This is a genomic window from Rhodococcus sp. 5A-K4 (assembly GCF_046097995.1).
Classification (GTDB): domain Bacteria; phylum Actinomycetota; class Actinomycetes; order Mycobacteriales; family Mycobacteriaceae; genus Rhodococcus_F; species Rhodococcus_F erythropolis.
Genome location: NZ_JBJURM010000002.1, coordinates 340,711 through 394,868, shown reverse-complemented (window position 1 = coordinate 394,868; position 54,158 = coordinate 340,711). Strand labels below are relative to the sequence as shown.

61 protein-coding genes and 1 tRNA gene (2 of these 62 only partly in view) are annotated in these 54,158 nt (G+C 62.6%); 24 read left to right on the top strand and 38 right to left on the bottom strand.

Annotated features, from left to right (window positions below; translation table 11 throughout):
• A protein-coding gene (locus ACKAMS_RS04315) for an SRPBCC family protein (RefSeq protein ID WP_019745480.1) crosses the window boundary here: on the top strand, positions 1 to 36 show its 3' end. It extends 426 nt beyond the left edge of the window; 36 of the gene's 462 nt are visible here — the last part of the coding sequence; its start codon lies off the left edge, out of view; its stop codon occupies positions 34 to 36.
• A gap of 2 nt (positions 37 to 38) precedes the next feature.
• Here ACKAMS_RS04315 and ACKAMS_RS04310 read toward each other — a convergent pair whose 3' ends face one another.
• The 3 genes from ACKAMS_RS04310 to ACKAMS_RS04300 all read right to left on the bottom strand — a co-directional run bounded on the left by ACKAMS_RS04310 (position 39) and on the right by ACKAMS_RS04300 (position 2,786).
• The gene (locus tag ACKAMS_RS04310) at positions 39 to 686 is read right to left on the bottom strand and encodes a TetR/AcrR family transcriptional regulator (RefSeq protein WP_019745481.1); all 648 of its coding nucleotides are present in this window, start codon (positions 684 to 686) and stop codon (positions 39 to 41) included.
• A 97-nt stretch (positions 687 to 783) separates the two neighbouring features.
• A complete protein-coding gene (locus tag ACKAMS_RS04305) occupies positions 784 to 1,545 on the bottom strand; it encodes an SDR family NAD(P)-dependent oxidoreductase (RefSeq protein ID WP_003939707.1) in 762 nt (253 codons plus the stop codon).
• A 95-nt stretch (positions 1,546 to 1,640) separates the two neighbouring features.
• Positions 1,641 to 2,786 (bottom strand): acyl-CoA dehydrogenase family protein, encoded by a 1,146-nt coding sequence (locus ACKAMS_RS04300; RefSeq protein WP_007730036.1) that lies wholly within the window; start codon positions 2,784 to 2,786, stop codon positions 1,641 to 1,643.
• A gap of 140 nt (positions 2,787 to 2,926) precedes the next feature.
• Between ACKAMS_RS04300 and ACKAMS_RS04295 the strand changes: the two genes are divergently transcribed.
• The 3 genes from ACKAMS_RS04295 (at position 2,927) to ACKAMS_RS04285 (ending at position 5,614) form a co-directional block, all read left to right on the top strand.
• Positions 2,927 to 3,526, top strand: coding sequence for a TetR/AcrR family transcriptional regulator (locus ACKAMS_RS04295; protein ID WP_020970923.1), 600 nt, complete (start codon positions 2,927 to 2,929; stop codon positions 3,524 to 3,526).
• 35 nt (positions 3,527 to 3,561) lie between these two features.
• Positions 3,562 to 4,140, top strand: coding sequence for a hypothetical protein (locus tag ACKAMS_RS04290; RefSeq protein WP_020970924.1), 579 nt, complete (start codon positions 3,562 to 3,564; stop codon positions 4,138 to 4,140).
• A 61-nt stretch (positions 4,141 to 4,201) separates the two neighbouring features.
• Positions 4,202 to 5,614, top strand: a complete 1,413-nt coding sequence (locus tag ACKAMS_RS04285) for an FAD-binding protein (protein ID WP_408988647.1) — start codon at positions 4,202 to 4,204, stop codon at positions 5,612 to 5,614.
• Between the two features lie 8 nt (positions 5,615 to 5,622).
• On the opposite strand, the gene ACKAMS_RS04280 is transcribed toward ACKAMS_RS04285, so the two are convergent.
• Both ACKAMS_RS04280 and ACKAMS_RS04275 read right to left on the bottom strand, forming a co-directional pair.
• Positions 5,623 to 6,864, bottom strand: a complete 1,242-nt coding sequence (locus tag ACKAMS_RS04280; protein ID WP_408988646.1) for an RNA polymerase sigma factor — start codon at positions 6,862 to 6,864, stop codon at positions 5,623 to 5,625.
• A gap of 6 nt (positions 6,865 to 6,870) precedes the next feature.
• Positions 6,871 to 7,215 (bottom strand): YciI family protein, encoded by a 345-nt coding sequence (locus tag ACKAMS_RS04275; protein ID WP_007730031.1) that lies wholly within the window; start codon positions 7,213 to 7,215, stop codon positions 6,871 to 6,873.
• A 140-nt stretch (positions 7,216 to 7,355) separates the two neighbouring features.
• Between ACKAMS_RS04275 and ACKAMS_RS04270 the strand changes: the two genes are divergently transcribed.
• The gene (locus ACKAMS_RS04270) at positions 7,356 to 7,832 is read left to right on the top strand and encodes a DUF309 domain-containing protein (RefSeq protein WP_042953026.1); all 477 of its coding nucleotides are present in this window, start codon (positions 7,356 to 7,358) and stop codon (positions 7,830 to 7,832) included.
• A complete protein-coding gene (locus ACKAMS_RS04265; protein WP_020970928.1) occupies positions 7,832 to 8,470 on the top strand; it encodes an LON peptidase substrate-binding domain-containing protein in 639 nt (212 codons plus the stop codon). Before ACKAMS_RS04270 ends, ACKAMS_RS04265 begins: the two co-directional genes overlap by 1 nt.
• Before the next feature lie 6 nt (positions 8,471 to 8,476).
• On the opposite strand, the gene ACKAMS_RS04260 is transcribed toward ACKAMS_RS04265, so the two are convergent.
• The 4 genes from ACKAMS_RS04260 to ACKAMS_RS04245 are packed head-to-tail and all read right to left on the bottom strand — an operon-like array spanning position 8,477 to position 12,240.
• Entirely contained in the window at positions 8,477 to 9,292 is an 816-nt protein-coding gene (locus ACKAMS_RS04260) for a mycofactocin-coupled SDR family oxidoreductase (RefSeq protein WP_019745487.1), read from the bottom strand.
• A 58-nt stretch (positions 9,293 to 9,350) separates the two neighbouring features.
• Positions 9,351 to 9,977, bottom strand: coding sequence for an LUD domain-containing protein (locus ACKAMS_RS04255; protein ID WP_197940909.1), 627 nt, complete (start codon positions 9,975 to 9,977; stop codon positions 9,351 to 9,353).
• Positions 9,974 to 11,494, bottom strand: a complete 1,521-nt coding sequence (locus ACKAMS_RS04250; RefSeq protein WP_408988645.1) for a LutB/LldF family L-lactate oxidation iron-sulfur protein — start codon at positions 11,492 to 11,494, stop codon at positions 9,974 to 9,976. The genes ACKAMS_RS04255 and ACKAMS_RS04250 overlap by 4 nt, the downstream gene beginning before the upstream one ends.
• Entirely contained in the window at positions 11,491 to 12,240 is a 750-nt protein-coding gene (locus ACKAMS_RS04245; RefSeq protein ID WP_134998887.1) for a (Fe-S)-binding protein, read from the bottom strand. The genes ACKAMS_RS04250 and ACKAMS_RS04245 overlap by 4 nt, the downstream gene beginning before the upstream one ends.
• A 98-nt stretch (positions 12,241 to 12,338) precedes the next feature.
• Here ACKAMS_RS04245 and ACKAMS_RS04240 point away from each other — a divergent pair, with 98 nt between their 5' ends.
• Positions 12,339 to 13,049: a FadR/GntR family transcriptional regulator gene (locus ACKAMS_RS04240; protein WP_029256358.1), complete on the top strand. Its 711-nt coding sequence runs from the start codon at positions 12,339 to 12,341 to the stop codon at positions 13,047 to 13,049.
• Between the two features lie 53 nt (positions 13,050 to 13,102).
• A tRNA-Met gene (locus ACKAMS_RS04235) sits at positions 13,103 to 13,176 on the top strand.
• Positions 13,177 to 13,273: 97 nt separating this feature from the next.
• Here ACKAMS_RS04235 and ACKAMS_RS04230 read toward each other — a convergent pair.
• The 8 genes from ACKAMS_RS04230 to ACKAMS_RS04195 are packed head-to-tail and all read right to left on the bottom strand — an operon-like array spanning position 13,274 to position 20,249.
• Positions 13,274 to 13,900, bottom strand: coding sequence for a TenA family protein (locus ACKAMS_RS04230; protein WP_029256359.1), 627 nt, complete (start codon positions 13,898 to 13,900; stop codon positions 13,274 to 13,276).
• Positions 13,897 to 14,649: a glutamine amidotransferase gene (locus ACKAMS_RS04225; RefSeq protein ID WP_003939869.1), complete on the bottom strand. Its 753-nt coding sequence runs from the start codon at positions 14,647 to 14,649 to the stop codon at positions 13,897 to 13,899. The genes ACKAMS_RS04230 and ACKAMS_RS04225 overlap by 4 nt, the downstream gene beginning before the upstream one ends.
• A complete protein-coding gene (locus ACKAMS_RS04220; RefSeq protein WP_232508895.1) occupies positions 14,642 to 15,733 on the bottom strand; it encodes a phosphotriesterase in 1,092 nt (363 codons plus the stop codon). The genes ACKAMS_RS04225 and ACKAMS_RS04220 overlap by 8 nt, the downstream gene beginning before the upstream one ends.
• Positions 15,688 to 16,731, bottom strand: a complete 1,044-nt coding sequence (locus tag ACKAMS_RS04215) for an ABC transporter permease (RefSeq protein WP_003939698.1) — start codon at positions 16,729 to 16,731, stop codon at positions 15,688 to 15,690. Before ACKAMS_RS04215 ends, ACKAMS_RS04220 begins: the two co-directional genes overlap by 46 nt.
• Positions 16,728 to 17,498: an ATP-binding cassette domain-containing protein gene (locus ACKAMS_RS04210; protein ID WP_003939830.1), complete on the bottom strand. Its 771-nt coding sequence runs from the start codon at positions 17,496 to 17,498 to the stop codon at positions 16,728 to 16,730. Before ACKAMS_RS04210 ends, ACKAMS_RS04215 begins: the two co-directional genes overlap by 4 nt.
• 2 nt (positions 17,499 to 17,500) lie before the next feature.
• The gene (locus ACKAMS_RS04205; protein ID WP_019745494.1) at positions 17,501 to 18,508 is read right to left on the bottom strand and encodes a substrate-binding domain-containing protein; all 1,008 of its coding nucleotides are present in this window, start codon (positions 18,506 to 18,508) and stop codon (positions 17,501 to 17,503) included.
• Positions 18,505 to 19,404, bottom strand: coding sequence for a carbohydrate kinase family protein (locus ACKAMS_RS04200; protein ID WP_060937926.1), 900 nt, complete (start codon positions 19,402 to 19,404; stop codon positions 18,505 to 18,507). The genes ACKAMS_RS04205 and ACKAMS_RS04200 overlap by 4 nt, the downstream gene beginning before the upstream one ends.
• Positions 19,405 to 19,406: 2 nt before the next feature.
• The gene (locus ACKAMS_RS04195; RefSeq protein WP_003940276.1) at positions 19,407 to 20,249 is read right to left on the bottom strand and encodes a BtpA/SgcQ family protein; all 843 of its coding nucleotides are present in this window, start codon (positions 20,247 to 20,249) and stop codon (positions 19,407 to 19,409) included.
• A gap of 234 nt (positions 20,250 to 20,483) precedes the next feature.
• Between ACKAMS_RS04195 and ACKAMS_RS04190 the strand changes: the two genes are divergently transcribed.
• Complete coding sequence (locus tag ACKAMS_RS04190; RefSeq protein ID WP_141488323.1) at positions 20,484 to 21,509, top strand: LacI family DNA-binding transcriptional regulator; 1,026 nt, start codon at positions 20,484 to 20,486, stop codon at positions 21,507 to 21,509.
• Here the strand turns inward: ACKAMS_RS04190 and ACKAMS_RS04185 are convergent.
• The 4 genes from ACKAMS_RS04185 to ACKAMS_RS04170 all read right to left on the bottom strand — a co-directional run bounded on the left by ACKAMS_RS04185 (position 21,470) and on the right by ACKAMS_RS04170 (position 25,571).
• A complete protein-coding gene (locus ACKAMS_RS04185; protein ID WP_141488322.1) occupies positions 21,470 to 22,552 on the bottom strand; it encodes a M20/M25/M40 family metallo-hydrolase in 1,083 nt (360 codons plus the stop codon). The genes ACKAMS_RS04190 and ACKAMS_RS04185 overlap by 40 nt on opposite strands.
• A 26-nt stretch (positions 22,553 to 22,578) precedes the next feature.
• Positions 22,579 to 23,196, bottom strand: coding sequence for a sortase domain-bontaining protein (locus tag ACKAMS_RS04180; protein ID WP_020970938.1), 618 nt, complete (start codon positions 23,194 to 23,196; stop codon positions 22,579 to 22,581).
• Positions 23,168 to 24,865 (bottom strand): hypothetical protein, encoded by a 1,698-nt coding sequence (locus tag ACKAMS_RS04175; RefSeq protein WP_408988644.1) that lies wholly within the window; start codon positions 24,863 to 24,865, stop codon positions 23,168 to 23,170. Before ACKAMS_RS04175 ends, ACKAMS_RS04180 begins: the two co-directional genes overlap by 29 nt.
• 133 nt (positions 24,866 to 24,998) lie before the next feature.
• Complete coding sequence (locus ACKAMS_RS04170; protein WP_134998891.1) at positions 24,999 to 25,571, bottom strand: peroxidase-related enzyme; 573 nt, start codon at positions 25,569 to 25,571, stop codon at positions 24,999 to 25,001.
• Positions 25,572 to 25,725: 154 nt separating this feature from the next.
• On the opposite strand from ACKAMS_RS04170, the gene ACKAMS_RS04165 reads away from it, so the two are divergent.
• The gene (locus tag ACKAMS_RS04165) at positions 25,726 to 26,604 is read left to right on the top strand and encodes a GyrI-like domain-containing protein (protein ID WP_408988643.1); all 879 of its coding nucleotides are present in this window, start codon (positions 25,726 to 25,728) and stop codon (positions 26,602 to 26,604) included.
• 63 nt (positions 26,605 to 26,667) lie between these two features.
• Here the strand turns inward: ACKAMS_RS04165 and ACKAMS_RS04160 are convergent, their stop codons facing one another.
• Both ACKAMS_RS04160 and ACKAMS_RS04155 read right to left on the bottom strand, forming a co-directional pair.
• Complete coding sequence (locus ACKAMS_RS04160) at positions 26,668 to 27,315, bottom strand: CoA transferase subunit B (RefSeq protein ID WP_007730017.1); 648 nt, start codon at positions 27,313 to 27,315, stop codon at positions 26,668 to 26,670.
• A complete protein-coding gene (locus tag ACKAMS_RS04155; protein WP_007730016.1) occupies positions 27,312 to 28,058 on the bottom strand; it encodes a CoA transferase subunit A in 747 nt (248 codons plus the stop codon). The genes ACKAMS_RS04160 and ACKAMS_RS04155 overlap by 4 nt, the downstream gene beginning before the upstream one ends.
• Before the next feature lie 171 nt (positions 28,059 to 28,229).
• Between ACKAMS_RS04155 and pcaH the strand changes: the two genes are divergently transcribed.
• The 6 genes from pcaH to ACKAMS_RS04125 are packed head-to-tail and all read left to right on the top strand — an operon-like array spanning position 28,230 to position 34,158.
• The gene (gene pcaH, locus ACKAMS_RS04150; RefSeq protein ID WP_408988642.1) at positions 28,230 to 28,949 is read left to right on the top strand and encodes a protocatechuate 3,4-dioxygenase subunit beta; all 720 of its coding nucleotides are present in this window, start codon (positions 28,230 to 28,232) and stop codon (positions 28,947 to 28,949) included.
• Positions 28,942 to 29,583, top strand: coding sequence for a protocatechuate 3,4-dioxygenase subunit alpha (gene pcaG / locus ACKAMS_RS04145; RefSeq protein ID WP_021331870.1), 642 nt, complete (start codon positions 28,942 to 28,944; stop codon positions 29,581 to 29,583). The genes pcaH and pcaG overlap by 8 nt, the downstream gene beginning before the upstream one ends.
• A gap of 11 nt (positions 29,584 to 29,594) precedes the next feature.
• Entirely contained in the window at positions 29,595 to 30,923 is a 1,329-nt protein-coding gene (gene pcaB / locus ACKAMS_RS04140; protein WP_069145534.1) for a 3-carboxy-cis,cis-muconate cycloisomerase, read from the top strand.
• Positions 30,920 to 32,101, top strand: a complete 1,182-nt coding sequence (gene pcaD, locus ACKAMS_RS04135; protein ID WP_408988641.1) for a 3-oxoadipate enol-lactonase — start codon at positions 30,920 to 30,922, stop codon at positions 32,099 to 32,101. Before pcaB ends, pcaD begins: the two co-directional genes overlap by 4 nt.
• Positions 32,098 to 32,922 carry an IclR family transcriptional regulator C-terminal domain-containing protein gene (locus ACKAMS_RS04130; RefSeq protein ID WP_007730008.1) on the top strand — a complete coding sequence of 275 codons (825 nt, stop codon included), beginning with the start codon at positions 32,098 to 32,100 and terminating at the stop codon, positions 32,920 to 32,922. The genes pcaD and ACKAMS_RS04130 overlap by 4 nt, the downstream gene beginning before the upstream one ends.
• Positions 32,923 to 32,946: 24 nt before the next feature.
• Entirely contained in the window at positions 32,947 to 34,158 is a 1,212-nt protein-coding gene (locus ACKAMS_RS04125) for an acetyl-CoA C-acetyltransferase (protein WP_029256371.1), read from the top strand.
• Here the strand turns inward: ACKAMS_RS04125 and ACKAMS_RS04120 are convergent, their stop codons facing one another.
• Positions 34,159 to 34,698, bottom strand: a complete 540-nt coding sequence (locus ACKAMS_RS04120; protein ID WP_257207229.1) for a MarR family winged helix-turn-helix transcriptional regulator — start codon at positions 34,696 to 34,698, stop codon at positions 34,159 to 34,161.
• Positions 34,699 to 34,770: 72 nt separating this feature from the next.
• Between ACKAMS_RS04120 and ACKAMS_RS04115 the strand changes: the two genes are divergently transcribed.
• Complete coding sequence (locus ACKAMS_RS04115) at positions 34,771 to 35,496, top strand: SDR family NAD(P)-dependent oxidoreductase (RefSeq protein ID WP_020909286.1); 726 nt, start codon at positions 34,771 to 34,773, stop codon at positions 35,494 to 35,496.
• On the opposite strand, the gene ACKAMS_RS04110 is transcribed toward ACKAMS_RS04115, so the two are convergent.
• Positions 35,497 to 36,216, bottom strand: a complete 720-nt coding sequence (locus tag ACKAMS_RS04110; protein ID WP_408988640.1) for a dienelactone hydrolase family protein — start codon at positions 36,214 to 36,216, stop codon at positions 35,497 to 35,499.
• A gap of 46 nt (positions 36,217 to 36,262) precedes the next feature.
• Positions 36,263 to 37,267, bottom strand: coding sequence for an ABC transporter substrate-binding protein (locus ACKAMS_RS04105; protein WP_408988639.1), 1,005 nt, complete (start codon positions 37,265 to 37,267; stop codon positions 36,263 to 36,265).
• Positions 37,268 to 37,655: 388 nt separating this feature from the next.
• Here ACKAMS_RS04105 and ACKAMS_RS04100 point away from each other — a divergent pair, with 388 nt between their 5' ends.
• Positions 37,656 to 37,859, top strand: coding sequence for a cold-shock protein (locus tag ACKAMS_RS04100; RefSeq protein WP_003939930.1), 204 nt, complete (start codon positions 37,656 to 37,658; stop codon positions 37,857 to 37,859).
• Between the two features lie 69 nt (positions 37,860 to 37,928).
• On the opposite strand, the gene ACKAMS_RS04095 is transcribed toward ACKAMS_RS04100, so the two are convergent.
• From ACKAMS_RS04095 to ACKAMS_RS04080, 4 genes are all read right to left on the bottom strand, one after another.
• Entirely contained in the window at positions 37,929 to 38,657 is a 729-nt protein-coding gene (locus tag ACKAMS_RS04095) for a Clp protease N-terminal domain-containing protein (protein WP_408988638.1), read from the bottom strand.
• Positions 38,658 to 38,727: 70 nt separating this feature from the next.
• Positions 38,728 to 39,513 carry an alpha/beta fold hydrolase gene (locus tag ACKAMS_RS04090; protein WP_408988637.1) on the bottom strand — a complete coding sequence of 262 codons (786 nt, stop codon included), beginning with the start codon at positions 39,511 to 39,513 and terminating at the stop codon, positions 38,728 to 38,730.
• Between the two features lie 83 nt (positions 39,514 to 39,596).
• On the bottom strand, positions 39,597 to 40,589 hold the full coding sequence (locus tag ACKAMS_RS04085) for an ABC transporter substrate-binding protein (RefSeq protein WP_007729992.1): 993 nt from the start codon (positions 40,587 to 40,589) through the stop codon (positions 39,597 to 39,599).
• Positions 40,590 to 41,017: 428 nt separating this feature from the next.
• Positions 41,018 to 41,656: a DUF2461 domain-containing protein gene (locus tag ACKAMS_RS04080; RefSeq protein ID WP_003939783.1), complete on the bottom strand. Its 639-nt coding sequence runs from the start codon at positions 41,654 to 41,656 to the stop codon at positions 41,018 to 41,020.
• Between the two features lie 86 nt (positions 41,657 to 41,742).
• On the opposite strand from ACKAMS_RS04080, the gene ACKAMS_RS04075 reads away from it, so the two are divergent.
• A complete protein-coding gene (locus ACKAMS_RS04075; protein ID WP_024487521.1) occupies positions 41,743 to 42,588 on the top strand; it encodes a mechanosensitive ion channel family protein in 846 nt (281 codons plus the stop codon).
• 94 nt (positions 42,589 to 42,682) lie between these two features.
• Here the strand turns inward: ACKAMS_RS04075 and codB are convergent, their stop codons facing one another.
• Positions 42,683 to 44,014: a cytosine permease gene (gene codB / locus ACKAMS_RS04070; RefSeq protein ID WP_097386800.1), complete on the bottom strand. Its 1,332-nt coding sequence runs from the start codon at positions 44,012 to 44,014 to the stop codon at positions 42,683 to 42,685.
• Positions 44,011 to 44,475: a nucleoside deaminase gene (locus ACKAMS_RS04065; RefSeq protein ID WP_003940577.1), complete on the bottom strand. Its 465-nt coding sequence runs from the start codon at positions 44,473 to 44,475 to the stop codon at positions 44,011 to 44,013. The genes codB and ACKAMS_RS04065 overlap by 4 nt, the downstream gene beginning before the upstream one ends.
• A 175-nt stretch (positions 44,476 to 44,650) precedes the next feature.
• On the opposite strand from ACKAMS_RS04065, the gene ACKAMS_RS04060 reads away from it, so the two are divergent.
• Positions 44,651 to 46,171: a PucR family transcriptional regulator gene (locus tag ACKAMS_RS04060; RefSeq protein WP_223257826.1), complete on the top strand. Its 1,521-nt coding sequence runs from the start codon at positions 44,651 to 44,653 to the stop codon at positions 46,169 to 46,171.
• A 26-nt stretch (positions 46,172 to 46,197) separates the two neighbouring features.
• Entirely contained in the window at positions 46,198 to 46,842 is a 645-nt protein-coding gene (locus ACKAMS_RS04055; RefSeq protein WP_029256377.1) for an SUMF1/EgtB/PvdO family nonheme iron enzyme, read from the top strand.
• Here ACKAMS_RS04055 and ACKAMS_RS04050 read toward each other — a convergent pair.
• Both ACKAMS_RS04050 and ACKAMS_RS04045 read right to left on the bottom strand, forming a co-directional pair.
• Positions 46,825 to 47,400: an ATPase AAA gene (locus ACKAMS_RS04050; protein ID WP_029256378.1), complete on the bottom strand. Its 576-nt coding sequence runs from the start codon at positions 47,398 to 47,400 to the stop codon at positions 46,825 to 46,827. The genes ACKAMS_RS04055 and ACKAMS_RS04050 overlap by 18 nt on opposite strands.
• A gap of 18 nt (positions 47,401 to 47,418) precedes the next feature.
• Positions 47,419 to 48,528 (bottom strand): DUF6670 family protein, encoded by a 1,110-nt coding sequence (locus ACKAMS_RS04045; RefSeq protein ID WP_408988636.1) that lies wholly within the window; start codon positions 48,526 to 48,528, stop codon positions 47,419 to 47,421.
• A 146-nt stretch (positions 48,529 to 48,674) separates the two neighbouring features.
• Here ACKAMS_RS04045 and ACKAMS_RS04040 point away from each other — a divergent pair, with 146 nt between their 5' ends.
• The 3 genes from ACKAMS_RS04040 to ACKAMS_RS04030 are packed head-to-tail and all read left to right on the top strand — an operon-like array spanning position 48,675 to position 50,949.
• Entirely contained in the window at positions 48,675 to 49,517 is an 843-nt protein-coding gene (locus tag ACKAMS_RS04040; RefSeq protein WP_019745522.1) for an alpha/beta hydrolase, read from the top strand.
• 2 nt (positions 49,518 to 49,519) lie between these two features.
• Complete coding sequence (locus tag ACKAMS_RS04035) at positions 49,520 to 50,086, top strand: NTP transferase domain-containing protein (RefSeq protein WP_019745523.1); 567 nt, start codon at positions 49,520 to 49,522, stop codon at positions 50,084 to 50,086.
• A 59-nt stretch (positions 50,087 to 50,145) separates the two neighbouring features.
• Positions 50,146 to 50,949 carry a transglutaminase family protein gene (locus ACKAMS_RS04030; protein ID WP_020970960.1) on the top strand — a complete coding sequence of 268 codons (804 nt, stop codon included), beginning with the start codon at positions 50,146 to 50,148 and terminating at the stop codon, positions 50,947 to 50,949.
• An 8-nt stretch (positions 50,950 to 50,957) separates the two neighbouring features.
• Here the strand turns inward: ACKAMS_RS04030 and ACKAMS_RS04025 are convergent, their stop codons facing one another.
• From ACKAMS_RS04025 to ACKAMS_RS04010, 4 genes are all read right to left on the bottom strand, one after another.
• Complete coding sequence (locus ACKAMS_RS04025; RefSeq protein WP_408988635.1) at positions 50,958 to 51,929, bottom strand: alpha/beta hydrolase; 972 nt, start codon at positions 51,927 to 51,929, stop codon at positions 50,958 to 50,960.
• A 143-nt stretch (positions 51,930 to 52,072) separates the two neighbouring features.
• On the bottom strand, positions 52,073 to 52,510 hold the full coding sequence (locus ACKAMS_RS04020) for an SRPBCC family protein (protein WP_134998896.1): 438 nt from the start codon (positions 52,508 to 52,510) through the stop codon (positions 52,073 to 52,075).
• A gap of 75 nt (positions 52,511 to 52,585) precedes the next feature.
• Positions 52,586 to 53,116, bottom strand: a complete 531-nt coding sequence (locus ACKAMS_RS04015; RefSeq protein WP_020909302.1) for a gluconokinase — start codon at positions 53,114 to 53,116, stop codon at positions 52,586 to 52,588.
• Positions 53,117 to 53,128: 12 nt separating this feature from the next.
• Positions 53,129 to 54,158, bottom strand: partial view of a GntP family permease gene (locus ACKAMS_RS04010; RefSeq protein ID WP_019745529.1) — the 3' portion only. 359 nt of this gene lie beyond the right edge of the window; the window shows 1,030 of its 1,389 coding nt (coding positions 360-1,389); its start codon lies off the right edge, out of view; the stop codon is at positions 53,129 to 53,131.

Sequence of the window (54,158 nt, the reverse complement as noted above, 5' to 3'; positions counted from 1 at the left end):
CTCGAGCAGCAGTTCGCGGCCCGCGGCGAAGGCTGAAACTACCCGCGGTCGCCTTCGAGGCCCAGCGCGTTGGCCCACACCTGAGTAGCCGTCTTGACGACGTCCTCGAACGGGACGGGGTTGCCGTCGGCGCCAGGTTCCTCGGAGACGAACGAACTGTAGGCAAGACGGCTCACCATTGCCGACAGTGCTCGGGAAGCCAGCAGCGGATCCAGTGAGCCGTCTGCCTTGCCAGCTGCTTGCAAGCGTTCGATGGCTCGGGCATTACGAGAAATGAAGGTCTCGGCTCGGTCCCGACGCAGTTTCGCGAAGGCCGGATCGATGTGCGATACCTGCTCGAGCAGACCCATCAGTTTGGCGTTGCGGCGAAACGCCGTCAGGTAGGCACGGTTGCTCGATTCGAGGACCGCATACGGATTGTCGACGTCGCGGACCCGTCCCATGCCGGGGTGCAACATGTCTTCCTGCGCAACGTCGAGAACTGCGGCGAAGATCTGCTCTTTGTTGTCGAAGTAGGTGTAGAACGTGCCGGTGGAGCAGTTCGCTTCCTTGGTGATGTCCGTCAGACGGGCATCGAGATACCCTGCGCGCTCGAACACCGTTCGAGCCGCTGCGACCAGAGAAGCCCTGGTCCGGACGCCGCGGGCAGTCACCGGCAGGTCACGCAGAAGCTCCGTCGCAGCCATGGATGGTGGCGGACGGTCTTCCCAGTTCTCCTGAGGTTCGGCGCGAGAGGTCACCAGCTACTTATACGGCAAAGCCGGCGACATCTCGGCATCGGCGTCAGGTGATGGTGATTCCTCCGTCGACGGCGATGGTCTGACCGGTGACGTATCCGCCTGCCTCGGACGCGAGCCACACCATGGTGGCCGCGAGCTCTTCAGGATCGCCCATGCGGCCGAGGATCAGGCGCGGAGCCATCGCGTCCAAGTAGCCGTCGTTGTATTGGTCGGTCATTTCCGACTTGAAGAAGCCTGGCGCGATCGCGTTGACGCGAATGCCCTTGCGCGTTCCCCACTGCTGTGCGAGGTCACGGGTCAATCCGACGACGCCTGCCTTGCTCGCCGCATAGGCGGCCTGTGGGAGTCCGGCGGTCGTCAATCCGAGAATGCTCGAGATGTTGACGATGGAGCTGCCCGGGAGCATGACGCGGCCGCAGGCCTGCGCTGCCCAGTAGGACCCATTGAGGTTGATGTCGATGACGGCGCGGAACTGGTCCGGGGTCTCACGGGTTGCCGGAACAGCGGTTCCGACGCCGGCGTTGTTGACCAGTACGTCCACGCGGCCGAACTTCTCCATCGCGGCGTCGACCATGTTCTGAGCCTGAGCCGGATCGACGATGTCGGTGGCCACGCACAACGCTTCGCGGCCTGCGTCACGCACGAGCTTGGCCGTGTCTTCGAGCTTGTCGACGCGGCGAGCAGCGAGGACGACATCCGCGCCGGCCTCTGCTGCGGCTTTCGCAAACGCCACCCCGAGGCCCGACGACGCACCGGTCACGATGACCACTCGATCGGTCAGAGAGAACTTGTCGAGAACAGACATGCGCGGTGATGCTCCTGTGTCGTCGGGTTCGGGAAGTGACGTATGGACTGCAGTGACATATGGACTGCAGTGACATATGGACTGCAGTTGCGAAATTACAGGCCGAGATCGCGGCCGATGAGTTCCTTCATGATCTCGTTGGATCCGGCCCAGATCTTGGTGACGCGGGCGTCCATCCACGCGCGAGCGGCGCGGTACTCGGTCATGAAGCCGTAGCCGCCGTGCAACTGAACACAGTGATCGAGGACCTCGTTCTGAACCTGCGCGGTCCACCACTTCGCCTTGGCGGCGTCGATGGCGGTCAGCTCGCCGGCAGCGTGTGCTGCGACGCAGTTGTCGACGTAAGCCTGGGTGACCTCGATGCGGGTCACGAGATCCGCGAGAAGGAATTTGTTCCACTGCAGCGAGCCGATCGGCTGACCGAAAGCCTTGCGGTCCTTGGCATATTGCAGCGTCTCTTCGAGGATCGGAGCAGCGTGCGCGATGTTGGACACCGCAGCGCCGACGCGCTCCTGCGGCAGCATTTCCATCATGTGGATAAACCCGCGGTCGATCTCACCGATGATGTTGGTGGACGGCACGCGAACATTCTCGAAGAACAGTTCGGCGGTATCGGACTCGTGCTGGCCGACCTTGTCGAGCTTGCGTCCGCGCTCGAAACCTTCCATGCCGGTTTCGACGGCAAAGAGCGTGATGCCCTTGGACTTCTTCTCGGGACTGGTCCGCGCCGCCACGATCACGAGATCAGCGTTGTAGCCGTTGGTGATGAAGGTCTTGGAGCCGTTGATGATCCAGTCGTCGCCGTCCTTGACCGCAGTGGTCTTGAGCGAGGCGAGGTCGGATCCGCCGGAAGGCTCGGTCATGCCGATGGCCGTCAGCATCTCACCGGTGCAGAACTTGGGCAGCCAACGCTGCTTCTGCTCTTCGGTGGTGAGCTGAACGAGGTACGGAGCAACGACGTCGGCATGGATGCCGAAGCTCGAGGCAACAGCTGCACTGGCACGCGAGAGTTCTTCGGCCAGAACAGCGTTGAAGCGGTAGTCGCCGGCTTCGCTTCCGCCGTACGCCTCTGGAACCTCGAGTCCGAGGAAGCCGTTGCGTCCCGCTTCGAGCCAGATTTCACGATCGATGAAGCGCTGGTCGATCAGCTTCTCTGCGACCGGAAGGATGTTCCGGTTGACGAATTCGCGGGCAGATTCGCGAAATGCCTCGTGATCGGGTCCGTACAGAGTGCGACGCATGACGAGTTGCTTCCTTTCGGCGTGGCAATGCCACATGTAACGATGTTCCTAAGCATCCGCTTAGAATCTAAGCATCTGCTTATAGTGAATCGAGAGCGGGATATTGTCAACATCGAAATCCGTCACACCTGGAGGAAACCGTGAGCGATTCACCTGACGTGGTGATCAGCCCCTCCAAAGCTGCGGCCCGTATCCGCGCGGCAGCCGTGGACGCTTTTGCCTCCGCGGGCTACGGCGGCACCACCACGCGTGACATCGCCGCACGACTCGACATGAGTCCCGCCGCCATGTACCCGCACTACCGCTCGAAAGAAGAGCTGCTTTTCGCGATCAGCTTCGAAGGTCACACCGAAGCGTTGAAGGTGGTCGAGGGCGCCGACAGACCGGGTGAAGAGCCGTCCGTTCGCCTCCAGGAACTGGTCAGCACCTTCGCCAGTTGGCAGGCCGGGCACCACTCACTCGCTCGCGTCGTCCAATACGAACTCACTGCACTCACACCAGAGCACTACCGAACCGTCGTCGCGCTTCGCCGCAGCACGACGCGGGTGGTCCGGGAGGTTGTCGACGCCGGCGTCCAGTCGGGCGACTTCACGATCCCCGATGCCGAAGGCGTCACCCTCGCCTTGATGTCCCTGTGCGTCGACGTGTGCCGCTGGTTCCCGGCCGGCAATTACACGAATCCGGAAGACATTGGAAAACTGTACGGAGACCTGGCATTGAGGATGGTGGGCGCCGCCTGAATCAGGTGACACCGACCGCAGAAAGGACTCGGCCAGTGGCCAACCGCACCTATCTCTACTCAACCCCTGTTGCTCCGCATGAGAATCCGGCTGCCGCTCGCGCCCGAGGTCTCACCGGTATCTCCGAGTGGTCGTACGCGATACCGCTGGTCCCGAGGATCCTTGTGTCCGTGAATCCCTTCGCCCACCAGTCGGTCATCTGGGACGACACCCCAGACCTGATCGCGGTCACCGCGCCCTGCGGTCCTGGTATCGCCCGGCTCGAAGACTTCCTCGGCAGAATCGATCACCCCGAACTCGGCACGATGGCCGGCGATGCGCTGCGTTTCCTGCGCAGCCACACCGAGCCCGACCACTACTTCGTCCTCGAGTGCGGCGAGATCTTCGACATGGACGACGAACCGTTCGCCGAACAGGGCGCGGCCCTGATGACCGGTCTGGCGGACATCGACGCCGAGATGGAGGCAGCTTTGGCCACGCTCGCACCCGCCAAGCCGCGCTTCTGGGAGCGGCTGTTCACGCCGACTCAGGAGAGCGTCGAGGAACCGCTACGCGAACTCGGCCTCGGTTACTGGTCCGAGACCCTGTACTTCGATCTCGACGTCCCGCGATAGGCGAACCGAGCATCCATCAGTTTCAGACCAGTTGGTCCGCAAACAGGTACCCTCGGATTTCGTGTCCGACTACGCCACCGATCTGCCAACCTCTGCGTCCACCGTCCTCGGCGGTTGGGGTCGCACAGCCCGAACTACCTCGCATGTCGTTTCGACTCCTGATGTAGAGGCGATCGCAAAGGCCGTCGCCCGCGTCGCAGACGACAACGCGGACAAGCCGTTGCACCTCCGACGTGGAGTCATCGCTCGTGGTCTGGGCCGATCTTACGGAGACAACGCGCAGAACACCGGCGGCTTGGTCATCGACATGACTGCCTTCCGTCGAATTCACAAGATCGATGCCGAGTCCCGTCTCGTGGAGATGGACGCGGGAGTCTCTCTCGATCAACTGATGCGCGCGGCGCTACCATTCGGTCTCTGGGTACCGGTACTCCCCGGAACACGCCAGGTAACCATCGGCGGAGCGATCGCCTGCGATATTCACGGCAAGAACCACCACACCGAGGGCAGCTTCGGAAATCATGTCCGCTCGATGGATCTGCTCACTGCTGACGGCAGTATCCGAACACTGGAGCCGCAAGGCCCGACATCCGAACTCTTCTGGGCTACCGTCGGCGGGATCGGACTGACCGGGATCATCCTGCGCGTCACCCTCGAGATGACGCCGACCGAAACGGCATACTTCATCAACGACGGCGCACTGACCGCAAGCCTGGACGAAACCGTCGCTTTTCACAGCGACGGCAGCGAAGCCGACTACACGTATTCGAGCGCCTGGTTCGATGCAGTCAGTGCGCCGCCGAAGCTCGGCCGGGCCTCGATCACGCGTGGTTCGTTGGCGACCATCGACCAGCTTCCGCTGAAATTGCAGAAGAACCCGTTGAAATTCGATGCGCCACAACTGTTCACGACACCGGATGTTTTCCCCAACGGCTTGATGAACAAGCTATCGGCGTCAGCGATCGGCGAGTTCTACTACCGCACCGGTGGCAACTACGTCGGGAAGGTGCAGAACCTGACGCAGTTCTATCACCCACTCGACCTCATCGGTGAGTGGAACCGCGCGTACGGGTCCAAGGGATTCCTGCAATATCAGTTCGTGGTGCCGGTCGAGGCAGTGGACGAATTCAAGAGCATCATCCGCGACATCCAGGGCTCGGGGCACTACTCGGCACTCAACGTCTTCAAACTGTTCGGCGGTGGAAACGCTGCCCCACTGAGCTTTCCGATGTCCGGGTGGAACGTGGCCTTCGACTTCCCGATCAAGTCCGGCCTGGGCGAGTTCGTCGCCTCCCTCGACAAACGGGTACTCGAATTCGGCGGTCGCCTCTACACCGCCAAGGACTCTCGGACTACCGCGGCGAACTTCCACTCGATGTATCCGCGAATCGACGAGTGGATCCAGATGCGCAGAAATATCGATCCGACAGGTGTTTTTGTGTCCGACATGGCCCGAAGACTCGAATTGGTCTGACGCACCGATCAGTCAGAGATCTCACCGAGCCGACGCTCCAAGTAGGCCCGCTCCGGTTCCGTACCAACCAAATTCAGCGCACGTCGGTATGCAGACATTGCCGCGTCGGTGCGCCCCAACCGCGCGAGCAGTTCGGCGCGCGCGAGGTGATACGGGTGGTAGTCGGCAAGTTTGGGCTCCGCTGCCAGTTCTTCCAACGCTGCCAGCCCAACCTCCTCGCCGTCGCGCATCGCCAGCGCCACTGCCCTGTTGACTGCGACGACGGGCGAAGGCGTCAACGTGAGAAGCACTCCGTAGAGCGCGCAGATCTGCGGCCAGTCGGTGCTCTCCACATCCGCCGCCTCGTCATGCAATGCGGCGATGGCAGCCTGCACCCCGTACGGCCCCGGCGCTCCCCCGGTCAACGCGACCACGACGAGGTCGCTGCCTTCCTCGATCATCGGCTGGTCCCAGCACCCGCGATCCTGATCTTCGAGTAGGACGATCCCGCCACCGGCGTCGGTACGGGCATCCCGACGCGCGTGGACGAGGAGCATCAACGCCAGCAACCCGGCGATCTCGCGCTCATCGGGAAGCAAAGCGCGCAAGATCCTCGCCAGCCTGATTGCCTCTACCGCCAAGTCGACGCGTTGCAGATCCGGACCCGAACTGGCGGCATACCCTTCGGTGAACACCGAATAGATCACCTGTAGAACACCGGGCAGGCGCTCCGGGAGTTCTTCGGTGCTGGGAGTTCGGAAGGGAATCCGAGCCTGACGTATCTTCTTCTTCGCACGCACGATCCGCTGCGCCATTGTCGCCGAAGGAACGAGGAAGGCCCGAGCAACTTCGGGCGTCGTCAACCCGCCGAGGCAACGCAAGGTGAGTGCGATTCGGTCGTCCTCGGCCAGCGCCGGGTGCGAGCAGGTGAAGAACAGCTGCAACCGCTCGTCTGGAAGTTCTCCGTCGACCGTGGGCGGCGCCGGGTCGGCACGATCGGCGTCCACCTGCATCACCGCCAATCGCGCCGCATAGGCCTGATCACGACGAAGCCTGTCGACGGCTTTGCGACGCGCCGTGGTCAGCAGCCAGGCGCCGGGTTTGGCCGGCACTCCGTCCACCGGCCAGTGCACCAACGCGGCCTCGACGGCTTCGGAGGTAACTTCCTCGGCCAGATCCAGATCACCGAAACGGCGGACGAGCGAGGCCAAGAGTCGTCCACGTTCCTCCCGGAACACTGACTCGATGGAGTTCTCGGCCTGCTCGTCCACGGCGAATCAGTCCCCGAACCCGGCCAGTGGACGCACCTCGACGCTGCCGCCGTCGCGCGCGCCGGGGCACCGCGCGGCCCATGCCAGCGCCGCGTCCAGATCAGGAACGTCGATGACGTCGTAGCCGCCGAGGATCTCACGGGTTTCAGCGAAGGGTCCGTCGGTGACGGTCTTTTCTCCGGACTGCGAGACTCGAACCGTTGTCGTAGTCGTCAGGTCGGCGAGGGCATCGCCGGACACCCAGATACCGGCATCCTTCATTTCCTTGTCGTATTGCTGCCAGTCCTCGAACGTGCACTGGGGTTCGGTGTCTCCGCCGGGCGCGGTGTAGATGAGCAACATGTACTTCATGACTGACTCCTTGGTCTGTTGTTTCTCTTCCGGCTTTCTTGCCTTACAACATGACGACGAACGGTTCTCCCCGGAATCGACAGGCGACTCGAAAAAACTTTCGGCGGGTTCGTCCGAGGTGCTGCCGTTAGGCTGAGTGTATGACCGAACGCGACCGGGACGCCGCTGGAAAGCCCCTCAATTCGCGGCCCCGCGACGGACTCGGCCGTCCACTGCCACGTGACGCAGCGGGCGGCGTCCCGCGCATTCCCGACGATGTGCGCCTCCCTCCGGACGAGTCGATCACCGAGGCTCAGCGTCTTCTCGACCACGGGATGCCTTTTCACGCGCACGAAATTTTCGAAGGAACGTGGAAGGACGCTCCCGCCGAGGAGCGTGACCTGTGGCAGGGACTGGCTCAATTGGCCGTCGGGCTCACCCATCTACTTCGGGGCAACAACACCGGTGCCGTCTCACTTCTCGGCCAGGGTCACGACCGCATCAGGCACTACGAAGTGGAAAGCCCGCACGGCCTCGACATCCCCGGCCTGCTGATGTGGTCCGAGCACTTGCTCGCTGAAATCGATCGCCCCGGCGATTTCCCCGTCCCTCCGATTCCGAGGTTGAGAATCCCCTGATGCCCATCTTCCCCATGTTTCCGCTCGGCTCTGCATTGCTTCCGGGTGAGGTGTTGCCACTGAACATCTTCGAGCCTCGGTACCGCGCACTGGTCGAGAATGTTCTCGAAGCTGCCGACGGCCCACTGTTCGGAGTAGTGCTCATCGCTCGTGGCCACGAGGTCGGTGGCGGCGAATCACGCCACGACGTCGGCACTCTGGCTCGGATCGAGTCTCATGTCGCAATGGGTGCCGGACGGTATCAGTTGTATTGCCGGACCGAAGACCGTATCCGCGTCAATCGCTGGCTGCCGGACGATCCTTACCCACTCGCCGAAGTCGAATTGTGGCCTGACGAGAACAACGGAACACCTGTCACCGCTTACGAATACGACTCTCTCCTCGAGCGCATCGAGTTCATGTACGGAATGTTGGGAAAGCTCGCACTTCGGGCCGGCGAACAGACTCCGCGAATGCCCGTCCCACCGGATCCCTTGGATCCGCTGGGTTCTCGGCTGTATGCCCTAGCCAGAAACATTCCGATGGGTGACGCCGATCGCCTGGCGATTTTGACCGCGCCAGGCGCCGACGAACGTATTCGCACGCTCTCGGAGGCGGTCGAGAACACCATCGAGGTGGCGCAGTTCAATCTGCTTTGAGCGCGACTACGCCATCGTCTGACCCATGTCGATGACGATCTTCGTCCCGGTGACCGCGCGGGAGAGGTCCGTCGCAAGGTAGACCACGGCGTTGGAGATGTCCTCGACGGTGGTGCGTGGGACGGACGTGAGCGGCCACTTGTACGAGTTCATGTACTCCGGATGAGTAGTGAGTACCTTACCGACGTTGGGATCGTTGCCCATCTCGGTCTCCACCGCGCCAGGGTGGATGCTGTTGACTCGAATGTCGAAGCTTCCCAATTCTGTTGCAGCAGTGCGAGCCAAACCCACGAGGCCGTGCTTGGCCGCCGAGTAGTGCGCACAACCAGGCGCTTCGGCGACGCCGGCAGCACTGCTGACGATCACGATGGAACCACCGTTGCCCGCCTCGATCATCGAGGGAACCGCAGCCGCCATCGTGCGCCACACACCATTGAGATTGATGTCCACCAGCGTCGACCACTGTTCTTCCGGCATCTCCCAGAAACGATTCCACGTAGCGATGCCCGCATTGGCGATCACGACGTCGAGGCGACCGAACTTGTCGACGCCCGACGCCACCGCCGCCCGCAGCGCCTCGAGGTCACGCACATCCGCTACCGCGGTGACGATCTCGCGCCCCTCTGCTCGCACGAGACGGGCCGTTTCTTCGAGGTCGGCTTCAGTCGCGGCCGCGTAACCCACGTCTTCAGACACCGACGCGCACACGTCGACAGCGATGACGTCGGCACCTTCCTGCGCGAGTCGGATCGCGTGATTGCGTCCCTGACCCCGCGCTGCACCGGTGATGAAGACGACCTTGCCTGCCAAGAGTTGTGTCATGGCCGGGACGTTAGACGCTGATGTGGCCCGCTGCCCCTGAGTTCCCGCTCGGCGGGAATCAGCCATCCACGATCACGACGTGCAGATTTCGCGGACCGTGTACACCTTCGACGCGTTCGAGTTCGATGTCGGAGGTTGCCGACGGGCCGCTGATCATGGTGGTGGGACGCTGCGGCGTCAGCCGCGCAATCGCCTCCGGCACTCCCACTTCCACACTGCTGCGATACACGACGCAGATGTGTGTGTCCGGTACCAGAGTCAACGCACGACGTCCCTGCTCCGGACCGGCGTCGAGGAAGATGGTGCCGGTCTCGGCGCACGCTACCTTCGAGCCGGTGACAACGGCGTCGAGGTTCTCGAGTTCGGGAGCCGGTACGTCCGGGCTGTCCACCACCAGCGTTCCGTCGAACCCGGCTACCCATGATCGGTCGAGGCCGGCGGGGATCCCCAGAGTGTTTAGTCCGCGCTGTCTCAGTATTCCGGCGACGGCATCGGCGATTTCTGTTGCAGCGCAATGGTGAACGTGCGCCTTGTAGTCCTCGAGGCGGTCGACGAACAAATCGATGAGCTCCCCGTCGGACATGGTTCTGCCAGTCCGGTAGTTTCGCGGTATCTCGCCTTCACCGGCGGGCGCCAAGGTGATGGCATCACGAATGCGTCCGAGCACCACGTCACGTGAATTCATCTGTCTGCCTTCCCGTCACGACGAGCCTCGTCCAATGCCTCGCGGCCTTCGTCGGAGTCCCACCAGGATCGGAAGGTCTGCTTGGGCGGTGCGGGAATGTCTCTGGCAGCTGTCCAACCGTTCAATGGAGGTGGCAATGTGGAGATCTTCCCCTTCTTGCCGGCCACGACGCGTCCGAGCCCGGCAGCTTTCTGAGCCAGCGTCCACCTGCCCTCGGTCGACATCGCCAGAGATGCGGCTTTCATCGCCAAAGACTCTGCCGTGACACCGGATTGCTCGACCTTCTGGTGCCGCAATTCGACCAGCAGCGACGGGATGTCGATCTTGACCGGGCAGGCGTCGAAGCACGCACCGCACAGACTCGAGGCAAAAGGAAGAGTCGAATTCGGATCGTCTTTGCCATGCATGCCCGCGAGCTGCGGAGTCAGTACCGCGCCGATCGGTCCCGGATAGGTGGATCCGTAGGCGTGGCCACCGGTGCGCTCGTAGACAGGGCACACGTTCAGGCACGCCGAGCACCGTATGCAGCTCAGGGCTTCCCTCCCGATCTTGTCGGCAAGCGCGGCGGTCCGGCCGTTGTCGAGGAGGACCAGGTGAAATTCCTGTGGACCGTCGTCAGGCGTCACGCCGGTCCACAGGGAGGTGTACGGGTTCATCCGCTCCCCCGTCGACGACCGCGGCAACAGTTGAAGGAAGACCTCCAGATCCTGATAGGTCGGCAGAATCTTCTCGATGCCCATGACGGTGATCAGTGTTTTCGGCAGCGTCAGGCACATTCGCCCGTTGCCCTCCGACTCCACGACGGTCAGAGTGCCCGTGTCCGCGATGCCGAAATTGGCGCCGGATACGGCGACGGGCGTCGTCATGAACTTGTGGCGCAGAAACTTTCGTGCAGCTGCGGCAAGTTCGGCCGGGTTCTCCCCGAGGTTCGGATCGACATCTGGCATCTCACGCAGGAATATCTCGCGAATCTCTGACCTGTTGCGATGGATCGCAGGAACCAGGATGTGCGACGGTTTGTCGTGGCCGAGCTGGACGATCAATTCCGCGAGATCGGTCTCGTAGGCGGTGATTCCCTTGGTTTCGAGATGCTCGTTGAGACCGATCTCCTGCGTTGCCATCGACTTGACCTTGATGACCTCGTCGGAGCCGGTGGCTTTGACAAGCTCGGTCACAATGGCGTTGGCCTCGTTGGCATCCGCTGCCCAATGCACCTGCCCACCGCGAGCGATTACTGCAGCTTCGAACTGTTCGAGCAGTTCCGGCAACCGCGCCATGACGTCGGCCTTGATCGCCGAACCCGCATCCCGCAGCTCCTCCCAATCGGGGAGCTCTCCAGTTACGTTGATGCGCTTGGCACGGATGGTATGCGTTGCCTTGCCGATATTGCGTCGCAGTTGCGCGTTGGCCAGCTCGTGATGTGCTGCGACAGGGAACTTCTCAGTACCTCGCAGGAACCCTGCACCTTCGGGTGACCTCGGCGGAAAGCTGGGCAGACCCAGCGTCACAGCGCTCATGCGTGCACCCGGCTTTCCACCGATGCCAGAATCTCCGCGAGGTGAATGGTCTTGGCGCCCATCTGCAGTCGTGACATCCCACCGCCGATGTGCATGAGACAGGACGAATCTCCGGCGCTGCAGAACTCTGCGCCGGTGTCGGCCACATGGCGAATCTTGTCAGCCAACATGGCCGTCGACGTCTCGGCGTTCTTGATGGCAAACGTGCCGCCGAAGCCGCAGCAGGAATCTGCTTCCGGGAGTTCGACCAGATCGATGTCGCGGACGTTGCGCAGCAACTGAAGTGGTTTGTCTCCCACTCTCAACATGCGCAGTGAGTGACAGGTCGGGTGATAGGTGACCCGGTGCGGGAAGTGCGCACCCACATCGGTGACACCGAGAACGTCCACGAGGAATTCCGAAAGCTCGTACGTCTTTGCCTTCACTGTCTGCACCTGCCCACACAGCGACGCGGTGCCGTAGCGCTCGGCAACGATCTCGTGTTGATGACGGATCGAACCGACGCACGATCCCGATGGTGCGACAACGGCGTCGATCGACGCATCACCGAAAGTATCGGCGTAGTTCGCGACCAGTGGCAGCGCGCCCGGCTGGTAGCCGGTGTTGACGTGCATCTGCCCACAGCAGGTCTGCCCGGACGGAAACACGACGTCGTGCCCGAGACGGGTGAGCAGGAGGGCGGTGGCCTTGACGGCGTCGGGAAACATCGTGTCCCCGATGCAGGTGGCGAACAGCGCTACTCGCATGTGGTTCCCCGCAATCTGTCGGTGTGGTCTGACCACAGTAATACATCCCCGGACAGGCCACCCCGTAAACGGCGTCCACCCGGTTATGCTCTTGCCTCATGCCGACCGAGCCGAGCCCGCGAGCGTGGGAACAAGTACTGAGCCACCTCGAACGTCGGCTCGTTTCAGGCGAGGTGTCTCCTGGCCAGCGCCTGCCGGGAGAGAGAATTCTGGCAGCAGAGTTGGGCGTCGGACGGTCATCGGTCCGAGAAGCGTTGCGGGTCATGGAAGCACTCGGCCTCCTCAAGGCGCAGACTGGCTCCGGCCCGACGTCCGGCGCGATGATCGTGGCCAAACCGACCGGCGGCATGACCATGCTGATGCGGATGCAGGTTGCAGCACAAGGATTTCCGGTCTCGGATGTGGTGAAGACACGACTCGTTCTCGAATCCGAGGTGATGCAGTCCCTGGCATCGCGGACCCCGACGCCCGACCTCAGCACGGCCGTCGAACTGCTCGACTCGATGGATGACGTAGATCTGTCGGCCGAGGAATTCCTACTACTCGACGCGCAATTCCACGTAGCGCTCGCCGACGCGGCGGGCAATCAGGTGATCGCAGCCATGATGACCGGCCTACGAGAGTCCATCGAGGCCTACGTTCTCGCGGGCGTGCAGATCGACAGCTGGCCGAGCACCTGCATGCGACTGCGTCACGAACACCGAGGATTGGTCGATGCGGTCAACGCGGGTGACGGCGAACTCGCACGTCAGCGCATAGTCGGACACATCCGCGGTTACTACTCGGAAAGCGCTCACTCCAGCCGGTGACAGGGGGTGGTAATTGCACCCCCAGAAGTCGTGTACTGTTGGTTTCACACCGACGCGGGGTGGAGCAGCTCGGTAGCTCGCTGGGCTCATAACCCAGAGGTCGCAGGTTCAAATCCTGTCCCCGCTACAAAGAAGAGGCCCGTAGGTTACGAAAGCGACCTACGGGCCTTTTGCTGTGCGCCTTTATTAACCGCCGGGGGTTAATAAAGGCGCACAGCAGTAGCTCACACCGCCACGTTGTGAAAATCGATCTCCGCGGCCAGCATGCCGGAGAACCACCGATCCAGGTCCTCGTCGGTGACGGACTCGGGCATGGCGTCCACCTCGCACGCCAGCACCGCCACCTGAGATACGAACGGCGGAGCGACATGCATGTCTACCCAGTCCTGCAACGCTGGTTCGCGCTGTACGTTCACTGCCGCCGCCTCCCGGCACCACGACAGATACAGGGTTTCCGCGGCGTACATGCCCACCAGGGCCGCCGCCCTGCCCTCTTCGCCAGCGAGGGTCAAGGCATGCGTCGACAGCACAGACGACTCCTCGACCAGAGCCGCTGCGTCCCCCGCGTACGGGAAGCGGGAACGCAACTGCGCGAAATACTCGCGCTGTTCGCCCACCAGGTTCGACATCGACGTCACGTGGTCGAGCGCGTCGTCGAGCGTCGGGGATTCGGCGACCACCAACCCCAACACCTTGACGGCCGTCAGTACGAATGCCTCTTCGATCACGAGGTACCGGCGGAATCCCTCATCACTCAACGTCCCGCCGATGGTGTCCTCGATGAATGGAACCGCCCGCGCGGCAGCGAGATTACTCTGCTGCCGCGCGAGCAGGTCTGAGGAGCGACTCATTCGCCGGCGACCCAACTGATCAAGCCGTCGAACAGGTCGGTGTATCCAGGCCACTGCTCACAGAACTCCGGCGGAGCCCAGTGCGGCGAGCAGTCCGAGGTGAAGACGATCGACCGTCCGGCGCCGTATTCACCGGCAGCGACAAGCGGATCGCCGTTGATGGTGGCGGGAACCACGGCACCGTCCTTCGCGACGACGCGGTTGTATCCCAGGAGCGCCGGCCAGGAATCGCCGGCACCACCGAGAGCCGGGTGAGCAGCATCGACGACGGTGGGAACGATCCCGGCCGGTGTCTCGACGCGATCGTCTTCGGCCAGCATCGTCACGGGTAGTACCTCGGCGATCGCGGTCTGGCGGAAAGCTGCTCGCGCCTGGAACCCGGAGAACGAGAGGTAGCCACCGATCATCATCAGTGAGCCGCCGGCGTTCACCCAGTCACGAAGCGCGACAAGGCGATCCTCCCCGGCGCGGAACTGGTCGAAGACACCGGGAGCCAACTGCAGCGAGTTCGCTCCGATGTCGGAGAGAACGACGACGTCGAACTGGGACAACGCTTCTGCGGTACCGGGGAACTGCGTCGGCACCAGGTGTGCGGGCATGTGTGTCACGTCGTGGCCACGTGAGGTGAGCGCATCCCGAAGCGGACCGACTCCCTCGACGTAGGAATGGACACTGAACTCGTCGACGCCCTTGACGTGCGTCGACGTCGTCATCCAGCTCTCGCCGGCGATCAGTACTCGTTTACCCATGACTGCTTCTGTTTCCTTTCGCGGCCTGCTCGAAGAGCGACCTCGGGTTGTCTCGCATCAGTGCGGACACTTGCTGGGGATCTACGCCTGCGCGCACCAACCGGGCGGCGAAGGCGAGTGGTACGTAGGAGAATCCGTTTCCGCCGTGCTTTCTGAGCATTGATTTGAGGAAGAGGTCGTGACTGAGCAGGAGCTGTGATGCGTGACCGGAGGTGACCAATCCGGCTACCGCAGTGGCTGTTTCCGCCGGATGCGGCGAAAGACCCTCGCCGGGAAAATCGAAAGGCATCCCGATCATGTCGAACTCGAGAAAGACACCGCGGTCGGCGAGCGATCGTTGGTAGTCGGCGTCGTGTCCGGACGGGTCCATGTGGCACAGGACCACTGCTTGCGGATCGACGCCCATCTCGTCGACCACGATGTCGACGACGTGATGTCCGACGCGCTGCCATCCCGGAAGGTGGACGAACAGGGGCACGTCCACCTCGCGCTGGGCGATGCATGCCGCCCTCAACGCTTTCGCCTCGTTCTGAGTGAAGAGCGGAGAGACTCCGATCTCCCCGATCACGCCAGGAGCCAATTCCTTTGCCGGATCGAACTCCTCGACGAGCGAACCGGCCAGATCGTCGACACCGAGTTCGTGCACCTCGACCGGATGGGTCGTCTCGAGGTACCACCCTGAACCCATGATCACTCGCACGTCTGACTTTCGCGAGAACTCCGCCAACTTCTCCGGTGCCCGGCCCAGTCCCGGCGGTGTCAGATCAACGATCGTCCGACCACCGAGGCGGGCGAAGTCCACAAGGTCTTCCACCACGGCCGCTGCGTCGTCGACTCGACAATTGTCGAGACTGTAATACGGATTGTCGTGAAGAAGCCAGGCATCCTCGGCGCGTACCGGACCGGCCAACCGCTGTGCCACAACCGGATCCGGGGCCTCGGTGTACGCACCGGTGACATCGTTGTGCAGATGTTCGTGTGGGAGAACCAGTCCGAGTTCCGAGCTGTCCACAGTTCCCGTGACAGTACGAACCTTGCTCATGAGCGTGCAGGCCCCGAGGGTGCGGACTGCAGGTGTCGCCACAGCGCGCTCAGGGTGTGTCCCCGCATGTTGATCCAGATGGCCAGTAGCAGAACGACACCGGTGATGATCGGTGTCAAGAACGGGCTCACACCGAGCAGGGTCAGTCCGTTGGCGATGATTCCGGTCAGGACGGCGCCGATGACGGTACCGATCACGGTGCCTCGACCGCCGAAGAGGTTGGTGCCACCGAGAACCACCGCGGTGATCACCGTGAGCTCGAATCCCGTTGCGGAGTTGGCCGAACCCGAGCCCAGTCGAGCCGCGATCAGCAGTCCCGCGATACCGGCAGCCAAGCCGGTGAAGACGAGCGTCATCATGAGCACACGACGCGTGTTGACGCCGGACCGTCGCACGGATTCGACGTTGGATCCGATACCGGTGACGTAGCGCCCGAAGCGCATGCGGTTGAGCGCAATTGCTCCGATGACCACGACGACGAGAGCAATCCAGGCGCTGGCGGAGAACCCGAGGAACTCAGCAGTTCCGAGCTTCGCGAAGTAAGTGTCGGCCGGAACCGGAACGGAGAATCCTTCGGTCCGATACAGCGCGATACCGCGAATGACGGACATCGTCGCCAGAGTCACGATGAACGGCGGAATGCCCTGATAGGCAGCGAGCCATCCGTTGACCAGGCCCCAGGCCGCACCCATCACCGGGGCGGCGACGAAGACCAGGGACGAATCGACGCCGGCCTGGATAAGCTCGGCACTCATCGCCGCGACGAACGCGACGATCGCACCGACGGACAGGTCGATCTGACCTGCCGTGATCACGAAAGTCATCGCCACCGCGATGATCAGAACCGGAGCGATCTGGGTTGCCAGGTTCGACAGGTTCGTGAATGTCAGGAACGACGACGTGGTCGCCGAGAAGACGGCTGCGACAGCAACTGTCACCGCCAGCATCGCGAGGGTGGGCTTGTTGACGCTGTCCCACAAGGAGGGTTTCGCGGCGAGCTTGCGCTCGATCGGCGCCTGGGTCTTCTCGAGAGTGGTCATGCCGTGGCTCCCTGTGTTGCTGCCGATGTCCGTTGCGGCACCGGAGTTCGAGTGATGAGTCCGACGAGGGACTCGATGTTCAGGTCGCCGATCGGAACATCGTCGACACTCTGTCCCTCGTACATGACCGTGATTCGGTCACATACGCGGAACAGGTCCTGCAGGCGGTGTGTCACGAGAATGACGCCCACTCCGGCCGCTGCGACGTCCGTGATCAGCTTCAGCACCGACTCGACCTCGGCGACGGCAAGCGCTGCGGTGGGCTCGTCGAGGATCAGTACGTCTGGCCGAAAGGAAACAGCGCGGGCGATCGCGACGGTTTGCCGCTGCCCGCCGGACAGTTGCCCGATCTCCTGGTAGGTCGACTTCACCTTGACATGCAGGTCGGCGAGAATGTGAGCCGCCTTCTCGTGCATGGCATGCCGGTCGAGGAATGGACCTTTTCGCGGTTCTCTGCCGAGGAACAGGTTGCTCGCGACGTCGAGCGTGTCGCACAGCGCCAGGTCCTGGTAGACGATGCCGATCTTCTTCTGCTGCGCGTCGAGCGGCGTCGAGAAGCGCACTGGTTCACCGTTGACGCGCATTTCGCCGCCGTCGTGCTGGACGGCGCCCGCGAGGATCTTCATCAGGGTGGACTTGCCGGCGCCGTTGTCGCCGACGACTCCGAGTACTTCACCCTTCGCCAGCCGAAGGTCAACTCCTTGAAGGGACTTCACCGGTCCGTACGACTTGGTGATGCCCGAGAGTTCGATCAGTGGAGGTGCCATGATTACTTCTCCAAGTAGTACATGTAGTCGGCTACGTTCTCCGGGGTCACGATCTGGGTGGGGACGGGGATGTTCGCCGGAGCGCCGCGACCACAAGCCAGGTCGATTGCCGAATTCATTGCCTCGTGGCCGAATTCGAAGGTGTTCTGCTGGACCACGCCTTTAAGCCAACCGGCTTTGAGTCCGCCTACCGCCTGATCCGAAAGATCCCAACCGACTGCTTCGATGCGATCCTGCGCCTTCTGACTGTTGACCGCCGCAACGAGTCCGATCAAAGCCGGCTCACCGGTTGCGTAGACGTACTTCATGTCGCCGCCGCCGGTCAGCAGGTTCTCCGCTGCTGTCTGTGCGTTCTCCTGAATGTTACGTCCGTCCACGACGGTGCCGACGGTCATTCCGCGGCCGGTCACGGTCTCAGTGAAGCCCTTCTGCCGCTCCAACTGAACAGTGCTGTTGAGCGCGCCGACGATACCGACCGTTCCGGTGTTGTTCGCGACGTCGGCCAAGGTGTTTCCGATCTTGGCACCGCCCTCGGCATTGGCCGTACCGACCTGAGTCGACAGCGCCGGATCGTCGATGGTCGCGTCGACCGCGACGACGGGAATACCCGCGTTCTTGGCCTTGACCACCGACGGCTTGATTCCGTCCGTGTCGATTGCATCGACGATGATCGCGTCGACTCCGGCGGCGATCAGATTGTCGAAGGCGTTGGCCTGCGCCACGGAATCGTCGTTGCCACTGATGATCTGCAGGTCGACACCTGCCTTGTCCGCGACGTTCTTGGCGGCATTGTTGATCTGGTTGAAGTACAGCGCCTGAAGGTTGATGGTCACCAGACCGACCTTGAGCTTGCCGTTCGTCCCGTCACAGCTTTCGGCGACTCGGGTCGGCTGCGGGATGGACGAGCCACCCGATGCGTCCTTCGAGTCACTCGACGAAGCCGAGTCACAAGCGGTGAGCGTGAGCGCGACTGCAGCTCCCAGCGCCAGAGGCAATGCACGTTTCATCATCGAGTCTCCAAAAGGGTGTGAGGGGTCAATGTTGCTGTGAAGCTGTCCAATTCATCTCGGGTGGGGCATCCGCGGGGTCCGGCAGTGGCGCAAGCCAAGGCAGCCGAGGCTCCCGCGAGTCGTGCAGCGTCCACCGGTGAGCGCCCGGCGTCGACAAAAGCGATGTACGTACCGCCGAAGCAATCACCGGCCCCGACGGCATCGACGACGTCGACCACTACTGCCGGTTCGCTCGTCACCTCGCCGTCCGGTGTGGCCAGTGTCCAACCTCGCGAGCCGTCGGTCACCAGCAGGTGTGTGTTGTGCTCGGCGGCCAGTGCCTGCCACTGATCGAAACCGATCCCGAACTCGCCTTCCCACAGGGCACGCCCTACGACGACGTGGTCAGCGAGCGCGAATGCGCGCAGTGCCGCGGCTTTGTTTTCACAACCGTCCAGATCGATTACCAGACTTACGCTTCCCGGCAATCCCTCTGGCAGGAAGCCCGCACGGTATCCGTCGAGGAACAGCCGTCCACCACCGGCAGCAGCCAATCGGGTGATGACAACTCCGATGCGTTCGGCATCGTTCGGGTCGTCTTGACTGATGATGGAGCGATCGCCGTCCTGCGCGATGAGTACAACTGCCGTCGACAGGAACGCATCTCGCGGCGACCAACTGGTGTCGACGCCGTCAGTCTCGAGGGCTTCGAGAAACTCGGTGGACCGCGCGTCCGGGCCCACGGCACCGGCAAAGATCACCTGCGCGCCCATTCGGGCTGCGGATACCGCAGCATTTGCATTCATTCCACCGTCGATCTGACTGATGGCCGTTGCCTGCACGCGCTCTCCGAGCACCGGTACATGTGGAACATGTACCGTCACATCGTTGTTGGCGTATCCACAAAAGACAATCATGGTTACTTTCCTGCGGCCCGGGACAGTTCGCGGACCTTCTCGCCTGCGACCCGTCCCCACCAGCGTCCATTGTCCTTCACCGAGGATGCAACTATGGCGCCGTCGCATTCCTTCATCAGCGCTGCCACATTGGCAGCCGTGATGCCGGATCCGATGATCACGGGAAGAACGGTGTTGTCTCGGATCACGGAAACCTCGTCGACCGAAGCGGCGTCACCGGTGCGCGAACCGGTCGCGATCAGGACATCTGCGTCGAAGAACTCGGCGTCTTCGGTCTGTTCCGCGACGGTGCGGTCCGCAACAATGGCATGCGCGCCATGCTTGACGTGCACGTCAGCAAAGATCCGGACCGGGTCGGCGCCGATGCGATGACGGAAGCGCGTCGTCTTGGCCGCCTGACCCTCGATGAAGCCCTCATTGGCGATGTAGGCATTGGCCCACTGATTGACGCGCACAAAACTCGCGCCTGCCGCCCACGCCGCGGCCACTCCGCACTCGCCGGCGTTGGACAGGATGCTGACGCCGACGGCCTTGCCGAACTCACCGACCACCGCTGCCGTGATGACTCCCATGCTGGCTGCGGTTTCGTATCCGTGTTCGCCGGGCTTGAGGAACGGTATGTCCCAGTGATTTTCGACGATCACACCGTCGAAACCGTTGTCGACGTACGCGTGCGCTTCCTCCACAGCGAAGCGAGCAATTTCCGAAACCGGCTGCCCGGTGTAGTGCGGGCTGCCCGGCAGAGCAGGGAGGTGGATGGCCCCGATGAGAGAAGGCGTGCCGGTGAACATCTCTGCCAACGCCGAGGGCTTGGGCGGAAAGACTCCGAGCGGTGATGCGGTCACTTCAGCTACCCCATTCCATGCGCAAGATTTGCGCTGTATGTCCATGCACAAGATCTGCACACGATGTAATCGATTGCCTTGATGAATTAGCAGGTTATGCGATCAACACCGGGTTGTGTCAAGGATTTCACAATTCGAATTTGTAAACGATTGCCTCAATCGCGTTACATGCGGGACACTGGACCGTGCGGTTCGATAACCTCGGACCCGAATCGAGCAGAAAACGGGGGACGCATGCGCAAGGCGACCATTCGCGATGTCGCGGAACTGGCCGGGGTCTCGACTGCCACCGTGTCGCGGGCACTGTCCGGATCCCGCCCTGTCTCGGACGAGCTTGCAGCGACGATCAAACGAGCCGCGGATTCTCTCGGATACTCGGGAAACATCATCGCCAGCTCACTGCGTCGCAATCGGACGGACACTGTCGGCATGGTGGTTCCCAGTATCGCGAATCCCTTCTTCACTTCGCTGGTGGTCAACGTCGAACACGTCCTGGCTCAGCGCGGCCTACAACTGTTCCTGTGCGATTCTCGTTCCGATCCCGACGTGGAAGCGCAGCGGCTCAAGTCGCTCGTCTCGCGGCAGGTGGACGGAATCATCATCAGCCCGTGCCACGGCGAATTGAGTGCCGAAGCAGTACGAGCCAGCGCAGCAACGCTTCCGGTCGTTCAACTGGACCGGTTTGCAATGGATACCCAGACGGACTGGGTCGGTGTCGACGACGACGCCGCTCAATCCCTCGTGATGGAGCATCTGTCGGAGCGTGGCGCGCGATCGGCCGCCTTCATCAGTTCCGAGCTGACCAATTCGTCAACAGAACTTCGCCGGGCCGGCTTCTTCCGTCACGCGGATCGAATGGGGATCGAAACTCGTGACGAGTGGACACAACTCGGCGAGTACTCGATCGAGTGGGGGCGCACGGCTTCCAACACCATCCTGACCGGCAAGACTCGCCCCGACGCCTTGGTCTGCGCCGACGACCTGATCGCGCTCGGTGTGCTGCAGACCTGCCACACATTAGGCATCGACGTTCCCGGCGACGTTCTGGTCACCGGTTTCGACAACATTCCCTTCTCCGAGTTGTGCAACCCTCCGTTGACCACCGTCGGGCAGCCACAGGAGAGAATCGCGGAAGAAGCTGTGCGACTTCTGGATCAGGCGATGAACAACTCTTCCGAGTCGACAGCCCACATTGCGCTTGCTCCTGAACTGATTGTCCGTCAGTCCACCGTCGGCCAAGCAGCAGCCACCGCACCGTAAGCCGCAATTGCATCGTCCAGTTCCGAGACCTTGACGCTTTCGTTGGCCGCATGCATCAACGAGGGAGTGCCAGGGCCCCAGATCACGACGGGAGCGCCGGGGGCGGCCGCTGCCAGCACCGAAGCGTCGGTGAAGTACGAAACCGGTTCGGTTGCAACAGGGATCGGCAAGGTAGCCAACCACGGATCCGACGCGTCGGTACGCACACCTCCCAGGTGAATCGACGTCTCCACCGAGTCGACTTCCGGTTGGGCGCGCCACCATGCAAGCAGGTCTGCGCCGTCTCCCACCGTGCGGTGATCGATCACCGCACGTGCATTGTCCGGCACGATGTTCGGAGCCGAACCGCCGCCGACCAAACCGAGGTTCCAGGTTTCGGCGCCCAGAAATACGTCGGACGACAGCGGAAGCTCACGCCGAGCTCGATCGACGACGTCAAGCAGTTTGAGGACAGCGTTAGTTCCTCGCTGCGGCGTACTCCCGTGCGCGGCTTTTCCTTTGACGGACACTTCGAGCCACAGTGCACCGCGGTGCCCCAGGTTGATGCGATTGCCGGTCGCCTCGGGAACGATGACAGCCCCGACCTCGAGATTCGCCACGGCGTCGGCCGAACGAACGGCCCCGAGCGATCCGATTTCCTCGTCGCTCGTCAGCAGTAGTGCGACCGGGACTCCACGTTCGAAAGCGTCGACAACCGCGGCAGTAGCGGCAACAAGGCCGGCCTTCATATCCGATGTCCCTCTGCCGAGGAACAATTCGCCGTCGACCTGTGCGGCGTACGGGTCGAACTCCCAGTCGGAGACAGTGCCCACTGGCACCGTGTCCACGTGGCAGGCGAACAGTAGTCTGGCTGCCGAGGGTGCAGCTTCGTTGGTGATCAAGGCCCAGGGATGATTGCCGGTCAGGTCTGACTCCACCTTCGCCTGTGGCGCACGTGAGAGAACCAACGAGACAATCGAATCCATCGCCCGCCGTTGAGGAGCGGCCTCCCCCGAGACCGTGTCGAGAGCTACCAGTTCCGAGAGAAGTCCGAGGGAATCCATGTACCTATTCTTGCACTGCCACGGATTCAGTGCGCTGCCAACTGGGCGATGACGACGTAATTGTCGTCGGTCGACTCTCCTTCGACGACATCACAATTGGCGAGGATCAACCGTCCCGGAACCGATTCGCGCAACTCGTGAGTGCCCAGCAGCGAACCTTTGTGCAGCGGCCCGACTGTTTCGACGTCGTACTCGAGTGTGCCGTTCGGTGTAGCCAGGAGAATTCGATCGCCCGGCTCCACTACCCGGAGCGCCCGGAACGGTGCTTCGCGAGTGGTGTAGTTGTGCCCGACGACAACAACGGTCTGTGTGGTCTCCGTTCCCGGCATTCCGCTCTCGCCCCACCACACCGGCAGCTCGTCGACGGGATTCAGTTGCTGCCCACTCTCGCCGCCGCGCATCAGTTTCTCCGAGTGCAACGGACTGCTCAGGTACGTGACCCCGGACGCAGACCTCAACTCGATCCTCTCGGGTTCTGCCGGATCGACGGTCACCGAAGCCGGTGCAGCCGCGATATGCGACTGCACCGGCGAGCGGTCAGGTAGCGATCCCGCATTCTCGCCCGAACATCCGGATGCGAGGAGGGTGAGGATCGCTACCGCCGAGAGACCGAGGCTACGCAGACGTGTTGCCCGGGCCGTCATGACGCTTGCGACGAACAACCACCGTCGTAGCTGCTGCGGCGGCAGCGCCCACGACTCCGACGCCGATCAATACAGCCGGCAGGTTGGAGTTGCTGCTACCGCTGGTGCTGCTGCTTGCAGTGTCACCGAGAGCAAGTTCGACGGGGGGCAGGCTTCCTGCAAGTGCCGGATCGCCGTCGGCATCGGCGACGTAGTAGTCGACGACGTCGAAGGCGCCCTTGTTGTTGTAGTAGCCGACCAGCTTGACGCCGGTCTTGTTCACTACAGCGGTGGTCTCGTCGACCTTCGTGACTCCGGAGCCGTCGTCGGTGTGCTCACCGATGATCACTTCACCGCCGACGACTGTTCCGTTGTCGATCTCCTTCTCGCCCTTTGCCTTGAGCTCGTCGACGATCTTCTGCGCTGCATCCGCTTCAGCCTTTGCCGCGGCTGCAGCGGCCTGAGCTTCCTTGGCCTTTGCTGCTGCGGCGTCGGCTGCGGCCTTCGCGTCTTCGGCGGCGAGGTAGAGATCCTGCGCCTTCTTGCTCGCCGCTTCGGCAGCTTCGGCCTTCTTGGCGGCTTCGGCAGCCTTTTCGTCGGCAATGGCTCGCTTGTCGGTGGCAGCCTCGCCCGCAGCATCGGCTTCGGCCTGGGCCGTCTCCGCGGCCTTCTGCGCAGCGTCGGCGTCCTTCTGTGCGGAAGCCGCAGTAGCCGCCGCTTCATCTGCGGCCTTACGGGCGGCGGTAGCAGCTTCTACCTCGGTGGCAGCTGCGGACTCGGCTGCCTTGGCCGTGGTTTCAGCGGCGGTGGCCACCTTCTGAGTTTCCTTGACGGTGATCGCGAGCTGCTTGGCGTTCCATGCGGCGGCCAGCGCCTGAGCCTTAGCGACGGCTGCCTTCGCGAAATCCCAGTTCTTGAAGGCTTCCTCGGCTTCCTTGTTCTTGTCCGCAACCAGCTTGGCGTTTGCATCCGCGGCAGCCTTCGCCTCATCGGCTTTGGCTTGCAGAGCATTAGCCTCGGCGCGCGCCTGTGCTGCCTCTTCGGTCTTGGGCCCCGAACCGGCGGCCTTCGCAGCTTCCTCGAGTTCGGCAGCCTTGGCTGCGGCCGCGTCTGCTTCTGCCTGAGCTGTTTTTGCTACCTCTTTCGCATCGGCCGCCGCGGACTCCGCAACCTTGGCTGCCTCTTCAGCTTCCTTGGCGGACTGTTCCGCGGCCCCTGCCTCCGCCTTGGCCTTGGTCGATTCGACCGCCGCCTTGGTTGCCTCGACGCTCGCCTGAGTCATTGCCTCGGTCGCCTTCACCGAAGTGTCTGTCGCTGCGGACGAGTCGACCCCTGCCGTCGCGGCTGCTTCGGCGGCCTTCGCTGCCGCGTCGGCTGCTGCTTTGGCTTTTGCTTCGGCTTCCGCCAGTGCTGCGGCGTCCGTAACTGCGGTTTCGGCACTGCCCGCGCCCGCGACCCCGGCTTCAACCTTCTCGGGTGTGGTCTCGGTGCTCGTCGCCGCGTCGGCGTCGGTGGTGGCAGCTGCCTCTTCCTCTGCGCAGGTCACCAGCGGATCGGTACTCGGGGTACACACGGTTTCGGGCTCTGCCGATGCAATTCCTGTGCCGCCCACCGCCAATCCGAGAGCTAGTACGGCACCGGCGGCCGCAGAGCGGACCCTCCGAGAATGGGCGATGGACTTCTCCGACATAGCGCTCAACCTTTCGGCCTTCTTTACGAAGACGGCAATTCCGGCGTGGACAGCCTTTACTTCGTCGGCTGAGTTCCAGACGTTACGACCGGTCGGTCCGAAAAATTGAAAGCTTATGTTCGAGTCGCAGGAATCAGGACCGCGGAACGCGCCCCATCAGGTAGAACTCCGGATTGGGCAGCATGCCGGAGAAGCTCGCCATGCGATTGCTCAGTCCGAAGAATGCAGTGATCGCGGCGATGTCCCACGCGTCCTCGTCGCCGAAGCCGTGCTCACGGAGGGTGTCGAAGTCGGCGTCGGCGATTTCGTGCGAGGCGGAGTTCACCTTGGTGGCGAAGTCGAGCATCGCGCGCTGACGATCGGAGATCTCTGCGGTGCGATAGTTGACTGCAACCTGGTCGGCAACCAGCGGCTTCTTCTCGTAGATACGCAGAATCGCGCCGTGCGCGACAACGCAGTACGTACATTTGTTGGCCGCAGAGATCGTGGTGACGATCATTTCTCGATCGCCCTTGGTGAGTGCGGAATCTTCCTTGAGCATGATCGCGTCGTGGTATGCGAAGAATGCCCGGAACTCGGCTGGCCGCCGAGCGAACATCAGGAAGACGTTGGGCACGAACCCTGACTTCTCCTGGATCTCGAGAATCTTGGCGGCGATGTCCTCGGGCACCTCGGTTAATTCAGCCTGCGGAAAACGGGTGCTCACTGTGCCTCCTGGTCAACCATCGATGTTCGATTCAAGATAATGATGATTAACTGAGTTGTCCAGATGCATTTCCTGCCCTACTTTTTCGGGCACGGATAGTCGGGTACGGCCCAAGTGATCTGCGTAGCGTGAAACCCGTGAACAGGAAGACACGATGATCGACGGACTGAACCGCGCGCTCGACTACATCGAAAGCAATCTGAGCGGCGAGATCGACACAGCCGAGATGGCAAGGCTGGCAACCACCTCGGAGTATCACTTTCGGCGGATGTTCTCGGCCCTGGCCGGCATTCCCGTATCCGAATACATCCGTCGACGTCGACTCACCCTGGCCGGTGCCGAGTTGTCCGTCAGCAGATCAGGAGTGTTGGAGACCGCCGTGAAGTACGGCTACTCGTCCGCGGAAGCCTTCACACGAGCGTTCACCGCATTTCACGGCGTGAGCCCGGGCGCGGTCAAACGCGCTCCCGCCGTTCTCAAATCACAACCGAAACTTGTCATTCACGTGACGTTGGAAGGAGCCACACCGATGGACTACATGCTTGTGGACAAACCTGCCCTGACGGTAGTCGGGTTCAAGACCCGGGTTCCACTGGTACACGAAGGTCCCAATTCTGCGATCGATGATTTCACCCGCTCCGTGGACAAGGTTGCGTTGCGCGGGTTGCGCGAGCTGTCCGATCAGGAACCGGCGGGAATCGTCAGTGTCGTCGACAATTTGGCGCATCCCAGAACCGAAGGCACAGAACTGGATTACTACCTGGGAGTGGTCACCGGCAAACCTTCACCCACGGGTTTCGATGTGCTGACGGTCGACGCACACACGTGGGCCGTGTTCACCGCCGACGGGTCGGCAATCGAAGATGTGCAGTACTTGTGGCGAGATATCTACACGGAATGGTTCCCGGCCAACCCTTTTCGCTCCGTACCTGGTCCCGAGATCATGCGTACCGAATACAACGACGATTTCACCGTCGCACGGTTCGAGCTCTGGATTCCGGTCGAGAGCGAGCTGAACGACGTCGGGGCGTAAAACAGCCGCCGGGTCGGATGGAAGTCACGACCCGGCGGCTGAGCCATCAGATGAAACATACTGTCAAAGAATCAGTTTCGCTCCGGTGGCAGCAACCACGTCCTCGACGCTGATGCCCGGCGCCGTCTCCACCAGGCGGAGACCGTCGTCAGTCACGTCGATCACGGCCATGTCGGTGATGATTCGCTGGACGCAGCCCTTACCGGTCAGTGGAAGCGAGCACTCCTCGACGATCTTGTGCTCACCCTTCTTCGAGACGTGCTCCATCATCACGATGACGCGCTTTGCGCCGTGGACCAGATCCATCGCGCCGCCCATGCCTTTGACCATGTGGCCGGGGATCATCCAGTTCGCGAGGTCTCCGGTGGCACTGACCTGCATGGCACCGAGCACGGCAACGTCGACCTGGCCGCCGCGGATCATGCCGAACGACGCTGAGGAGTCGAAGAACGACGCACCGGGGAGAACGGTGATGGTCTCCTTGCCCGCATTGATCAGCTCGGGATCGAGTTCGTCCTCGGTCGGGTACGGCCCAACACCCAGAACGCCGTTCTCCGAGTGCAATACAACGGTGATGTCGGTCGGGAGGTAGTTCGGAACCAGCGTCGGCATACCGATGCCGAGGTTCACGTACTGCCCGTCCTCGAGTTCTCGCGCGACGCGGGCCGCCATCTCTTCGCGGGTGAGTTTGGTGGGTAGTACAGAAGTCATGCTCGTACCGTCCGATTCTCGATGCCGACCGTCACGGGGCCGACGTGGACAACACGCTGAACGTGAATGCCCGGCGTGTGGATCTCGGCGGGGTCGAGCTCACCCGGCTCGACGAGGTGCTCGACCTGCGCAATGGTGATGCGCCCCGACGTTGCTGCAGCCGGATTGAAGTTCTGGGTACTCGCGCGGTAGACGAGGTTGCCGTGCCGGTCACCTTTCCAGGCATGGACCAGTGCATAGTCGGCGACGATGCCGCGCTCCATCACGTAGGTGACGCCGTCGAAGTCACGAGTTTCCTTGGGCGGACTGGCAACTGCGATGCCGCCGTTGCCGTCGTAGCGCAGTGGCAGGCCGCCGTCGGCGACCTGGGTGCCGACGCCGGCCGGGGTGAAGAACGCGGGGATGCCCGCGCCCCCGGCGCGCATGCGCTCGGCGAGCGTGCCCTGCGGCGTGAGTTCGACTTCCAGCTCACCGGAAAGGTACTGACGCGCGAACTCCTTGTTGGAGCCGACGTACGAGCTGACAGTACGACGGATACGCCCCTTCTCCAGAAGCACTCCGAGCCCGAACCCGTCGGTGCCGCAGTTGTTACTCACCGTTTCGAGTGATGTCGCGCCCTGCTCTAGGAGCGCATCGATGAGGATTTCCGGCACTCCGACGAGCCCGAAACCTCCGACAGCGATCGTGACGCCGTCCGGCACGTCGGCGACGGCCTCAGCAGCAGTGGGAATGACTTTGTCCATCATGTCGATCACAGTAGCGCGGTGCGTACGTATTGTGAACCCCCGTGCGCATCACGAACATTTTTCGCCCCCGGCATTGCCTGGGTCACATCTACGACCTATTCTGTTCGCAGAGCGCAACACATGTACACATTGCGAACAACTTCACGTAACCGAACGACGAGGTTCCCTATGCTGCATCTACCGCCGAGGTACCAGCGGCCGACTGGCGTCAACGCCCCGGCCGATTTCGCGGACTACAAGACCACTTCTCTTCGCCACCCGAAGCAACCGCTGAAGCTGCTCCCCCAGCGCCTCACGGAGCTCACCGGGCCGGTATTCGGCGAAGATCGCGTCGGCGCCGGCGAAAACGACCTGACCATTGCCAACGGCGGCGAAGCACAGGGACAGCGCATCGTCGTTCACGGCCGTGTACTCGACGGCGACGGAAAGCCGGTCCCCCACACACTGCTCGAGGTGTGGCAGGCCAACGCCGGTGGACGCTACCGCCACACCGGCGACAACTGGCCCGCGCCGCTGGACCCGTTCTTCAACGGGCTCGGTCGCTGCGTGACCGACACGAACGGCCACTACAGCTTCACCACGATCAAGCCGGGCGCCTACCCGTGGATGAACCACGACAACGCCTGGCGACCGGCCCACATCCATTTCTCGCTGTTCGGCACGGCATTCACGCAGCGCCTCGTGACGCAGATGTACTTCCCCGAAGATCCGATGTTCTTCCAGGACCCGATCTACAACTCAGTGCCCGAAGAAGCCCGTCACCGCATGGTCAGCGTCTTCGACTACGACGCCACAGTCCCCAACTGGGCTCTCGGGTTCCGCTTCGACATCGTCCTGCGCGGCCGTAATGCCTCCGTATTCGAAAACGAGGAAGACCACGATGACTGATCGCACCGCGAAGCCCGCACCCACTTATCCGGTCGTCCCCGGCGACTTCACCACCGCCCCCTTCGGGGTCACGCCCTCTCAGACCGTCGGACCGTACTGGCACATCGGCCTCCCCTGGACGGACGGCCCCGACGCTGCCCCGACCGACACCCCCGGACGAATCACGCTGGCCATCACGGTGATCGACGGCGCCCGCACACCCGTCGCCGACGCGATGATCGAAACATGGCAAGCCGATACGCTCGGGCGCTTCAACCATCCGGACGATCCCCGCGGCGCAGTGGACCTCACTCCGGCGGGTTTTCGCGGATTCGCCCGCAGCGCAGCAGATTCCACCGGCACCGCACTGGTCCACACCGTCAAGCCCGGAGCGCAGCCCACTGAAACGGATGCGGACGAGGCGCCGCACGTCAACGTGTCGGTCTTCGCTCGCGGCATGCTCGACCGCCTGGTCACCCGCTTGTACTTCCCCGAGGACACCGACGCACACGCAACAGATCCGGTGCTGTCCTCACTGAGCGAAACCGAACGCGCGAAGTTGGTTGCAACCAAGGTCGACGGTGGGTACTCCTGGACGGTCTATGTTCAGGACGAGGACGCGAACGGCGTCGAGACGCCCTTCTTCGAGTTGTAAGAGGAGTACACATGCCCACTCGCGGCGCACTGTTCGACCCGGTGTTCGGGGCCACCCGAGTATCGGAGCACCTGTCCGACCAGGCGTGGGTCACCGCGTTGCTCGACGTGGAGGCCGCACTGAGTTGTGCGATGGCCACCGTCGGGTTGGCCGACGGGGAACATTGCGCCGCGGTGGCGACCGCCGCAGCTGAACTCTCACAACCGGGCGGCCTGGACATCGTGGCGCTCGGCCGCGCGTCGGCCGCCGGCGGAAATCCCGTCATTCCGCTGGTGAAGATGCTGCGCGAAAGGGTGGGACAGGAAGGTGTGCCTGCCTCCGTGGTGCACCCGGGCGCCACCAGTCAGGACATCATGGACTGTGCGCTGATGCTGTTGACGCGACGCGCGGGCGCGGTGGTTCTCGCCGACCTGACCCGCGCCGCCGATTCCGCCGCCCACCTCGCCCGCATCCATCGCTCTACTCCGATGGTCGCGAGAACCCTGGGACAACAAGCACTTCCGACCACCTTCGGGCTACTGGCATCGAGTTGGTTCACCGCACTCGACGCCGCAGCGATTCGTCTCGAAATCGTGCTGTCCACGTTGCCGGTTCAATTCGGCGGAGCCGCAGGAACACTCGCTGCGTTGTATCCCGACGGGCTCAGGATCGCGGACGCGCTGGCCGACGAACTCGGTCTGGCCAGGCAGGTCACTCCCTGGCACACCGACCGCGTGACCATCGCAGAACTTGCGACCACACTCGGTATCGTCGCCGGCGCTGTTTCCAAGCCCGCCACCGACATCACCGTCATGGCGTCCACCGAGCTGTCCGAGGTTGCCGAGAGCGCTCCGGGCGGCTCATCGGCCATGCCGCACAAGCAGAATCCGGTTGCCGCGATCACCGCCCGCGCGGCAGCGCGACGTACTCCCGCCCTGGTGGCCACAGCCCTGTCGAACATGGATCACGAATTCGCTCGCGCCGCAGGCCCCTGGCACGCCGAGTGGGAAACCGTCACCGATCTCCTGCGTCTGGCAGGCGGAGCAGCGCACCAGCTTTCCGTGAGCCTCACCGGCCTGCAAGTACACACCGAGTCGATGGCTCGTAATCTCGACATCACCGGTGGCCTGATTCTCGCCGAGCGTGTCACCAAGGCCCTGTCCGCACACACTGATCGAGCACGCGACATCGTCACCGCGGCAGCCACTTCCGGAACCAGGTTGGATCGTGATCCCGCCATCGCAGAGCACCTGAGCGAAACCGAGATCGCCGAACTACTCGACCCCGCACACTATCTGGGCCACGCCACCGATCTGGTCGACCGCGCCCTCGCCGAACGCCCCACAGGAGGATCTCGATGAGCGTCGCGCTCAACTTTCAACAGACCGGCAATCCCGATGCCCCGGCAGTGGTTCTCCTGGGTTCACTCGGATCCGATCTGTCCATGTGGCAGCCGCAGATTCACGCGCTGTCGAATCGCTACCGCGTCATCGCCGTCGACCATCGCGGCCACGGCAAGTCACCGGTGCCTGCGGGCCCCTACTCCATTGCCGATCTTGCCGGCGATGTCATCGCTCTCCTCGATTCGCTCGAACTCGAGTCCGTACATCTCGTTGGGCTCTCCCTCGGCGGCGCTGTCAGCCAATGGATCGCCGCGCACCACCCCACTCGCGTCGAGACGTTGACGTTGATGTGCACGTCCTCGCAGTTCGCCCCGGCTCAGCCGTGGATCGATCGTGCGCAGGCTGTCCGTGCGGACGGCATCGCGTCCATCGCGGCCGCCGTCGTCGGACGCTGGTTCACGCCGGGACTGGCCGAAAACGATCCGGAGCTTGTCGCCCGCCACGTCGCGATGGTCGAAGCCACACCCAACGAGGGTTATGCCGCCTGCTGCGAGGCGCTTTCGATGTGGGACGGCCGCGCCGACCTGGCCCGCGTCGTCGCTCCGACGCTCCTCGTCGCGGGCGAGCAGGATCCGTCGACACCTCCGGCGACGTTGAGCGCGATCGCCGACGGTATCGCCGATGCGGTACTGCACGTGGTCGATCCCGGCGCACACCTCGCCAACGTCGAACAGGCCGGGCGCGTCACCAAACTGCTTGCAACGCATATTGCCTCGCACACATCTGCGCTCGCCCAACGTAGCGCCGTGGTATCGGCAGGTATGACCGTACGACGTCAGGTGCTCGGCGACGCCCACGTCGATCGTTCCATCGCCGGTGCCACCGAGTTCACGGCCCCGTTCCAGGACTTCATCACTCGCACGGCGTGGGGCGACATCTGGTCACGCCCCGGCCTCGATCACCACACCCGCAGGCTCCTCACTCTCGCGATCCTCACTGCCGTCGGCAACGAACACGAACTCGACATGCACATTCGCGCTGCGCTGCGTGCCGGGATCGATCCCGACGAACTCGTGGAAGTATTTCTCCATACCGCGGTTTATGCGGGTGTGCCGAACAGCAACTTGGCTTTTGCGCTGGGAAAGCAAGCACTCGCAGACCTCTCGGCCGAACCTGAGGAGAACGAGACAACATGAGTGAGAACAGCAGCGAGCAAGCGCCGGGACCGTCACCGGACTACGTGCAGTCGCTGGCCCGTGGGCTGTCCGTCATCAAGGCTTTCGACGGTGAGCACCCGCGTCGCACCCTCAGCGAGGTTGCCAGGCACACCGATCTCACGCGTGCGACCGCTCGCCGCTTCCTGCTCACACTCGTCGAACTCGAATACGTACGTACTGACGGTTCAGTGTTCTGGTTGACGCCGCGAGTCCTCGAACTCGGCTACAGCTACCTCTCCAGTCTGTCCCTTCCCGAGATCGCCGGGCCGCATCTGGAAGCCTTGTCCGCCAAGGTCCGTGAATCCACGTCCGTGTCGATCCTCGACGGTGACGACGTCGTGTACGTGGCCCGTGTTCCGGTCAGCCGCATCATGACGGTTTCCATCACCATCGGCACGCGCTTTCCCGCGTACGCCACATCCATGGGTAGGGTTCTGCTCGCCGGCTTGCCGGACGACGCCCTGGACGCCTACCTCGCCCGAGTGTCCTTCGCCCGCCTGACCGGCAAGACCATCTCCACCGCCGACGGTCTGCGTGCCGAACTCGAGAAGATTCGCGCCGACGGATTCGCGATTGTCGATCAGGAACTCGAAGAGGGTCTGCGCTCGCTCGCCGCACCCATCCGGGACGCAACCGGTGATGTGGTCGCGGCTGTCAACATCTCCACCCAAGCCGCCCGCTACAGCGCCGAAGCTGTTCGCGGTGAACTGGTTCCGGCCGCAGTCGCCACCGCGGACGCCATCTCCGTCGATCTCGGACGTACTCAGTCGTCCAACAACCACTCGGCAGCCACTCGCTGACCGGGCATACCCAAGGAAGAACCAATGCCTGACGTTGTCATCTGTGAACCGCTCCGTACCCCTGTCGGCCGCTTCGGCGGTGTCTTCCGTGACGTAGCCCCGGAAGATCTCGCCTCGACGTTGATCGCCGAACTCGTCACGCGTACCGGCATTTCCGGCGCGGAGATCGACGACGTCATTCTCGGCCAGGCTTCGCCGAACGGTGAAGCTCCGGCGATCGGACGCATCGCGGCGCTCAACGCCGGTCTGGGCGTCGATGTTCCCGGCATGCAGGTGGATCGCCGGTGCGGGTCGGGATTGCAGGCAATCATCCAGGCCGTCATGCAGGTTCAGTCCGGTGGCAGTGATCTGGTCCTGGCGGGTGGTGCCGAGTCGATGAGCCAGGCTGAGTTCTACGCAACCGGAATGCGTTGGGGTGTCAAGGGTGAAGGTGTTGCGCTCAGCGATCGTCTCGCGCGCGCCCGCGTGACAGCCGGCGGACGCGACTTCCCGGTTCCCGGCGGAATGATCGAAACGGCAGAGAACCTGCGCGCCGAGTTCTCCATCAGCCGCGAAGATCAGGACGCACTCGCGGTGCAGTCGCATCAGCGTGCCGTTGCCGCACAGAAGAACGGCGTCTTCGCCGAGGAAATCGTTCCGGTATCCGTTCCGCAGCGCAAGGGTGAGGCCCTGCTCGTCGACACCGACGAGCATCCGCGGGCCGACACTTCGATGGAATCGCTTGCACGCCTTCGTCCCATGCGCGCAAAGATCGACCCGGACTCCACCGTGACGGCGGGTAATGCCAGCGGCCAGAACGACGGCGCAGCGATGGCGATCGTCACCACCTCAGACAAAGCCCGCGAACTCGGACTGCGTCCCCTCGCACGCCTGGCAAGTTGGAGCGTTGCCGGAGTTCCCCCGCGCACCATGGGCATCGGTCCCGTCCCGGCGTCGGAGAAGGCACTCGGCCGCCTCGGATTGACCTTGGCGGACATGGATGTCATCGAACTCAACGAAGCCTTTGCGGCACAAGCACTTGCAGTCCTGCAGAGTTGGAAGCTCGAAGCCGACGACCCACGCGTCAACCCCAACGGCTCCGGCATCTCCCTCGGCCATCCGGTCGGTGCCACGGGTGGACGAATCCTGGCCACCCTGTTGCGCGAGATGGACCGTCGCGAAGCACGTTACGGCCTCGAGACGATGTGTATCGGCGGCGGGCAGGGCCTGGCTGCAGTGTTCGAGCGCCTGTCCTGATCAAGCCCCGACGTGCGCGACGCCAGGGTCACCGAGTTCGCCGCGTAGACCGTCGAGAAAGACACGCAGCAGTTCGGTGAGTTCGGCCTGCTGCTGCTCGGTGAGAATCGACGTCAGTTCGGCTTCACGGCCGAGGACTCGGTCCACCAATTGCTCCACCAGCTCGTGACCGGCGGCAGTGAGGGTCACGAGCACTATTCGAGACCCTTCCGCGGCGGAAGACCTCTCCACCAGACCCGCGTTCTCCGCGCGCGCGAGTCGCTGCGAGATCGCACCGGCCGTGACTCCGGTCTGCTCGGTGATCTGGCGAGTCGTCAACTGATACGGCTCGCCGGATCGCCGCAGGACACTGAGTAGGTCCAGCGTGGCTGTGTCCGCACCGGCCGAGGCGAGTACCCGTCGGCGATCCTCACCGAGCAACTTGGCGCACATCCACAGCCTGGTCACAATGCCGATACCCTCTACGGGCGTGCCCGGCCTTTCGCGAAGCCAGGCCAACGCAACCGCGTCCACTGCGTCGTCCGGGTTGTAGTCGCCCACCACTGCACACCTCATTTAGCTCTAAATGATACGTTCTTCGTATAGGTCTAAACGTAGCTCACGGAGGTAGGCATGACACGCACAGTTCTGGTAACCGGCGGCGGAACAGGGATCGGGCGCGCAGTTGCAGCAGCGTTCGCCCGAGACGGAGACACAGTTTTTGTCACCGGCCGACGCACGGAACCACTCGAAAAGACCGCAGAGGAGTTGGGTTCCGATGTTCACGCCTTGACGTGTGACAACTCCGACCCGAAAGACCTGAAGCGGCTGCAGGATTCGCTTCCGGGAACCATCGACGTCGTGGTGCACTGCGCCGGTGGCAACACGGACTTCGATCGCGAAGCACCGTCAGATCTGGAATCCCTGGCCGCCGGGTGGCGTGCGAATCTGGACTCCAATCTCATCTCGGCAGTGCTGACTACAGCCGCAGTTCGCGATCGAATCCCCAGCGGCGGTGCCGTCATCACCATCGGATCGATTGCCGCCGACAAGGGCGCGGGCGCGTACGGCGCTGCCAAAGCCGCAGTTGCGACGTGGAATATCGATCTGGCCGCCGAACTGGGCCCCGAAGGCATCACCGCGAACATCGTCTCCCCCGGCTACATCGCCGACACCGAGTTCTTCCGAGACTTTCTGACGGACGAGCGTCGCGCGATGCTGATCGAATCCACCAGCACCAAGCGCGCCGGAACACCGGACGACATCGCATCAGCCGTCCACTTCTTGGCCTCACCGGGCGCCCGGCAGATCACCGGTCAGGTATTGGCAGTCAACGGCGGTGAGAGAACCAGTCGCTGATCATGCCAAGTGGCGCTCGAAGAACGAGTCGATTCGCTTCCAGGCGTCCTGCGCTGCAACAGGATCGGGACCGATTCCGAGGATGCGCTCCAACGGACGAAGCACCTTGGGTCCGGCCTCCGCGTCGTTGAGGAACGCGTGGCCGGCGGCGGGGTACTCCTTGACGTCGTTCTCGATACCGGCATTGCTGAGCGCCGTCTCCAGCTTCGCTGCCGCACCCCGGAGCGAGAAGTCCTTGCCTCCGAAACTCCCGACGATCGGGCACGCATCCACCACGGCCTCATCGAGTTTGCGTGGAAGCTGACCGTAGTTGACCGAGGCAGCATCGAAATCTCCGGCGCTGACCATCGCGAAGCCGCCGCCCATGCAGAATCCGATGACACCGATCTTTCCGGTGCAAACCGGGGATTCCAAAAGCCAACTGCGAGCGACTTCGATGTCGGTGAACGCCTTGCCGTGTCCTCGAAGCATCGACGTCATGGTCGGCACGAGGCACCGCTTCGCCCCGCCCGCGCTGTAGAGGTCGACAGCGAGCGTCAGGAACCCCGCAGCGGCCAGTCGCTTGGCTTGCCGCTGCATCACCTCCTCGAGCCCGAAGGCCTCGTGAATCATCACTACCCCCGGCCACGGGCCGGGGGTAGTGGGGGTTTCGAGTATCGCTCGCAGCGGTTGTGATCCGCCGACAACTGCGGCGCGGCCAGTCAGATCTATGTCCACCATGTTTCGATGCTAGGCCGACGCAGGGTCCGTAGGCTCGGAAGCGAGGTCAGGGGAGTTGTTTTCCCTGGCCCGCCGCAAGCCCGGTCAAGACCTCGGCGAGCTGCGGCAAGGCGTACGGCGCGCTCAGTGGACCGAAATTGTCGACGAAGGCATTCGAGAGCAGAAGTTCGACCGGCGCATAGGCTCGCGCCTTCACCGCGGGGAGGTTCTGGAAAACTGCGAAGTTCTCCAACCTCGTCGTCGCTTCCTGATCAGAAGCGAGGCTGAGCAAAATGTCTGCGGGTGCTAGTACCTCCGCCTGCTCCATCGACAGCGCAGTCATCTGCTCGGCGTTGTATCCGCGATAGTTGAGTCCGAGTTCGCGCAGCAGAACCCCGGGCGCACTGGCATCCCCTTGCACATACAACTGATCGCCGTACATCGAGCCGATCATGATCGTCTTGCCACCCAAGCCATTCAGCGAAGCGGCGGTGTCGGAGATCAGGGCGTCGGTCCGGGCGATCGCTGCAGCAGCGGCCTCGTCGACAAAAGCGGCCTGCCCGACCGTGGCGACGCCGTCACGCCACGAGGTGGTCCAGTCCAGCGCGATGACCGGCGCGATCTGGCTGAGCCTCTCGGCTGCCGGTTCGAGATAGGTCTTCATTCCGATGATGAGATCCGGTGAGTAGCGCGCGATGATTTCCGGGCTGATTTCGCCTGTGGTGTCGAAGCTTTCGAGATCGGCTATTCCAGCGGTGCTCTGCCAAGGCAGTGCACCGCGGTCCCACGCACCCGTATTGCCGTAGGCGACTGGGTGAACGCCGAGAGAGAGCAGGAATTCGAGATCCGTGAAGTCGCTGGCAACAACGATCCTTTCCGGCTTCCCCGAGATCGTGGTGGTGCCGAGCGCATTGATCACCTCGCGTTGTTCGCCGGCATCAGAAGCATCTGACGTAGCCGAACAACCCGCAAGGATGGCGGCCGCTGCCACAGCGCCGACGCCGAAGAACCCACGGCGACTGAGCTGGTCCACCAGTTCAGACGTCGTGGATTCACAAATCGTTCCGTACATGTATGCACTCTCCTTCTCGGCTGCTGCGCGCGCCGAGGGCACAGCGAATGAGAGGTTAGCCCACCCTCATCTTCCATAGGGTTCCTACGTTTGCGATTCCGAGAGATCGGAGCGACAACTATGGACCGTTCTCGAGCGGACAAGTACATTCCCGCTGATCTATCACCGCAGGCAGTTGGGCGAGCCACCAGTCCCTGCCTTCGGCGATCGGGTCGCTCCAGCGTCGAAAATCAGTCGAAGATCAGTTGCCATTCCCTCCTCGAAAGCTTCCGAATTACCGTCTTTTGCACGTCGCCCACCGTTCGACTTGCGCGGCGTGGGAGGATAGACACATCGAGATCGGGACTTCGATGTGAGGGCCCGGATCGAGTTTGTAGGGAGTATCGGTATGGCACAGGGCATCGTGAAGTGGTTCAACGGCGAAAAGGGCTTTGGTTTCATCGCTCCCGACGACGGAACACCGGACGTGTTCGTTCATTACTCTGAAATCTCGGGCAACGGCTACAAGTCGCTCGACGAGAACCAGCGTGTGGAGTTCGAGGTTGGCCAGGGCCAGAAGGGTCCTCAGGCCACCAATGTGCGCGCTGTCTAATCAGTGACACAAGAAGAGGGCCGCACCCGCAAGGGTGCGGCCCTCTTCTGCATCAGATTCACATATGAATCACTGATCCTGAATGACGGCCAACGCTCCCACGATATTCGACTCCGCAACCGACTTCGAGATTCCGAGATCAGCCAGAACACCTGATCCGTCTTCGAGTTCGAGCAGCGCGAGCAGGACGTGCTCGGTTCCGATGTAGTTGTGGCCCAGGCGAAGAGCCTCACGGAACGTCAGTTCCAGGACCTTGCGCGCGCGAGCGTCGTACGGAATAAGTTCTGGCAGTTCGGAAGTCGGAGCCGGGAGTACACCGGCCACTGCAGCTCGGACGGACCCGAGCTCCACCCCCTGCGCCACTATCGCCTTCGCAGCCAACCCGGCAGGCTCCTCGACAAGCCCCAGGAGCAGGTGCTCGGGCTGGATCTCTGCGTTACCGGCAGCGCGGGCTTCGTTCTGCGAGGCCATGACGACGTTCTTCGCCCGAGGAGTGAACCGGTTGAACCCTTCGTTCGGATCCATCGGCTTCTGATCACTCGGCGCCTTGGGAACAAAACGCTTCTGCGCAGCCTGCTTCGACACACCCATGCTCGCACCGATCTCCGTCCACGACGCTCCCGACCTGCGCGCCTGGTCGACGAAGTGGCCGATCAGGTGATCTGCAATTTCACCGAGATGATCAGCGGCGATCACGGCGTCGGAAAGTTGGTCGAGCGCGTCGGTGTGCACCTTCTTGATCGCGTCGATGAGGTCGTCGAGTCGAACCTTGTTGGTCATTTCCACTGGTTTACTCATGCGTCAACCATAGGTTGACGCAATCGAAAACGTCAACCCTAGGTTGACGATCGTTTTCGCCGCCCAGCGATTAGCCGGAAAAGAACTCGCGCAGAGCCGGGACGATAGCGTCGTCGGCAACGCCGTGACCCAGACCGGGGATCTCCAAAGTCTTTGTCCCCGAGACTTTTGCAGCGATTCGCGTCGCCGAAGAAGGCGCCCACTGACCACTGTCACCGCCGTACATGACCAATGTAGGGACGGTAATGGAGGCAAGCCAGTCGAGCGACTGACAGCCGTGATCACACACGGCGACGTCGTAAGGCAAGGTGTGCGCAATGGCGCACATGTCGGGCCAATCGGCACTCCGCTTGATCTCGTCGACCATCTCCGGGGATGCACCGGTCAGATCCAGAAAACGCGTCACAGCACCTTCCCTGTCGCCGGCCGCGATCAACCGCTCCAGGTCACTTTGGGCAGTCTCGTCACGCTGGTCGTCGTCCATGTACGGCGCCTCGTAGACGGCGAGCTTACGCATCGGAACGGCCTGCGCAGCGGCTTCCAAAGCCAGCGCAGCACCCGACGACAATCCGTAGACCAGCGGCGTTTCACCGGCGGCAGCGACGACCGCTCGCAAGTCCTCCACCTCGGAGTCGATCGAGAACGCGCGACTGTCACCGCTGTCCCCGCGTCCGCGCCTGTCGTACGAGTACACCGTGAAGTCCGCCGCCAACGCAGCAGCGAGAGAATCGAACCATCCTCGATCGCAGAACGCTCCGGCAACCAGAACCACTGCTGGTCCGGCACCGGAGCGTTCGTATGCGATGGTCGTACCGTCGCGGGATTGCACTACCGCTGGGGATTGCTCTGTTTGCACGTCGATCTCCTCAGGTTTGGTCAATGCCTACCTGATTAGACCGCCCGCGTTACCGAAACTCATCGGTCCGGCCGGCAGAGGCCTCAGCTGATCTTGTTGTACAGGGCATCCCAACCCTGTGCCACGTACGAAATCGTGTAGATCGAACCGTAGAACGTGGAGCCACCCAGACTGGTGACGTTGCCAGCCTGCACTGCCGGGAGTCGCTGCCACAGCTTGCTCGCCACCAATGCCTGGTACGCGGCACTGTCCTCGTTTTCGGTGATCATGAAGCCGTCGACGCCGGCCAGCACATCGAGGCCTTCGAGGCTGACGCCGCCCTCGGGATCGAGGCCCTCCGAGGTGGCAGTTTTGCCACCGATGTCGCCGAGCGTCATGTCGCTGGGCTTGTCGCCCTTCTCGGACGTACGGATGCTCGTGACGTACAGCGTGTTCGTGTCTGGCATGAACGAGACACTGGCAACGGTTTTGGACGCAATCTTCTCGGCATGACGACTGCGGATGTCGGAAATCAGATTGTCGTAGTCGAGCGTCAATCGATCGAGTGTGGCCGTTCGACCGAGCCAGCCCGACAGCCGCGAGAGGTTTGTACGCCAGTCGTCGGTGAACTCGGTCGTCAGAACCGGTGCGATGGTGGACATCTCGGCGACCGGCCACCACTCGCTCTCGTAGTTGAGGCACACGATCAGGTCGGGCTCGAGCGCCAAGATCTGTTCGCGGTTGGGGATCTCCGACAGGAACGGCACCGACGAATCGATAGGCACCCACGGTGTCGCCTGGGCGTACGTGTAGCCGACGAGCGGAAGTTCCAGAGCTACAGCAGGTTCCAGATCGAGCCGCGAGTCGATCGCGACAACCCTCTTCGGATTGACGGGAATGTCGTAGGTACCGAGAGGTGTCGTCACAGAACGCATTTCGGTTTCACCCGAACTGCTCCCGCTGTCACCGCAGGCCGCCAGGAACGCGCCCAGTCCGGCGATCCCGGCACCGAAGCCGAACTGCCGACGTGTGAGGTCCGAAACGAGGCGGTTGTCGGAGTAGCCCTCGGGAAGCAAGAGCGTGGATTGAGCGGGCATGCGTGTCGAACCTCCAGAAGAAATGAATCATCCACTGTTGCGAGCGGATAAGGATGCCCTAACAGCGTACGCAGGGAGGGTCGTCGCGATCGGCCCAGAAATAGTCGAATCAGGCCAATTCGCACCCCCTACTTGTCGAGTTTGCGCATCTCGACGAAGTAGACCGCACTGAACGCGAGGTAGGTGCCGACGATTCCGAGGACCGAGATGATCAGGACGAGAGCGAGAAACATAGCCATGATGGTCTCCACTGACACGGGTTGTTCACGATGTCGATCGAGAGAAAATGGCTTCGAACTGCGGCGCTGCGACTCGAAGCGGGGCCGAAACTTTCGGTTACGCACATCACGCTAGCCCCAGGCGTCTCGAGTTTCGATGAACTCGAGGTGAACTCTCCTACGGCTACGTCACACTTTTCTGTCGGACAGTCAGTTCGGTCCGAGCACCTGTCCGGACCATTCGACCAAGGGCGTCAGTGCGCGCCACGCTGTGCGAACTTCCTTCAATGTCCTGGCGCTGTCCAGCCACGACGGGCTTGGGTAACTACGACCAGCAGTCAGCGACTTGTGACGCAGCAATTCGATCCGCGGGTGGTCGACCGTGTATCCGCGAGGTGCCGTCTTGAGCTTGTCGCCGCCGATCGTGAATCCGGCCTTCTCGACGGAGGCCAAGATCTTCTCGAGCTCCGGCCCTCGAACGTCGTCGTCGACAGCCGCACGATAACGCGCGATGGTCTCCGAACTGCTGGCGTAGAAACCACCGGCCACCATCAACCCTGCCGCGTCGATCTGCACGTAGTAGCCACAGCTCTCGGCGAGACCGACGAACGCTCCCTGGTGCGTCTTGTACGGGATCTTGTCCTTCGAGAATCGAACGTCACGATATGGCCGAAAGAGCTTGGCCGTGCCGAATTCGTCCTCCAACGCCGCGGTCAACGACGCCATCGGACGACGAACCACTTCGTCGTACGTCTCCTTGTGCGCTGCCCACCAGGTCTTGCTGTTGTCGGCCTCCAGGTCTTCGTAGAAGTCGAGTGCAGCAACGGGTATGCCAGTGAACGCAGCCATGGCGTAAGCCTAGCTGCCTGTACGGCTTTGGACCGCCTGCCCTGCGACGATGCCCGGATCGGCCGGAATCCGTAGAATGCATGGGGATGATTTCCGAAATACAAGCATGGGAACTGACCGACACCAACCGAGACTGGCTGATACACCGACCCGTCGAGATCGCGATCTACGTGGCGCTCGCAGTCGTTCTGCGCTTCGCACTGCACCGCGGGATCGATCGAATGTCGAAGCCTCGCAAGTCTCCGAACGCCAAGGTGAACGAGCGCCGATCGCAGCGAGCCCGGACCATCGGTTCGGTACTCAAATCGACGGTGTCCATCGTCATCCTCGTCTGGTGTGTGCTGCAGATCCTCGGCATCCTCGGGATCAACGTCGCGCCGTTCATCGCATCCGCCGGCGTCATCGGTCTTGCCATCGGTTTCGGTGCACAAAACCTGGTGCGTGACTTCCTCTCCGGCATCTTCATGTTGCTGGAAGATCAGTACGGTGTCGGCGACGTCGTCGATCTCGGCGACGCGGTCGGCACCGTCGAAACAGTGGGCCTGCGTGTCACCACGATTCGAGATGCCAACGGCACCTTGTGGTACTGCCGCAATGGCGAAATCCTGCGAGTGGGCAACATGAGTCAGGGTTACGCCACTGCAGTTCTCGATCTCCCCATCGCCCACAATGCGAACGTGCACAAAGCGTGCGAGGTGGCGACGCGAGCTGTCCTCGAGGCGGCGGAGTCCGAACCGATCAGGGCGGACATGATCGACAAGCCGGAGATGCTGGGAGTCAATTCGGTTACTGCCGAGGCAATTACCATTCGAGTGACGGCGCAGGTCAAGCCTGGGCGCCAGTGGGCAGTCCAGCGCGCATTTGCACGCTCGGCGCTGACTGCGTTCGAAGAGCAGGGAATCGAGGCACCGTACCTGCCTGTTCTGCGCTGACGGTTGAAACGGAATCGACTGCCCTTTCCATCAATTACGCGAGCCCCCGGCGCGGTCGATACCGCCGGGGGCTCGCTGATGCCTGACGCACGATTCAGACGGTGGAGGTCGAGACCTCCCGATTTGCCGAGCTGTTGCCAAACACCCTGTGCAGGAACATCGTCAGAGCAATTGCTGCCACGATGCCGATCAGCGGCGGGATTCCCACCTCGAACTCACCGGAAAGCCAAGCGAGGAACGCTGCGACGGCATAGACGGCGAGGTTTCGCCAGTGGACCGGCTGCGGGGTGTAACCCTCGGGAATGCCGCGCCGCCACCGGCACAGGAAGTCTGCGATGATCACACCGCCCAATGGCGGGATGAACGTTCCGAGCAGGCTCAGATAGTCGACAAGATGGTTGTGCACACCGGTCAGAGCAAGCGCCGTGCCGATCACACACCCACCGATGACGAAAGGGGTCTTGCGGGGCTTTCTGAACAGTTCGGCGCCGGCCACCCCGAAGGCGTATGCGGTGTCGGCGTTGCTCTTCCAGAGGTTCCCGAACAGCAAGACCAGGCCCCAGCCGACAAGCCCGAGGTTGTAGAGAATCAGTACGAAGTCACCTTCGTGGAACGTGATGGCTCCGATGGCACCGAACAGGATCATCAATCCGTTTCCGAGGAGGAACCCGATAACGCAGGCCCACACCGCTTGTGATCCGGAACGGGCAAACCTGGTCCAGTTGGGCGCTTGCGTTCCCGCCGATACAAACGTGCCGACCACAGTGGTGATTGCGAGCGCGATCGTCATGGTCGTCTGCGGTTGAACCGAGACCAGGCCGGAGAACCCACCGACTTCCTCGAGGGACCGGAATACGACCCAGCAGGCCAACGCCAGGATCAAGGGCGTCGAGACGAGCGAGACCCAATACATTCCGCGGTAGCCGTAGCAGGCGGTGATGCACATCAAGATGCTCGCCGCGATCATCACCGACGCCCGCGCGAGATAGGAATCCCAGCCCAATGCCTGCGCGGTGAGATCGCCGATCGTGCCGATGATGACTCCGTACCAGCCGATCTGGGTACCGCCCAGCAGGATCGAAGCGAGCTTGGACCCGCGGGTGCCGAAACTGTAGCGCGCCATCACAACTGTCGTCAGCCCGGTTCGAGCTCCGACGAACCCCATCATGGCGACGTAGACCCCCAAGATGGCGGATCCGGCGGCGATCACCACCATCAGTTTCCAGAACGAGAACGCGGTACCGAGCGCTGCTCCGGCCAACATCGTCGGTGTGAAGATGGTGAACCCCAACAACACCACCGCGAGCGAGAAGAACGGCTTTCGTGCATGAAGCGGAACCGGACTAACGGGATAGTCCGGATCGATCGGGTGGCCTGTGCTCTCCGAATCGCCTGCGACCGTGGCAGGTTCGACGGCGCTGCTCATACAACTTCGCCGATGTCTTCGAGCCACAGGCTCGGGCGCTCGGCCAGCATGCGGTCCATCAGTGCCACACACTCCGCGTCGTCGACGACGTCGACCTGAATTCCGCTGCTGCGCAACCATTCTTCCGACGCCTCGAAGGAACGATTTTCGCCGACTACGATTCGAGGGATCTCGTACAGGCGCGCCGTTCCGGCGCACATGAAGCACGGTGACAAAGTCGTGTAGAGGACACACTCGCGATACACCGAGGCCGGCAGTCGTCCGGCGCGCTCGATGCAGTCGGTCTCTCCATGACGGATGGCGCTGTTCATCTGAACCCGGCGGTTGCGTCCGACTGCGAGGACCTCGCCGCGGTGAATCAGCGCCGCGCCGATCGGCACGCCGCCCTCCTCCCAACCGATCTTCGCCTGTTCGATCGCAAGTCCGAGAAAATACTCATCGGTGTGTGCCGGGTGGTTCATGTGTGCTCCTGGAGTCTGACCAAAATCGTCGATTGTGGCTCGTGTCACAATCCGACCACGGTGGTAACAGCCCGACAAGGGACAACCTGTCAGTTCGGCAGAACTAGCTCTATGACGAAGTGCCCCCTCGGCGGACGATATAGAAATGCTCCCGACTCTGCGACAAGTTCTTGCGATGCCCTCGTTCAAGGCCGCCGCAATCGAGGTGCTCGCGGGCGACGTCGATACCGCGGTGGTCCGCTGGGTCCATTCGTCCGAGGTGTACGAGATGGGTGGGCTGCTGTCCGGAGGTGAGGTCCTCCTGACCACGGGCCTCGGTCTGCACGGGCGATCTCCCGAGCAGCTCACCGCCTACATCGACCAGTTGGCGGACGCGGGATGCGTCGCGCTCGCGATGGAGGTCGGCCGCTCGTTCCTCACGGCCCCTCCCGAACTCGTCGAAGCATCGCGCCGACGCGGGCTCGCGTTCTTGGCCCTGCACGCAGTAGTGCCCTTCGAGCGGATGGTCGAAGACTTTCACGACCTCATGCTCCGCCGCACTCTCGGTTCGGCACAGGCGGGCGAGCCTGTCTGGCAAGAACTTCTGAGTCTCGTGGTGGCAGGCCAGGGTATGACCGCGCTGCTCGACAAGGTGTCACGACTCGCGGGGTGCGGCGTCGATCTCCTCGACGCGGATGGCAGAACCGTCGAGCGCAGCACAACCGGCGCAGAGCGATCCGAGACCGAACGCACGATCCACGACGTACGCGGTCCGACGAACTCACTCGGTCGACTTGTCCTGTGCGGGCCCGCAACTACACGCCGAACCGCCGTCGCAAACTGCGCCGCCGTCGCGGTGGCTCTGGAACTCGGCCGTCACGGCGATCTCGGCCCAAGACAGTCACTCGCCCAATCGGTGATCACCGACGTGGTGGGCGGTGTGCTCACATCGCACGGCGACTTGTCCGAACGACTGACAGCGGCCGGGTGGACGCCGTTGTCGGAGGGGCACCACGTCCTCGTCGCCGCTGTCGACATCGATCGGCAAACGCCGGTTCGAGAGCTCGCTGACCAAGTACGCGACGCCGTGCGGGCCGTGCTCGGCTCCTGTGTCGTCGGGACTGCGGCCAATCACGTCATCGTGCTCGCGCATGGGTGGGCGTCCGCATCCCCCGCTCGAGTGCGGACTGCGTTCACCGAAGCCGACGAGCTGCTACGCCGCGGGCCGGGCGGTTCCGCGGTACGCACGCTCGGAGTGGCGACGCCGGTCGAGGATCTGTCGGGCGTCGGTGCGGCGGTCGCGCAAGCTCGCGAAGTCGTCCAGATCGCACGGCGTTTCGGCACCCGGACCGGAGTGATCCTCGCCAGGGACGTCGGCGTCCAACGACTGCTCGCCGCCGGCACGACGCCCGCTTCCTTGTCCTCGTTCGTCACGGAGCAACTCGGTTCGCTGATCGCTTACGACACAGCACATTCCGCCGACCTCGTCCGGACGCTCGACGCGTACCTCGCACACCGGGGCGGCAAGGCGAGAACCGCGGATTTCCTCGGCATTCGGCGCCAGTCGCTCTATGCACGGCTCACTCGTATCGAGAAGCTGATGGGAGTTTCCCTCGACGATCCGGCGCAGGTGGTGTGTCTCGGGCTTGCACTGACCGCATGGCGCATGCGTACCGGCCTTGACCCACAAGCTGCGTTCGAGCGTCTCCCCGGGTGAGCGACAACCTCTGCGATGATGAACGAATGACCGGAGCAGCGGAATTGATGATCGAGATCCCTGCCGGCGAGGTGCATCTCAGAGACGATCGCAAAGGCACTGCGTGGACCTCGAAAGTCGAATCATTCCGCCTCGCTCGCCATCTCACCACCAGGGCACTGCTTGACGGAGATTCGGCGGACGATCCGAGCAAACCCGCGGTCGACCTCTCGTGGAAAGACGTCATCGCAACCTGCAACACACTGTCAGTCGCGGACGGTCTGTCGCCCGCGTATCACGACATCGACACCGAGTCTCCCCGGTGGGACCGGGCGGCAACCGGCTACCGACTCGCCACCGAGGCCGAGTGGCAGTACGCGTGCAAAGCCGGCACCTCCGGCTACCGCTACGGCGAAATCGACGAGATTGCCTGGTACAGCGACAATTCAGAAGGACGAGCACATGACGTCGGGATGAAGGCACCCAACAACTGGGGCCTGTACGACATGATCGGCAATGTCTGGGAATGGTGCTGGGATCTCTACGACCCCGAGGTTTACGGCACGTACCGGATCTTCCGCGGCGGCAGTTGGGCCGAAAGTGAGCGCGGTTGCGGCGCTACCGTACGGAGGCGAAGCCACCCGACGTTTGCTATCGACGACCTGGGATTTCGCCTAGCTCAGACGATCTGAGGGCAGACGGCCGAGGACTTCGAGCACAGCCTCGATCTCGTCTCGACTGCGCAGCTTAACTATCGGCAGCGACGGCACATCGACAAGGACCGTGGCCATACGCTCGCCGTTGCGTCCGTCGCTTCGCCAGGCCCAGCGCACCACATGATCCGGATCGAACAGAATGGTGTGCAGTGGCGGCTCCATGTTGCGATTCCACAACACCTCTCGCTGCAATCGCCGACGCACGGTTCGTGTGATCACCTGGCGCATCACCGTCCGCCGAGGCAGATTTAACCACAGCATCAGGTCCGCACGCTCGGCCAGAAGCTCACGCACCGCGCCGTACTGCCACTCGGTCACCCAGGCCGGCTCGCTGGAAAAGCGTCGTACTTCGGTTTCGAAACTCTCGAGCGGAACCCAGTCGGGCCCGTGGAACAGCGAGTCCAACTCAGTGTGTTCGATCCCGAGAAGCTGCCCGATTCGACCGGCGAGAGTCGTCTTTCCGGCGCCCGAGGTCCCCGCGACAAGGATCTTCTGCGGACGAGTCGTCAGCGAGGCGGGGTCTACGAAAGGCACCGATACACACTAGGTGCCTTACACTTCGCAGTCCACCCATTCGATGTAACCGGTGCCGTTGATCGACGCACCGTCGAAACTCCCCCGGTAGGTGTACGCGCCGACGTATCCCTTACCGTGACCATAGCGCCACTCCGAGTCGATCTCGGCCTCGAACTCGACAATCGCCCTGCCGTAATCGCGTACCTGCCAACGCAGTACGCGCGGCACACGCATCTCACGTCCCCGTGGGTCGACATGCAATGCGTCAGCGTATTCGAGTACGTCGAACACCACATCGTCGAAGACTCTTGCGCTGCCGTCCACCGTCCGAATGTAGGCGAGCTTGCACGCCGTAACCCCTGATGCTCGAACATCGGTGAGCAACAATTGATGCCGGTCGTCGAGCTGAACGATCTGGTAGGTGAAGAAATCGGCCGGGAGCTTCCACGACTCGGGAAGGGCGCGGCGAGTCAACGATTGCGGTGTCATGCACCGCGCGTATTCGACGGTGCACGGAGCCGAAATACTCACCGGGCCATCCGGACTCGAGATCGTTCCGGAACACTGCGCCAGCAGACTGACGTGGTCGTAGACGGGATTGCGCACGAACCACGACGCTTGATCTGATGCCACGATCTCGAGATCGACGTCGAAAGAGTCGTATCGTCCGGTGACACGGAACTTCGGATAGCTGTTGTCGATGATCAGGTTGTCACCGAAGGCGATTCGCGAACCATCTTCTTCGAACGCACACTCATCGGCCGCGTCGTACGCCCGATAGAAGTGATGCCCCGGCGCTGCGGTAGAACTCAGCACGGTTGCGGTGTTTCGCGCGTCGGGTGCAGCGAGATAATCGTTGTCGAACACCACCGTCCCGGTTGCACCGATCAACGTCATGGTGTTGAGGTAACGGAAAGGCCCTGGCAGTCGGGGAACGAAGATCCCGTAGTGCGTCCACGCGAACTTCCGCGAAGCCAGGTGCGGACGCATCATCTCGGGCCGATCGAACGGGCGTACCGATTCCGCCATTCGCTTGTCGATCAGCGGTAGCGCGCCGTCCAGCAAGGCCCGAACCGCGGGTCGCCACAATCGGCGCGAGCGGGTGGCTGGAACAGGGTCGGAACGATCAACGGTTTGTCCGGTCACGCCCCTAAGTTAATGTAACCAGCCGTAACAAACAAGTGTCGAAGTTTCCTCGACGACCTCACACCCTGAACACCCGCGCCCTGCCCACGGGGCGAATAGCATGTGAGAATCCGCGTACCGGAACCGGTCGCAGAGAGGGCGCAACAATGCAGCACGAAGAGTCGTCGTTCACCGGAGTAGCCGGCACCAAGATCGTCTACGACGTGTGGACACCGGACCGCGAGCCCACCGGGGTTCTTGTCCTGTGCCACGGACTCGGCGAACACGCGAGGCGCTACGACCATGTTGCTGCGCGGCTCGGGGAACTCGGGCTCATCGTGTACGCACCCGACCATCGCGGACACGGACGCTCTGGCGGCAAGCGCGTTCACCTGAAGGAATTCTCCGACTTCACCGACGACGTCCACACGTTGTTCTCGATCGTGACGGCGGCACATCCCGGTAAGGACAAGTTCCTGCTCGGCCACAGCATGGGAGGCGCAATCGCACTTTCTTATGCCCTCGACCATCAGGCCGATCTCAAAGCACTCGCCCTGTCCGGACCTGCTGTGATCATCGCAACCGGCACTCCGAAGATCGTGATGCAGCTGGGCAAGATCGTCGGCAAGTACCTCCCCGACGTGCCTGTCGAGAACCTGGAAGCGGCTGCCGTATCGCGTGATCAGAAGGTTGTCGACAAGTACAACGCCGACCCGCTGGTTCACCACGGCAAGGTTCCTGCCGGAATTGCGCGCGGCATGATCACCGCCGCGGAAGGCTTCCCGGCGCGCCTGCCATCGCTCACCATTCCCGTACTGCTTCAACACGGCTCGGACGACCGATTGACGGACCCCGCCGGCAGCAAGCTCGTAGCAGATCTGGCCGGTTCTTCGGACGTCACCTTGAAGGTGTACGACGGCTTGTATCACGAGATCTTCAATGAGCCTGAGCAGGAAGAGGTTCTGAACGATCTGATCGAGTGGCTGCGCCCGCGGGTCACCGGAGCATAATCATGTCGACGTGCGGGATCCTGCTGGCTGCCGGGGCCGGATCCCGCATGGGCAAACCGAAAGCTCTCGTTACGGGCACGGACGGCCAGCCTTGGCTTCGCCACGGGGTGGCGACGCTGCAGTCCGCCGGACTCTCACCGGTCATCGTGGTTCTCGGCGCACAGGCCGAGGACGCCGTCGAACTGCTGCCCACCACCGATGTCATTGTGGTGAAATCGGATTGGGAACGGGGAATGAGCGCATCACTACGCTGCGGACTCGAGGCAGCCATGCAGATCGAGGGTGCCGAGGCGGCAGCGATCTCCCTGGTCGACGTCCCGGACCTGAACACCGACACCGTGACGCGAATCGCGGGTCAGGGCATCCCATCACGAAACATACTGCGAAGAGCTGTCTTTCACGGAAGGCCCGGCCATCCTGTCCTGATCGGACGCGACCATTGGCCGACGCTTGCAGAGTCACTCACCGGGGACGGCGGCGCCAACACCTATCTACGCGAACACGGCGTGGAGTTGGTGGAGTGCAGCGACCTCAGCAGCGGCGTCGACGTCGACTATCCCGAAGCCTGATCGCACTGTCACAATCCTCCCAGGTGGTGGGTGTCCGAATTCGGTGTAAAGATGATCCGATGAAACGTACCGTCGCCGCCCTGCTCGACATCGAGATCGACGAGGCGACCAACCTGGAGTTCAAGATCGCGGTGACGCGCGCGCCGGGTGTCGAACTGCTGGAAACGATGTCGTTCGTCCATGACGGCAACCCGATCGAACCCCGTGAGGTCATCGCCGAACACGGCACCCGGATTCACCTACTCGACTGTGCCCCAGGCAAACTGATCGTCAGCTACGACGCGACCGTGATCGGCCGCGCAGAACCGGCGTCGGTCGGCGACTACGACGTGTCGAAGTATCTGCGCCCCAGTCGGTATGCCGAGGCCGACAAGTTCTTCGGTTTTGTCGCCGGGCAATTCGATCTCGCCACTCCCCCGGCCGAACTCCTCCTCGAAGTCACCCGCTGGGTGAGTACACATTTGAGTTATGTTCCCGGCACCAGTCGCGGCACCGACAGCGCGGTAGACACCTTGCTCGCAGGCGCCGGAGTGTGCCGCGACTACTCGCACCTGACCATCTCGCTGCTACGCGCGGTGGGGATTCCCGCGCGCTTGGTGGCCGTCTACGCGCCGGGCTGCGATCCGATGGATTTTCACGCCGTCGTCGAAGCCAGTATCGACAACGTGTGGCGCGTGGTCGATGCAACGCAATTGGCGCCGCGCAGCAATCTTGTGCGGATCTCGACCGGGCGAGACGCCGCGGATACCGCCTTCCTCGACAACCACGGCGGTTCGATCACGTTGCATGCCTCGGAAGTTCGCGCAGTCGTCGAGGGCGTTCTCGACAACGACGACTACGCAACACTCACGTCGATCGGCTGACAAACACCTCAGGCGCTGATCTGGTTCTGCGAGGCCATCGTTCGCTCGAGGAACTTGACTGTGAGATCGACGATCGCCTTACCCTCCCGAAGAGCTTTGCCGATCACCGGGAAAGCATGGATCTGCCCACTCCAGATGTGCGTTTCGACGGCTTGTCCTGCCTTGATCAGGTTTTCGGTCATGATCTCGACGTCCGGACGCATCAGTTCGTATTCGGCGGCCACCAGGAACGACGGCGGAATCAGACTGGCGTCGGCGTTGATCGGAGACTGCGCACCAGGAATCTCGTCCGGACCCTCCAGCCACCGCTCCTTGAGCTTTTCGACCTGTGACATCGGTAGGTAGGCATCGCGTTTCATGAAATCGGGATCGTGGTCCTCGAGGTTCACGTTGAGAAGAGGGGAATATCCCACCACGGCAGCGGGCCGCGTGATTCCGCGCAGTGCGGCAATTTCGGCGACCTTCATGGCCAGGTAACCGCCCGCCGAATCACCGGCAAGCACAATCTTGTTCGGGTCTTCCGCTATCTCGAGCAACGCAGTGTACGCGGCCATCGCATCCTTGACGGAGGTGCCGATGGAACCTTCCGGCAGCTGACGGTAGCGCACGGAGATCACCGGCACTCCGGCCTTCGCCGAGAGCAAACCGCACAGCGCGCGGTGCGTTGCCAGACCGCAGAAGACGAACCCACCGCCGTGGAAGTAGAGGATCGTGGCTCCGGCCAACTCGCCCTGCGCTTTGCGTGGATGCTGCACCTTCTCGCTTGGCACACCACCAAGCGTGAAAGGCTCGATGTCGAGGTTCTTCGGCTTCGGCAGTTTGTCCGCCATCGCGTCGAGTCGCTCGAGTTGGCGGATGCCGCGTTCGGTGGTCGGCCAGAGGGTGAACATCGGCTTCACGAACGTCCTGGTCAGGCAGAAGATAACCCGCGCTCGGGGACTCACGTTCCAATGCCATACCGTCGAATCTCGCGTCCGCATAGCGTCCTCCCAGGTCAAGACGTTTTGTGCATGTGAGTTACACATACTTGTCGACTGCTGTTGTGAACGATAACTGACGCTGCGTCAAAACGACACGACGGGTAGGCATGAATTACTCGAGTATGTGCAAGTTCGGCTCGCAATCACGGCCGGGAGAGATACGCGGAGAGTCCGCGGTGCCCGCCACGCATCATCGCTTCATGATTCCACTCGAATACCGGCTTCGCGATCTTCGAGGCCAGACCGAGCGCTCCGAACACCGCTACTTGTTGCCGAAAGTCGGCGACGCAGCCAGATTCAGCGGGGCGTACCACCCAGCTACTCCATCCGGTCATTGCCCCGGAGAGACGCACTTGCAGACGTCGGGCGACGGGGTCTTCGACCTCGCGTCGCCCGAAGACCAGCAGCGTCAGAGGGACAGCGCTGCGGATGGCCATGGAGCCCGAGTGCTCGTCGGTCGCCCGGACTCGGCGTATCTGAGGCCACCACTGCGAATACCGCTCGGCATCCGCGAGAACGTCGTAGACGCGGTCGGCAGAGGCCGGGAGCGTCCAGACGCTGTGGAAGTCGAAGTCGGTCACGATCAGGCCGTCTGAGCAGCAGCAGTCACCCATGTACCGTAACCCGAACCTCGGGTGCTTACACGCCTGGCATGCTCAGTATTCGAACGTCTCCACCCGTCGCAGGATCTCCTCCGCGATCTTGGCGGGACTACCGCCCACGTCGACGACGATGGCCTGCTCGTCCGGGTCGACGGCCTCGAGCGTCGAGATCTGGGAGTCGAGGAGCGAGGCGGGCATGTAGTGATCGAGGCGGGCGGTCAATCGCTGGCCGATCTGATCCCGCGAACCGGCGAGGTGCACGAACACGACGTGCTCACCGCGAAGCACGTCGCGGTAGCTGCGCTTGAGTGCCGAACACGTGACGATGCCCGGCTGACCGGCGTCGGTATGGCTCTTGATCCAGACGGCGATCTTGTCGAGCCAGGGCCAGCGATCGTCGTCGTTCAACGGATGCCCGGTCGCCATCTTGTCGATGTTCGCCTGCGGGTGCAGATCGTCGCCTTCTTGAAGGTCCCAACCCATCGCTCCGGCGAGCATGCCGCCGACCGTCGACTTTCCCGAGCCCGAGACACCCATCAGGACGAGCACGGGATACTGCTTCTGCTGTGCCGCTTCGCTGTTCATGTGCTCGCCTACCTAGATGAATGCGCTCAACACGAGCACTCCGGCCAGGCCCGATACCGAGATGATGCATTCCATCACGGTCCAGGTCTTGAGGTTCTGTACCACGCTGACGCCCAGATACTCTTTCACCAACCAGAATCCGGCGTCGTTGACGTGCGAGAGGAAGAGCGAGCCTGCACCGATCGCCAAGACCATCAGCGAGACATGTGCGGACGAGAGGTCGGCCGCAACCGGAGCGAGGATGCCCGACGCCGTCACCGTTGCCACCGTTGCCGAACCCGTTGCGACGCGGATCAATACCGCTACCAGCCAGGCCAGGAACAGCACGGGAAGGCTGCTGCCCTTGATCGCGTCGGCGATCACTCCGGCGATACCGGTGTCGATCAGGACCTGCTTGAAACCGCCACCGGCGCCGACGATCAACAAGATGCCTGCGATGGGAGGTAGGGAACTCTCGAGCGACTTCGAGATGGCCTTGCGGTCCATTCCGCCGCCGCGACCCAGCAGCACCATTCCGACCAGAACCGCGAGACCCAAAGCCACAACGGGTGTTCCGAGGAAGTCGAGGACGGATTTGGGGAGTGCCTCGGAATCGGGTGCGATCACGTCGGCGAATGCCTTGCCCAGCATGAGAACAACCGGGAGGAGGATCGCTGCGAGAGTGGCCGCGAACGAAGGGCGCTGCTGCTTCTCTTCTTCACCTCGATCTTCGCCTGTGACAAAGAGATCCGGAACCTTCACGTCGACCCACCGCGCTGCGTACTTGCTGAAGACCGGTCCGGCGAGAACAACAGTGGGGATCGCGACGAGGACACCGAGCGCGAGCGTGAGGCCGAGGTTTGCGTTCAATGCCGAGACTGCAACCAGCGGCCCTGGGTGCGGGGGAACCAAACCATGCATGGCCGAGAGGCCGGCGAGGGTGGGGATCGCGATGCGCATCAGGGACAATCCGGATCGCCGCGCGACCAGGATGATGACCGGCATCAACAGAACGAGACCGATCTCGAAGAACATCGGCAGACCGATGACAGCGCCGACCAGA

Excerpts from the sequence above, each read along its gene's own strand:
- ACKAMS_RS04125 (WP_029256371.1), top strand. The coding sequence starts at position 32,947 with ATGCCTGACGTTGTCATCTGTGAACCGCTCCGTACCCCTGTCGGCCGC.
- ACKAMS_RS04300 (WP_007730036.1), bottom strand. The coding sequence starts at position 2,786 with ATGCGTCGCACTCTGTACGGACCCGATCACGAGGCATTTCGCGAATCT.
- ACKAMS_RS04210 (WP_003939830.1), bottom strand. The coding sequence starts at position 17,498 with ATGGCACCTCCACTGATCGAACTCTCGGGCATCACCAAGTCGTACGGA.
- ACKAMS_RS04240 (WP_029256358.1), top strand. The coding sequence starts at position 12,339 with ATGCCGACCGAGCCGAGCCCGCGAGCGTGGGAACAAGTACTGAGCCAC.
- ACKAMS_RS04160 (WP_007730017.1), bottom strand. The coding sequence starts at position 27,315 with ATGACTTCTGTACTACCCACCAAACTCACCCGCGAAGAGATGGCGGCC.
- pcaB (WP_069145534.1), top strand. The coding sequence starts at position 29,595 with ATGCCCACTCGCGGCGCACTGTTCGACCCGGTGTTCGGGGCCACCCGA.
- ACKAMS_RS04200 (WP_060937926.1), bottom strand. The coding sequence starts at position 19,404 with ATGATTGTCTTTTGTGGATACGCCAACAACGATGTGACGGTACATGTT.
- ACKAMS_RS04310 (WP_019745481.1), bottom strand. The coding sequence starts at position 686 with ATGGCTGCGACGGAGCTTCTGCGTGACCTGCCGGTGACTGCCCGCGGC.
- ACKAMS_RS04055 (WP_029256377.1), top strand. The coding sequence starts at position 46,198 with ATGACCGGAGCAGCGGAATTGATGATCGAGATCCCTGCCGGCGAGGTG.
- ACKAMS_RS04265 (WP_020970928.1), top strand. The coding sequence starts at position 7,832 with ATGCCCATCTTCCCCATGTTTCCGCTCGGCTCTGCATTGCTTCCGGGT.
- ACKAMS_RS04095 (WP_408988638.1), bottom strand. The coding sequence starts at position 38,657 with ATGAGTAAACCAGTGGAAATGACCAACAAGGTTCGACTCGACGACCTC.
- ACKAMS_RS04100 (WP_003939930.1), top strand. The coding sequence starts at position 37,656 with ATGGCACAGGGCATCGTGAAGTGGTTCAACGGCGAAAAGGGCTTTGGT.
- ACKAMS_RS04040 (WP_019745522.1), top strand. The coding sequence starts at position 48,675 with ATGCAGCACGAAGAGTCGTCGTTCACCGGAGTAGCCGGCACCAAGATC.
- ACKAMS_RS04115 (WP_020909286.1), top strand. The coding sequence starts at position 34,771 with ATGACACGCACAGTTCTGGTAACCGGCGGCGGAACAGGGATCGGGCGC.
- pcaG (WP_021331870.1), top strand. The coding sequence starts at position 28,942 with ATGACTGATCGCACCGCGAAGCCCGCACCCACTTATCCGGTCGTCCCC.
- ACKAMS_RS04175 (WP_408988644.1), bottom strand. The coding sequence starts at position 24,865 with ATGTCGGAGAAGTCCATCGCCCATTCTCGGAGGGTCCGCTCTGCGGCC.
- ACKAMS_RS04180 (WP_020970938.1), bottom strand. The coding sequence starts at position 23,196 with ATGACGGCCCGGGCAACACGTCTGCGTAGCCTCGGTCTCTCGGCGGTA.
- ACKAMS_RS04165 (WP_408988643.1), top strand. The coding sequence starts at position 25,726 with ATGATCGACGGACTGAACCGCGCGCTCGACTACATCGAAAGCAATCTG.
- ACKAMS_RS04255 (WP_197940909.1), bottom strand. The coding sequence starts at position 9,977 with ATGAATTCACGTGACGTGGTGCTCGGACGCATTCGTGATGCCATCACC.
- ACKAMS_RS04185 (WP_141488322.1), bottom strand. The coding sequence starts at position 22,552 with ATGGATTCCCTCGGACTTCTCTCGGAACTGGTAGCTCTCGACACGGTC.
- ACKAMS_RS04105 (WP_408988639.1), bottom strand. The coding sequence starts at position 37,267 with ATGTACGGAACGATTTGTGAATCCACGACGTCTGAACTGGTGGACCAG.
- ACKAMS_RS04110 (WP_408988640.1), bottom strand. The coding sequence starts at position 36,216 with ATGGTGGACATAGATCTGACTGGCCGCGCCGCAGTTGTCGGCGGATCA.
- ACKAMS_RS04075 (WP_024487521.1), top strand. The coding sequence starts at position 41,743 with ATGATTTCCGAAATACAAGCATGGGAACTGACCGACACCAACCGAGAC.
- ACKAMS_RS04155 (WP_007730016.1), bottom strand. The coding sequence starts at position 28,058 with ATGGACAAAGTCATTCCCACTGCTGCTGAGGCCGTCGCCGACGTGCCG.
- ACKAMS_RS04270 (WP_042953026.1), top strand. The coding sequence starts at position 7,356 with ATGACCGAACGCGACCGGGACGCCGCTGGAAAGCCCCTCAATTCGCGG.
- ACKAMS_RS04225 (WP_003939869.1), bottom strand. The coding sequence starts at position 14,649 with ATGGGTAAACGAGTACTGATCGCCGGCGAGAGCTGGATGACGACGTCG.
- ACKAMS_RS04025 (WP_408988635.1), bottom strand. The coding sequence starts at position 51,929 with ATGCGGACGCGAGATTCGACGGTATGGCATTGGAACGTGAGTCCCCGA.
- codB (WP_097386800.1), bottom strand. The coding sequence starts at position 44,014 with ATGAGCAGCGCCGTCGAACCTGCCACGGTCGCAGGCGATTCGGAGAGC.
- ACKAMS_RS04080 (WP_003939783.1), bottom strand. The coding sequence starts at position 41,656 with ATGGCTGCGTTCACTGGCATACCCGTTGCTGCACTCGACTTCTACGAA.
- ACKAMS_RS04030 (WP_020970960.1), top strand. The coding sequence starts at position 50,146 with ATGAAACGTACCGTCGCCGCCCTGCTCGACATCGAGATCGACGAGGCG.
- ACKAMS_RS04205 (WP_019745494.1), bottom strand. The coding sequence starts at position 18,508 with ATGATGAAACGTGCATTGCCTCTGGCGCTGGGAGCTGCAGTCGCGCTC.
- ACKAMS_RS04250 (WP_408988645.1), bottom strand. The coding sequence starts at position 11,494 with ATGAGCGCTGTGACGCTGGGTCTGCCCAGCTTTCCGCCGAGGTCACCC.
- pcaH (WP_408988642.1), top strand. The coding sequence starts at position 28,230 with ATGCTGCATCTACCGCCGAGGTACCAGCGGCCGACTGGCGTCAACGCC.
- ACKAMS_RS04065 (WP_003940577.1), bottom strand. The coding sequence starts at position 44,475 with ATGAACCACCCGGCACACACCGATGAGTATTTTCTCGGACTTGCGATC.
- ACKAMS_RS04015 (WP_020909302.1), bottom strand. The coding sequence starts at position 53,116 with ATGAACAGCGAAGCGGCACAGCAGAAGCAGTATCCCGTGCTCGTCCTG.
- ACKAMS_RS04060 (WP_223257826.1), top strand. The coding sequence starts at position 44,651 with ATGCCCTCGTTCAAGGCCGCCGCAATCGAGGTGCTCGCGGGCGACGTC.
- ACKAMS_RS04245 (WP_134998887.1), bottom strand. The coding sequence starts at position 12,240 with ATGCGAGTAGCGCTGTTCGCCACCTGCATCGGGGACACGATGTTTCCC.
- ACKAMS_RS04085 (WP_007729992.1), bottom strand. The coding sequence starts at position 40,589 with ATGCCCGCTCAATCCACGCTCTTGCTTCCCGAGGGCTACTCCGACAAC.
- ACKAMS_RS04260 (WP_019745487.1), bottom strand. The coding sequence starts at position 9,292 with ATGACACAACTCTTGGCAGGCAAGGTCGTCTTCATCACCGGTGCAGCG.
- ACKAMS_RS04230 (WP_029256359.1), bottom strand. The coding sequence starts at position 13,900 with ATGAGTCGCTCCTCAGACCTGCTCGCGCGGCAGCAGAGTAATCTCGCT.
- ACKAMS_RS04215 (WP_003939698.1), bottom strand. The coding sequence starts at position 16,731 with ATGACCACTCTCGAGAAGACCCAGGCGCCGATCGAGCGCAAGCTCGCC.
- pcaD (WP_408988641.1), top strand. The coding sequence starts at position 30,920 with ATGAGCGTCGCGCTCAACTTTCAACAGACCGGCAATCCCGATGCCCCG.
- ACKAMS_RS04130 (WP_007730008.1), top strand. The coding sequence starts at position 32,098 with ATGAGTGAGAACAGCAGCGAGCAAGCGCCGGGACCGTCACCGGACTAC.
- ACKAMS_RS04035 (WP_019745523.1), top strand. The coding sequence starts at position 49,520 with ATGTCGACGTGCGGGATCCTGCTGGCTGCCGGGGCCGGATCCCGCATG.
- ACKAMS_RS04275 (WP_007730031.1), bottom strand. The coding sequence starts at position 7,215 with ATGAAGTACATGTTGCTCATCTACACCGCGCCCGGCGGAGACACCGAA.
- ACKAMS_RS04305 (WP_003939707.1), bottom strand. The coding sequence starts at position 1,545 with ATGTCTGTTCTCGACAAGTTCTCTCTGACCGATCGAGTGGTCATCGTG.
- ACKAMS_RS04190 (WP_141488323.1), top strand. The coding sequence starts at position 20,484 with ATGCGCAAGGCGACCATTCGCGATGTCGCGGAACTGGCCGGGGTCTCG.